This is a genomic window from Sphingobium sp. (genome assembly GCF_032153725.1).
Classification (GTDB): Bacteria; Pseudomonadota; Alphaproteobacteria; order Sphingomonadales; family Sphingomonadaceae; genus Sphingobium.
Genome location: NZ_JALDYQ010000028.1, coordinates 1 through 55,126, shown reverse-complemented (window position 1 = coordinate 55,126; position 55,126 = coordinate 1). Strand labels below are relative to the sequence as shown.

Genomic DNA, 55,126 nt, shown 5'->3' with positions numbered 1-55,126 from the left:
ATGACTAAAGTTGACGGTGTGCTTTATTACGCCAATGATGTGTCGCAACCAGACAACTAAGGCTCTCGCCTATCGATGTTCGCCTGCGCGCGGATAATCGAATAGAAACTCACGATCGAGTTCGGCAATTGCGGGGCAACCAACATAGCGAAGTGTTTGATCGATATGACGACGGAACAGCTCCAGCAGGTGGCGTACGCCGCCCGAGCCGGCGGCTGCATGGGCATAGAGATAGGCATGCCCGATCAGAACTGCCCGCGCGCCTAGCGCGATGGCCTTGACCACGTCCGAGCCTCGGCGGATTCCCCCGTCGAGCAGGACCTCGATCTCATTGCCGACAGCGTCGAGGACAGCAGGCAGCATGCGCATTGTACCGGGGGTGCCGTCGATCGACATGCCGCCGTGATTTGATACGACTATGGCGGAAGCGCCAACGTCCACGGCTTTTCGGGCATCCTGCGGGTTCTGGATGCCTTTGACGATCACTGGACCACCAAAGGCTTCCTTTATCCAGCCTATATCCGACCAGGCAGGGACTGGACTGCTCGGGTTAAGGACAGACATGATGGCCCCGAACATGTCCATCTTCGTGCCGTCGCGCGTCATGCCCATCGGGCAGTCCAACTGCATGCCGTCCATGACGTAATCCCAGGCCCAGGCGGGCCTGGTCATAACTTGCGGCAAGAACTTGATCATGTGAGAGAGGCCGGAGCCGCCAACCAGATCGCGACGCTCGCTAAACAGACGTTCGCGCGGAATAGCTCCGGGAGTATCTACTGTAAGGATAATGGCTGCGCATCCGGCCTTCTTTGCACGTTCGATCGTGAATTCGATCGTGTCGCGATCGCCTATGAAATAGAGCTGGAAAAAGAATGGATTGCCTTTCGCGGCTGCGCCGATTTGTTCAACGGAATGCCCGCAAGCCGAACTGTGGCAGCTTATGATTCCGGCATCCGCCGCTGCGGCCGCGATCCCCGCTTCGCCATCCCTGTGCAGCATGCGGTTATTGCCGGTAGGCGCTGTCAGCACGGGCATCGACAATTTGTGACCGAGCACCGTCGTTTCAAGGCCAATATCTTCGTTGTAGACCGCCACATGGGTGTTGAATGTGGTATCATCAAAGGCTTCGAGATTTAGGTCCTGGGTTTTTGCGTTGCCAGAACCGCCAACGAGATATTGGTAAAGGGATGCGGGCAGGCGTCGACGCGCGAGTTCCTGCGCGTCTTGGACTGATAGAATCTTCGACATCGTGCTGGCCATTCCGCATCCTCCACCCAGGCCAACTGCCATCGCCTGGCAGCTGGCTCTCTCTCCGCTCCATCGTCTGGACCCTGCCTAGTGGTCCGATCCTGACATTTGCATCCCTATCGGCCAGGTCGCGCGCAAATGTCAGAATCTTTTCGGACCACTAGCAACTTTATGATTCTAGTGGATTTTACGATTTTGACATTTGCTACCGTGTTATCCGGATGGCGGGACGCAAATGTCAAAATCAATCCACTAGGTCGACGCGCCGTTCAGTCTCCGTCGCCAAGTTCCCTGGCGAAAGCGTCTATGACCGGGATGGGATCTAGATATTCTCGAAACTCTCTGACGAGGCCGTCCTCAAACTTGACAATGAAAACATAATCGTTCTCGTAATAACGCCCATCCGCCAGCTCGACATGAGATTTTGACGTGCCATAGACGACATTCGGCTCGTCGGTGTCATGCAGGTCAAGGTCGATCCAGCGAAATTGCCTGATGACCGAGAAGTTTTTCCTCGCGGAATTCACCCATTCAAATCGTCCCGTGGTTCTTTTCGGAAAACCGGAGGGGTGAAAGGGCGTCAGAAATTCGGCATCCTCCTTGAGCATCGGACCCCAAACATCGTAATCCTTGCCGGTCGCCATAAGTTCGATGAACTTCCGCGCAAGTTCCGTTTTACTGCTGCTCATAACTTATCAGCTCCTATCAGTTCAGGGTTCGCCTGAGCGGTTCCGCGCGATCTCCTTCTCGATGAAACCGCGCCGGCACGGGAGGTTCAGTATTTAAAGTTCACAGTAATTCCGTAGGTCGCGCCCATTCCGGTCGTCCGGCCAATCGTATCGCCGCCTTGAAGAATCGAGGTCAGATAATATTTGTTGAACAGGTTTCGGCCCCAGACTTGCGCGGTCCATTTCCCATTGGAACTCTCGATTCCGGCAAAGGCGTCCACGATCGTATAACCCCGGATCAGGAACGATGACTCTTCGCCGAACGTCGCATTTGTCGAGCTTTGATAGCGGGCGCTGCCGCCCAGATGGAGGTCGATCGCCGATGACATCGGCGCGACATAATCCACACCGCCCTGAAGCTGCCACTTCGGGGTGTTGGGCAACTGCTCTCCACGAATATTCTTCGGAGCACCGAGAGGTGTAAAGGCGTTGAACGAGGACACCACCCTGGAATCGATATAGGTCGCTGCCGCGCTGATAGTGAGCTCCTGTGTGGGACGGATTGTCGTCTCGAGCTCAAAACCTTGAATGCGCGACTTCGGGATTGCCACCAGCGCGAGTGACGGACCAAGCGCTGGGTTGGGCACGTAGCTGATCAGCTGCTTTCCGATATAGTCGTAATAAAATCCTGCACCGTTGAGGTTGATCACCCGTTCCGCGAGAGAAAGCTTGAAGCCAGCTTCATAGGCAAGCACCGACTCCTGCCCGATAGGATCGAACTGGCTGTCCACGAGGGCCACCACCCCAGGGAAGCCGCCGGATTTGTAGCCACGGGTGACGTTGGCGTAGAGCATGTTGTTCGCTGAGATTTTCCAGCTCAGGCCCGCGCGCCACGAAATATTGTCTTCCTGGAGCGACCTAACCACTGGTTGCGGCGCCGAGAAGCTTGGCGGGGCGACACCCGGTGCGCTCTCCAGATGCAAACTCAGGCATCCACCTGGCGCGAAGGAAACTGGAGGACTGGCTCCCAAAATGTTGTTTGCGAAATTCTGCAGAGCGGCCGACCACTGGCTGCCTACCGCGTCTCGCAAGCAGCCGCGGAAATTATCCTTGTAATTGGTATAGCGTACCGAACCCTGCGCGGTCAGATCAGGCAGAATCTCGTATTGCACGTCACCAAAAGCCGAAACGGTCTTGACCCGGTGCAAAAAGTCGCTCTGCGCATTGGCAAAACGGAAGCCCGCTATACTGGAATTGCTGCCAGCAAGCTGATATAGTTGGTTTTCATCTACCGAGTCATGGGAGTAATTGCCTCCCACCATCCACTTGAGTTGCTTTATGTCGCCCGCCAGGCGCAGCTCCTGGAAGACATTTTCGATGTCACCGCTGATGCGGAAATTGCCCTGCCAGAATCTGGTCGCATCGAGGTCAAAAGGGGCAGACTGCTTGTAGTGCGAATATGCCGAGATCGACGTCAGGGTTACCGCGTCCGAAAGCTGAGCTTCGCCCTTCAGCGAAATCTGCACAAAACTGTTTTTCTTGTGCAGGTCTGAACCAGGAGCGCCCTGCTGATAAAAAGCAGGCAAACCGGGCGCAAGCTCGACACCCCAGTCCGCCAAGCGCGGATTTCTCGGTGCCGGCTGCGTGTAAATAGGCGAAATCGCATTTACATACTCGGTGGCGCCCCCTGCCGCAGCAGGAAGCTGTGGCGACAGCGATTGAAACTGGAATGCCTGCGTCTCGCTCCTGTCACGCCAGCCGTTGAGGTTAAGCTCGAAATTCAGGCGGTCGCTCGGCTTCCAATCCAGCAGCGCGCGGGCCTGGGTGAAATCCCGGACCCCGAGGCGCTCGCCCGGTCGGGTCTGGCTGACCTGCCAGCCGTCGCGTGACTCGTGCCGCATCGCTAGGCGTCCGTTCAGGGTGCTGCTGATCGGCCCGCTGATAAAGGCTTCGATATCGGCCTGATTGAAGCGCCCATAGGTGAAGCTGCCGCCGGCCTGGAAATCATTGGTCGGCTTTGCCGCAACGAAGTTGACAGCGCCGCCAGTGGAGTTCTGTCCAAAGAGCGTGCCCTGCGGGCCCTTCAGCACCTCGACGCGCTCCAGATCGAAAGCGGCCCCCGATGCTTCCACGAGATATGGCAGCGGCACTTGATCGACATAGGCGCTTACCGCCGGGGTGAGGCTCAGCGAACTGTCGGTTACGCCAACACCGCGTATGATGAATGACGGGGCGCCGAATAAAGTCCGCGCGTACGAAAAGCCCGGCACCACCTTGACGAGATCTTCCGGCGCGACCACGCCGGCCTTCGCCAGAGTCTCGCCAGTTGCCGCCGTGATGGAGAGTGGCACGTCATTGATGCGCTCGCTGCGTTTTTGCGCAGTAACGATGATATCGCCGATCTGCCGCTCGTCCAGATCTGCCGTATCCGGCGCCTGCTGAACCACCGGGGCCGGCGGAGCCGACTGAGCGAATGCTGGCGTCACGAAAACCCACGCCGCCGAACTCGCCCGGAAAACGGCCAATGCACGCTTCATAATCCCCTCCTCTATTGGACTCTATTTTTTCTAACAACTCAATTGGCGCCCCACCCTCAGGCTAGCGCCCGAAGCGCGCCCCGAAATTGATTCAGAACATCGCATTACGAGCTGATCTTATTTTCTATGGCTATTATCTAATAGCATCGAAAATAAACGTCAAGCGGTTTAGGACAGCAGTGGTTGGGGCTGTGCGATGCAGCAAGGGCCGGCCACAATTCAAGTGAGGACGTCCGCGCAGGTGCACGCGCACGCCGCGGGCGCATCTGGCCAGAGCGGCGTGCCTCGCGATACGCGGCGGTCGCGATGGAGTCTTGACGCTCCCACCGCCAACAAAAAGAGGCTCGCCTTGGAGCGCGGGACTACTTGCTAGAAACCCGCTTTTTCGCTGCCCGAGTGCGGGCCACGCCGCTCTCGATCGACATGGTGGCCGGACTGGCCGTTCGCATTGCCGCTATACCAGCGAGAAGCGCACGCAAATTAAACTCGAACCTTTCGTCTTCCGACGATTTATGGCTCTTCGCCGTGATAGACCGCATCAATGGCACGTCCTCTGGAGGAAATGCCTTCACGACACGGCGGAGCGACGTTTGATAGTCTTCTCCGGTGCGAACTGCGAGCGCTTCGCGGATTTCTACCCTATGATACCAGGAGAAGACGAATTCCTGAACTGCCCGCGTTGCCCACCAAGCCGTCTTTTCATCGAAACCGGATTTTAGGGCCAGCCGCACCGACTGCTCCAGCCGTGGAACGGCAGCATTGATCGTTCGCTGAACAGCCACTTGTGCGAGGCCAGGAAACCGCTCATAGATGGCCCGCTGCGTGTGGGCGAAAGTATGAGCCCAATGAAACCAATCCCCTGTGCCGTCGGGGGGCAGCGGATAGTCTACGATAATGGCGTTTGCGACGAACTCGGCGAGCTCGTCCCGATCCTTGAAATAATGATAAAGCGCCGCGACGGAGACGCCCAGCATCTTGGCAACCCCGCCAAGGGTGAGGTCTGGCAATCCGATGGCGCAGGCCGCATCCAGGATCTGCTGATTGGTAAGTTTCGCCGGACGGCCACGTCGCCCACTCTTGTCGCTCTCGGTCATGCTGATCGTCCGGTGATAGTTGCAGTGCAATTCTAATGCCCTTGATAAGTCGTTTGACGATCCTTGCGCAAGGCACGTTCGAAGGTGCCAAAGGAGGACGTCGACATTTAAATCGCCAAAATGCGGTTGTGTAGGAAAGCTGACGGTGGGAAAGGCTTCGCGCAATGCGTGAGATACGCTTGCCCCGGCCCTGACGGGTTCTCGGGCGTCGATCGCAGCGTCCGGCTGTCAATGATTGCAGCGGTGGGCTCGGCCGGTGGCCCCGCCGCCAGGCACAGCACCGCGCGCAAATCGTCCACCAGTGCCTTAAAGCAGCCCGCCAGCCAGCGTTGCGTCTGCTGGTACACCGCCCGCCCAAGGCGGCAGATCGTTCGGCATCCACCGCCATGACGCGCCGGCCTTCACGATATACAGCCGCTAGGCTCTCGTCCGGCGGATCATTGCCCCGATTCGCTGGGGGTTGAGGGATGAGGAGAAGCTTCCCGTGACGGCATTATCCCAGCCATTGATCCACCCGATGGACCCTCGTTGTGACGTCAAAGCCCGATGGCACAAGGGGGGAAGCTTAGCAGACTCACTACTGTGCGAGGTTCGTTACTTGATCAGTTCCCGGATGGCGAAAGTCTGGTGGACACTGATCTTCGAGATGAAGACGCGTTGTTCCACCTGAACAAACTGCAGATCGGCGTCGGCAATGATCATGGGGTGGCCACTGAGGTGAATCGCTTCATGGTCATCGGTCCTGGCAGCATAGCAGACCACATAACAGCGGCCCTTCAGCTTGCCCTCGTCCACCAGTTCGACGGTCAGGTTGGAAACGACGTGCCGGGTGAAAAGATCAGATGGTCGTGCATCGAAGGAGGCGCGCACTTCATCGTGCCCGTGTCGCCAGCCTTCCATCCGTTCCCAGGCGCAATCAGGTGTCAAATAAGTCAGGATGTCGTCATAACGGCGCTGATCAAGCAGGGTCCAGATCGCATTGGTGGCAAGCGCCGCTCCTATATATGCTTCAGCTGCGACCATCTACCCCTCCCCCTCATTTTCTTCATCGCTGACACGGTTTTGCAATGTTCCGATCCCGGAGAGCGAAACCTCGACCGTGTCACCAGGCTTCATCCACAAAGGTGGCGTGCGCGCCCAGCCGACGCCTGCCGGTGTTCCCATGCTGATGACGTCGCCACTGCGCAGCGGTGTCCATCGGGAAACATAGGCGATGGCTGTCGGAATATCGAAGATCATGTCCCGTGACGTTGCCGACTGGACGATCTCGCCGTTGAGGCGCGTCACCAACTCGATCGCCGAGGCGTCTGCGACCTCGTCCGCCGTCACGATCCACGGCCCCATCGCGCTCGACCGGTAAAAATTCTTGCCGGCAGTGGGAGAGTGCGACTGATATTCGCGAACGCTTCCATCCATCAGACAGCTGTAGCCGAGCACATGATCCATCGCGCTTTCGCGCAGGATGTGGCGGCCCGGCTTGCCGATCACGATGGCGATTTCGCCTTCGAAATCGAAGGTGTCCGAGACGCGCGGCCGGATGATTGCCTGTTCATGGCCGATCAACGTATCGGGATATTTCGCGAACAATGGCGGACAGTCCCCTGCCTCCTGGTTCACCTCCTGCGCATGATCACGGTAGTTCACCCCCAGGCAAATCACCTTGGCGGTCGACGCGACAGGCGCAAGCAAAGTCACTGCCTCCAGCGCAATCTCCTCGCGCGCTCCTCCCAGAGCGCTCTCCAGCGTCGCACGATCCCAGGTCGCCAGATCGAACCGGACCTCCTCGGGCGACAGGCCGGACCAGCCCCCCACAACCACGACATGCCTTCCGTCGACGAGCCCCTGCCCGACACGGCCCTCATATTTGAATCTTACCAGTCGCATAACTCTCCCGTCGAAGGCCGAGCCTCCAAACTAAGCTCCCACAATACATCAAATGCCTGCGCTCAGGCAGCAGCGGGCGTCGTTGCGCTCGCGGTGGCGAGTTGGGACCGAATCCAACTGTCGGTTGTCGCGGAGAAATAGTCAGGCCGGTCGAACATGACCTGATGAGGCGCGCCTTCGACGAGATCGAGGGTGGTGGGTCCGCCGAGCCGCGCGAACACATCCCTGACCTGATCGGCGGGGAACAGCGGATCAGCGCCGCCGACGATCATCAGGTAGGGCTTGCTGTTCTTCTCGGGCGGCACGGGCGGATCGTAGGTCAGATAGGAACGCCAGCTCGCAAGATCATAATGCCAGCAGACGTTCGGATCCTCGTAGATCTTCTTCACCCGCTCGGGGTCGCCATAGTTCTTATCAAGGTCGAGAAACCGGAAGATATTGAACTGGATCGCGTTGCCAAACACATCGAGCATCTGCGCCACGCCCTCGCTAGCGAGTGCCGCGCGCGCATCGGCCATCCAGCCGGCGGCGGGGATAGCGATGCCCATGCCGACGCCACCAACCAGATGCGGGCTCTGCTCGAGCGCGAGGAAGGCGGGGCCACTACCGAGGCTTGAGCCCAGCGTGAACACCGGCAGGCCGGTGGTACGCGTGATGTGCTCGGCCAAGGTGAGCACATCCTCGATGTAAGCTTCTTGGGTGAACTGGCCGCGCGGCAGCGCGGAGCGACCGTGGCCTGGAGGGTCCATCGCCCAGATTTCGAGGCCCTTTTCGACGTGCATCGCGCAAAAGCCGGGATAGTATCCGCCATATCCGCCGATGCCCGGCAACAGGATCAGGGCATAATCGGCCGTGACGGCACTGCTGGTGTAGCGGTAGACCGGGATATGGCCAACGTCGAACTCTTCGGTGTGCGCGGTCATTCCGATTCTCCCCAAGCCACAACCCTCTGCTTGTCACCATGCTCGGCGAGCCAATTGGCGAGAACCTCATGGGGGTTGTCATCCTCCAGCGCGTCAATGCAAATGTCCGCAGGCCTTGCGATCTCGAACCAGCCACCATCGGGTTCGGTAATGTAGGCCGATAGGCAGGTGGGATGTTCGACAAGAACGAAAGGAATATTCTCGGCCTTCACCCGATCAAGGGTTTCCCAGAAGGTCACTTCGTCCCGGACGGTGCAGGCGCAATGGTCCATATAGCTGTGTTTGCGCTCATAATAAGGATATTTGTCGTTGTGGACCTGGAAGAACGCCAGATGGCTGCCATCGGCGAGTTCGAAGAAGGTATGGATATAATGTGATTCCGAACCGTCGATAGGATCGACCTCCACAACTTCGCATCCGACAAGCGGGACGCCGATTATGTCCTCGTAAAAATGCCGGGTGCGTTCCATGTCGGCAACTCGGAAGGCGTTGTGGAAATATTGCACGACGTCGATCCTTGCCTGCCGCAGCCGCCGCTGCGCTGCCCTCTCACGCGACGGAAGCGTCGGGGATGCTGTCATATCTGCCAAAACGCCTCTCCTAATCGAAAATCAACATGGATCGTCCCGCCTCCGCAGCGAGTCGGCCCTTATCACTTGCAGTTACGAACCGGCCATTCGCACGACTTGCCATCTTACCGGATCGGCTGCTTTACCTTATATTTCGATGATATTAGAAAAACAATAGGGAATTGAGTCGAGGGCGGGAGTGACCCAAGTTCCCCGCCTGTGGATAAGGTCGATTATCCAGACGTGTGAAGCGATAATTTGCCGTTATGCCATTCCAGCCGTTGACTCGCATATTTCAATGCTATTAAAAAAATTCAGATAGAATTGGCCGGGGAATATATGATGCGAGGGTTGATGCAGGATCGGCCGCTGATGATCAGCGATATCCTGTCCCATGCGGTTGCGGCGCATGGCGATCAAGAGATTGTCTCGCGGCTCGTTGACGAGCCGATCTGGCGCTACGATTATGCCGCTTGCGCGGCGCGTGTCGCGCAAGCGGCCCATATGCTGGAAGCGCTGGGTATCGGTCCAGGCGATCGGGTCACTTCACTGGCCTGGAACACTCATCGCCATTTCGAGCTTCTCTACGCCGCGCCCGGCATCGGGGCGGTGCTCCATACCGCGAACCCGCGCCTGAGCGAGGATCAGATCCTCTATACGATCAATCACGCAGGCAGCAGCATCCTGTTCTTCGAACGCAACTTCCTGCCGCTGATCGAGAAATTCCGCACCCGACTGCCTGCCGTTCGCCGATTTGTCATGCTGTCCGATGCCGAGCGGCTCGATCCGGGCGAGGTCGACGCCGAAAGCTATGAGGTCCTGATAGCCGGATATTCAACCAAGTATAACTGGCCCGCATTTGACGAGAACAGCGGCGCCGTCCTCTGCTACACCTCGGGAACCACGGGCGATCCCAAGGGCGTGCTCTATTCGCATAGGTCGATCGTTCTGCATGGCATGGCGGGGGGATTGAGCGGCGCTCTGGCCCTATCCGCCTTTGATTGCGTCATGCCGTGCGCATCGTTGTATCATTGCACCGCCTGGGGTCTTCCCTACGCGGTCGCAATAAATGGCTGCAAGCTCGTGCTGCCCTGCGACAAGATGGACGGACCGAGCCTCCACGAACTGATCGTCAACGAAAGCGTGACTTTCAGCGGGGGCGTGCCGACGATATGGACGATGTACCTCGCCTTCCTCGAACAGACCGGACAATCCACGGCGATGCTCAATCGCGTCGTCATCGGCGGATCGGCCGTCCCGCACGCCATGGCCGAAACGTTCAAACGCAAGCATGGCGTCAGCGTTCGCCAGATCTGGGGCATGACCGAAACCAGCCCGATCGGCGTGCTTTCAACGCCGACCCCGCAGCTCGCTGCGATGGGGGAGGATCAGCTCGACGAGGTCCTATGGACTCGGCAGGGCCGGCTGCAGTTCGGCATCCAGCTCAAGATCGTCGACGATGAGGGTGTGGAATTGCCGCGCGACGGCGAAAGCGCGGGCCGGCTCTTGGTGCGCGGCCCGTGGGTGATCGATAGCTACTTCAAAAGCGACGCACCCGGTGCCGATGCCGATGGCTGGTTCGACACCGGGGATATTGCCACGCTTGATCGACTCGGTTTCATGCGGATCACCGATCGCGCCAAGGACGTCATCAAATCAGGCGGCGAATGGATCAGCTCGATCGACATCGAAAATGCTGCGGTGGCCTGTCCCGGCGTGCGCGTGGCCGGTGTGATCGGCGTTTACGACCCGAAGTGGGAGGAGCGCCCCCTTCTCGTCGTCGAACCGCATCCCGGCGCCACCGTCACGCCCGAGGGGGTGCGGACCTTCCTTTCGGAGCGGATCACCCGATGGTGGTTGCCTGAGACGATCCTTGTCGCAGAGGTGCCGCTCACCGCGACCGGTAAGGTCGACAAGAAGCGCCTGCGCGACACCTATGCCCGGTCACCCATGCAGGTTGGCGCATGACCAAATGAAGCTCGCTGCCGCAAGTTGCGACCTCAGTGAACTGATCGCGGTCGATGAAAGGGCGAGCCGGTGGCAGCGATTGCCTTTTGACTGTCCTACGCAATTGACCGTCACGCTCGCCGCCGCCGAGAAAATTGGCTTGCTCACGACATCGGCTTCCACAGCTTCTGCGGAAAACCTGGCCCTCGTTTTTGGGACGTGGCGCGCGCGCTGCGTCATTGGCGACTCAGTCGCTCAATCCGTTGAGTCGTGAGGCCAGATGCGCTTACTTGATCGGGAATAGAGTGCGGCACGGAAGTCCGCCATATATACTTATTATATTAGAAAATTTGATTGACCCCCTCGACCCGCAAGCTTAGTTGGTTCCAGTCCGGCGTTTAGGACGCATTTAACGGTTCGTACGTGGAAGGATTTTCAATGAGCGCTCAAGACAATGTCGACATTGTGAAGGAGTTCTGGGCAGCAGGTGGCCGCGGCGATCTGAACGGTCTGCTGGCGGTGGCGGCCGAAGATATAGAATGGATTTTTCCCGGTACCGACTGGCCTCTCGCTGGCACGTGGCGGGGGCATAAGGGCGTAATGGACTTGCTTACCGCGCATAACGACAAAATTGAAATTACGTCCACCGACATACGCGAATTTGTTGCGCAGGGTGACCGGGTGATGGTTATCGGGGTAGCCCATGGAAAAATGAAATCCACGAATAAGCCGTTCGAGGACCATTTTGTTTTCGCGATGACCGTTCGGGATGGCAAGGTTACAAAAATCCGGGAGTATATCGACACTCAGGCGCTGGCGCGGGCCTACGATCCCGCGTAAATCCAGGCTTGCGCGTTTCGAGGCCGGCTGCGCACCGCGACCTGATGCGGTTTAAGCGGCACCTGTGCCTCGAGGTTCAAGAACCGCGCACTCGAACAACGACAAAACCGCTGCTCCACCTCCGCTCCCGAAGTTGTGAAAGCGGGGAATAACCGATGCGGCCCGAATAGATGTAGAGACGCGTCTGTCGGCAAGCGTACGCGGCAAAATGCTGTGACAAACGCGGTTGGTTGATTTCGCGACCATTGGGAGAAGCGATATGCTGCAAGACAAGGTCATAATCGTCACCGGAGCAGCTTCGGGTATCGGTCGTGCCTCGGCGGTGCGTTTCGCCGAACTGGGTGCCTATGTAGTAGCCGTCGATCGGTTACCAGCAGTCGAAGCGACCGCCGCTGCGATCGCCCGCGGAGGCGGCAAAGTGAAGTATATGCAGGCGGACATCAGCGATGAAGCGCAGGTTAAGGCGTTTGTCGACTTAGCGCTTAATGTGCAAGGTAGGCTCGACGGCGCGTTCAACAATGCTGGCGTCATCCAAAAAAGTTCCCAGCTGCATGAAATCGACCTAGCCGAATGGCGCCGAGTGAATGCGATCAACACCGACGGGACGTTCCTGTGCGTGAAGCACGAAATCAACGCAATGCTACAGACGGGCGGCGGCGCGATTGTCAACACGTCATCAGTACTCGGCCAGATCGCGGTCGCGCTAAACGGCGCCTATACCGCGTCGAAGCATGCCGTAATCGGGATCACCCGCTCCGCCGCCATCGAATATAGCGGACGTGGCATCCGCGTGAACGCGATCCTGCCGGGAGCGATCGAAACCGATATGTTCCGCGCAGGGCGGAACGACCCCCAGACGGTTGCTCAGATCGAGGCGATCGAGGCCGCGCACCCAATCGGGCGCGTGGCCCAACCTGTCGAGGTGAGCGAGATCGCCGCCTGGCTGTTATCCGACGCGTCCAGCTACGTCACCGGCACGGCGATACCTGTGGACGGCGGCTACACTGCGGCATAAGCGCGTGAAAGACCTCACCAAACGGCTGCTACTTGTTTCCGCTTGTCGATCCGCACAAGCCCTCAGCGCCTTTTTCTCCCTCGCCGGGCCGAACTGCCCGGGATTTATCACCCTTCGCCGGGTTCCTCTCCATTATTAATTTAATATATTAAATAATACGTGACAGCGATGCGATAAATCCATAAGACTTGGCTCGATCGACGACAAGTCGCTGCAAATCCGGTCTTGCCGGGCGAGCCGCACTGCAGCGCGGAAAGCCGTTTCCTTCGCGGGCGTGATGGCTGTGCGTTGGCGGAGCGTACCTCAAGGTGTGACTAATGATCTGTAAAGGGGAGATTTTGCGATGATCTGGGGTCCAGATGGAAAGAAAGGGGCGGTTCTCTTTTCCTTCGACAACATGGGTGAGGCCGCCGATCTTGAAAACGGCGTATGGCCTCCGGAAGAGCCTGTCGGCCGCCACAAGTCAGTGTATGAGACGCTGCCCTTTCTTTTAGGCACGATGGCAGAATATGGCTTGCGGGCTACTTTCTTTCTCGAAGCCTGGAATGCCGATCACTACCCCGACGCGGTGCGTTCGATTGTCGATGCCGGCCACGAGATCGGTAGCCACGGTTATAGACACGAACGCTGGTTCACTTTGCCCGAGGACCGGCAGCTCGCCGCCCTAAGACACGCGCATGAGCGGTTTGCGGCGATAGGCGTGCGGCCGCGGGGATTTCGTCCCCCCGGCGGAGTCGCCTCTGCGGCGACAGAGGCGCTGATGGCCGAACTGGAATATCTCTATATTTCGCCGGTACGTGGCGGTTATGGCGTTCGAAACAGCTTAGTGGTCTTGCCAACCCGACCGGAATGCTCCGACGTGAGCTATTACGCAAAGGCGTTTCGTCAATTTCGCGATCCCGCGGCAAGGGGCGCTACTGACAGCGACACGTTCGTCGATGCCCACAGGAGGATGCTGGATAGTTTGGCTGAAAGCGGGGACATTCAGTCATCGACTTGCCATGTGACAACACCGCTGGATAGCCTTGAGCGCCGCGACGCGTTCCGGCGGATCGTCGAGATGACGGTGGCGGACGATCGTCTCTGGCATCCTACCTGCGTCGAAGCGGCCGACTGGATGTCGCAGCGAGAGATGCCTGCGGTCCCCGACAGCGGCTTCGAGCATTGGGACCCGAGAGTATTCTTCACGGGCGAGTTACTAGCGGAGTAGCGTTGGCTTAGCTGACGGCGACTTTACTACGGTGCTGCGTTGAGCGGCCACACTATAGGTGCGAGCCCGGCCGCTACGTCGCTTGGCTCACCCTCAGGAGCAGATCATGTCGGACCGAATTCACCAAACCACCGGCCTGCGCACCGAGGTGCGCCAGGACGGACATCTGCAGCTATCGCTCGAGACGTCTGAAATCGAGCGTCCCGCTCCGGACGAGATCATCGTCGAGATGGCGGCGGCTCCGCTGCATCCAGCCGACATCAGCTTACTCCTTGGGCCAGCCGATCTTTCGTCAACGGTCGCGATCGGACACGGCGTACAGCGCACGCTGAGCGCGACAATAGCGCCGGAGCGGATGGCAGGGCTTGCAACCCGCGTGGGCAAGTCTCTTTCCGTCGGAAACGAGGGCTCGGGCGTCGTCGTTGAGGCAGGTCAGGCGCAGAAACACCTCGTTGGAAAAAACGTGGCGGTCATGGGCGGAGGGATGCTGACGCAATACCGCAAAGTGCCGATTTCCGACGCTCTGCCCCTCCCTGATGGTGTGCCGGTCACATCTGGAGCAGCGGTTCTAATCAATCCGCTGACCGCATTGGCCATGCTCGAAACTATGCGCGACGAGGGACACACGGCGCTCGTTCATACGGCCGCAGCGTCATCCCTAGGTCAGATGCTGAACCGCATCTGCCTCGAGGACGGCGTCGGTCTCGTTAACGTGGTGCGACGACCGGAACAGGCCCAAATGCTGAGACAACAGGGTGCACGCCATGTCTGCGACAGCTCCTCTCCCGACTTCGTCGCAGAACTAAGCGCGCTGATCGCAGAAACCGGTGCGACGCTCGCATTTGACGCCGTAAGCGGCGGAAGCCTGGCAAGCCAGATACTCGCGGCTATGGAACGCAACGCGTTGGCTAGCCTGCACGGATACAGCCGCTACGGTTCGAAGGTCCGCAAGCAAATCTATTTCTATGGCGGAATGGATTCGCGTCCGACCGAGCTCAACCTTTGGGCTTACGGAATGACCTGGAGTGCCGGTTCGTGGCTGATCTTCGACCAACTTCCGCAAATGGCGCCGGAGCGGAGCGTTTCTTTGCGGGAACGGATATCCAGGGACATGCTCACCACGTTCGCTTGCGACTTCGCTGGCGAACTGTCGTTGAGCGAACTTCTCGATCCGGAAAACCTCAAGCGGATCGCTGCTCGAAGTACCGGTCAGAAATATCTTATCAACCCGTCAATCGGACTGGAGAGATGACCCGTAGGCTTTGTGCGACCGCCCCTCCCGGCACGGTCGCACAAAACTGCGCTTTGCGAGGTCGATCGCAAGAATGTGAACGTCGATCACCTGCTCCTCCCTCTCCAGCGCAATGTCGCGGTGGTCTGGCATCATAAGATGCCGCTGAAGGAGCCATCTATCCCATCGGTTCAAAACCCGCGATGGGGTCTTGCCAAGTCGGAAAAAGATGCGACTAGCACGCGGACCGCGCGATGCGTTCGGGTTCCTTGGCCCTTGGGGAAATCATGTTACTCAGTTGAACTGAACCAAGTCCTTAAAGATCAGCCGACCCCAGCTATTTCCGCGAGCCTGCACGAGTAGTCCCCCTTCGGACAGTCCGCCTAGTTTGACCGGCGAGAAGCCAAGCTTTTCCGCAAGAGCGCTGATCTCCGTTGCAGCGTCTTCATCGTCGCTCGCCAGGAACACCACTCTCTTGCCGCCCTTTACGGCCGGGTCTTGCCCAAGCGTGGCAGCGATCAAATGATTGAAGCCCTTAACAAGTCTTGCATGGGGGAAGGTCTGCTCTACGAACTTCGAAGAAGGCTGGCCTCCAAGATCCTCGGGCGGCACGCCGTAGGCGTTGCTGACATCGATGATCGTCTTCCCCTGCCAGGTGGGAAGCGCCTTCGCGACTTCCGGAATAGACTCGAAACGTACCGCCAGGAAGATGATGTCCGCCTTGACCGCTTCCGCCAGCGTTGTTGCAATTACCTTGGGTCCGATTGCGGCGGCAGCGGATGCAAAGCTCGCAGGAGCGCGCGTGGATGCAACGGAAACTTCGATGCCCTTGCGGGCGAACGCCTTGGCCAGGGCCTGGCCGATGTTCCCAAAACCGACGATTGCGTAGCTCATAAATATCTCCTTGAAGGAGGCCTTCGCGAGGCTCCCAGCTGAGTGACTATGGAATAATCAACCGAAGCGCCCGGCCGGGAAAAGCGGGTCGGACCGACCGGGCGCAACGCGTCAGAGCTGTGCCAGACCGCCGTCGACGGCGACCTCGCTGGCGGTCATGAAGCTGCTGTCCGATGATGCGAGAAAGGCAGCGGCGGCCCCTAGCTCCGAGGGCTCTGCCATGCGCTGGAGCGCAGTCATCGAGCCGTAAGCCTTCTGGCCTTCCTCGCCGAGCGCTGCCTTCGCGAGCTCGGTCGCCGTCGGCCCAGGCGACAGCACGTTCACTCGGATACCCGTGCCCTTCAGGTCCTCCGCCCAGGTCCGCGCGAGGTTGCGCACCGCCGCCTTGCTCGCGCTATAGGCGGTGAACCCCGGGGCACCCGTGGTGCCGGCGCTCGATCCGGTGAGGATGATCGAACCGCCCTCGCCCATCAGCGGCAACGCCTTCTGGATCGTGAAAATCGTACCCTTCACGTTGGTGTCGAAGGTTTCATCGATGTGTTCGGCAGTAATCTCGCCTAGCTTAAGCGGACCTCCCGCCCCGGCATTGGCAAAGACGATATCAAGAGCCCCGCGCTCGCCCTTCACCCCGGCGTATAGCCGATCAAGGTCAGCTTCATCGGAAACCGAGCCCTTCACTGCACGGGCATTGGGGCCCAGAACCGCCAAGGCGGCGTCGAGGGCCTCCTGTCGACGCCCGAATATGAAAACAAAGGCGCCCTCCTCGACGAACCGCTTCGCGGCGGCAAGGCCGATTCCGGTGGCGCCGCCGGTAATCACTGCGGTCTTTCCATTCAGTCTGGTCATGTCATGCTTCCTTCAATGGAGTTGAGCGACAGCCGGGAAAGGCTTATCTGCGAGCTTTCCCAAGACTCTCCCCAAGGCTCCGCCTTTGGTCGTTCGGGGACGTTCCCGAGAACCTCTACATAGGCACTCCAGGGTCAGGCACTGAGTGAGCAAACGCGCACAACCATGGTGCAAAAGCGATCCACTGCTGCACGACGCCGACTGCTTTCATGAGCCGATACCCATACAAACCGGGCCGTAGTTGCTCGACTAACGCTGTTATCGCCTCCATTGTTGCTATACGGTGCTAATAGGCGGGTTTAGAAGGCGCACCGTGCGGTGCCGGATTGCACCATGATTGACTGGGATGACGTTCGCTATTTTCTTGCGGTGGCACGGGGAGGTTCTGTGCGAGCTGCCGCCAAAAACCTCGGGGTGAATCATGCGACGGTGCTACGGCGCATTGCGCAACTCGAGAAACGCCTCAGGGTTCAGATGTTTGAGAAGCTGCCTTCAGGCTATCGCCTAACCTCTGCGGGCGAGGAGGTTCTCGAGCTGGCAAATCAGATGGAAGCGTCATCGCACCAACTGGAGACCCGCGTCTTCGGCCGCGACCAGAGTGTCCAGGGGCTTCTGCGGGTGACGTTGCCGCCGCCCTTGGCTGGGCATCTTCTCATGCCAGACTTCGCGGAATTCGTGCGGCTGCATCCGGGCATCGAAATGGAGATATTGTCGTCCGGCGAACTGGCGAACTTGACCAACCGAGAGGCAGACGTGGCGATCCGGGTCGTCTACGACCGCGAAACGCTGCCACTCAACCTTCACGGACTGAAGGGGCCGCCGTTGTTTGGCGGCTTCTACATGTCCTCCGATCGGCTCGCCAAGTGGGATGCCCGCCCACCGGATTCCAAGTGGATCGCCATAAGTGGGCACGGAGTGCCTGACTGGACCCGCGAAGGAGAGGCCCACACCACGGGCGCTCCGTTCCGAACCACGGATTTTGAAGCGCAGATTGCGGCGGTGCGGCACGGTATCGGCATCACGACTCTGCCATGCTTCGTCGGAGATCCCGATCCTCTGCTACGAAGGGTGCCTGGCACTGATCTACACTTGTATGGGCCGGTCTGGCTTCTCACACACGGAGAGACACGCAAGACGAAACGCGTACAGCTTTTCACTGAGTTCTTATCGCGCAGGCTTGCCGCCTACGCGCCGCTCCTCGCGGGGCTCTCCACATCGCGCGGCTGAAGCCGGGTCTACGGGCGCAGCCGATCCCATCGCGGGTCTGCCTCGACTGAACAAGCCGTTTGGATTGGCCCAACTGGTGCAAGCATTGCATGAACTGGGTGACCTTAAGCAGCCCTGATGGTTGTGTATACCGAATCTGCGTGCCAGCTCATGCGGTACCGCTTACCGGGCGCAAAATCCTGTTCGGCTCCGATTCCAAGCGCGAAAAATTCTTGCTGCCACGATGGTGACTTCCCGGGGAGGATGGATCAAGCAATATCACAAATTGCGGCTTCGGTTCCGACCCATCCCGGCCGTCGAGGCGGTCAATTCGAGTCCTCAGCTGCGGACGTTCCGTTTTCTGAAAGCTCCTCCTATTGAGGGTCAATCACAACATTCCTGTTTCGAAGCCAGCCAGATTGTATGGATCACGTCCTCGCCATCGACGAGGGCTGCCACGCTGACCTCTTCAACATCGAAATGCGCGTTTTCAAGGCGTGAAACGAAGGCATCATCCGCGTAAGCTGACCAGACGGCCAATATTCCCTTGGGCCTCAACGCGGCGTGGGCAGCGCGCAGCCCCCAATTGCAGTAAAGGCGTTCATTTGCCAGGTGGATCAACCCGTCGGGTCCGTTGTCGACATCCAGCAGGATGGCATCGAACTCCGACCTCTCCCTGGCGATCACATCATGTACGTCGGCCATCTCAACCATCACGCGGGAATCCGAGAGATAATCATGGAAGAGATGCGACAAAGGCCCGTTCGCCCACGTCACAATCTCCGGCACGAGTTCCGCGACCGTTATGGCGCCTGTGGATGACAAAGATCGCAAGGCCGCGCCCAGGGTGAAGCCCATACCCAATCCGCCGATAAGGATGCGGCTGTCCCGATGCTGCAGGCGGCCACAGGCAAGGGTGGCAAGAGCTTCTTCTGAATGACGGACCTGATTGCCCATCAGTTCATTATCCCCGAACCTGATGGAATAATCCTCGCCGCGCCGCCATAGTTGCAACCTTCCTCCATCAGGAAGTTCTGCCTCGCCGATCAATTCGACGGCGTCGTCGGGCATGGATAACATTGCGCTGTTTTCCTGTGGTGATATTGCTCGCATAGGCGCTAGGAGCGCCACTTATAGCCACGATGCCAAGGTGAAGATTTCCTGACGCCAGGCGCGGCCAATTCTATGAGGCGGCAACAGTTTACTTGGTTGCATATTGTCCGGGTTCGGCCTTGAACACATCTCGTGCAAAGTTCCGTACAGCGGTTGCCGTCTTAAATGTCTCCTCCTGCATGTGGGAGGTCACAAGCGGATAACCCTGCGAATTATAGCGTGTTTCACGGACAGTGAGCCGGAAATTACCATCCTCATCCTTTGTAATCAAAAAGGGGCGGATTGCTTCTCGGCTCATTGCTGTTCCTAATTCTGGAGAGAGGCCGACAGCGTGAGATGCCGCCGACGCATGATGGTCAGCCAATCATCGCTGCCACGATCCGCTTCAATTCATTGGTCGAGAGCGTCGTCGATCGAGTGGGAGAGAAGAGGTCTTTGCCCTCCTTGCCGAAAGGCATGTGGATGATCGCACGTGTGCTGATCTGTGTAACAATATTCATCTTAAGTCCTCGCGGCTGCTGCCGCATTCAATTTCAAGTTCGTTGGTTGACCCTGCGTCTGACTTCGAGCGGATTGGTGCTCGCTATCCGTCTGACCAGGGGGATGCTTCGCATATTGGCTTCGGTGGAAATCCGTATGTTCCCACGCATATCCTGTTCACGGGCGGCTTCGCCTCCCGTGAGGCCTCGCATGGCAAACTAATGCCCGCAGGAGCGGCCTCCCAGCCTGCCCGCCACAGTTTTACGCTGCCTGGAGGTTGACCGCCGAGGTTTTGCCCCGCTGATCCTTCTCCAGATCATAGGTGACGCGCTGATCCTTTTCGAGGGTGCGCATGCCTGCGCGTTCAACGGCGGAAATATGCACGAACGCGTCATTGCCTCCGTCCTCGGGAGCGATGAAGCCATAGCCCTTGTCGGCGTTGAAGAATTTGACTGTTCCGGTGATCATGCTCGGTCTCCTTGTCGCATGTCCTGCGAACGCGCGACCATTCGCGCATCCCGGCTTAAAAGAGGCAATATAGGGACAAAGGCGAACCGAAGCGGCCCGATATCCGTCAAAACGCGACGTTCAGCGAGGCGTTGATAGCACAGGTGGAAGGAAATGCAAATCCAGGTGATCGGAACGGTCGCGCCACCGGCTGCGATCTGCCGGGTGATGAGACTGAGACGTTCTGTTTACTCTGGGCGCGCAGCTTCATCCCGCCTGGCTTGCGCAAGCGCATCGTGCAAAGTCGAGTATCGCCAGTCACGATAATGGTAGCGATATGTCGGCACTTTGGTGATGCCATAGCGAGCCATGAGTTCGGTTTCGTTTGTAGAGGCAACGGTCATTTTCTCTCCGATCTCGATGAGCGTTGACTGGCTGGATTACTGGCGTCCGCCGGTAGCGGGGCAAGCGAGGAGCCTCACCGCATTTTCCACAATCGAGTATCCTGCCGGGTCGGCGATTGCCAAATCGAGCGGCCGAGCGCCCATCGACGAATTATGCGTGTTCAAGAAGCGGATTGCTTCCTCGTGCCCGAGAAGGACAAATGCAAGATGGGTGATCAAACCCTGCCGCCGCGCCTGGTCAGGAGAGATCCGCGTCTCCCGGTTGACGAACGCTCGCCTTCGCGGGCGGGAGGGTGTGGTTGCATCCGATGTCATGCCGAAACAAACAGAGCTGCTGTCTGGCCAAACTGTTCCGCCCAAGGCAGCCAACCGACCGAAGCAGTCGCATTTTTCGAGGAGAGCAAGTCGAAGATCTGAGCGCCGATAATGCCGGCTGCGAGCAAGTGCTTACGGCGCGCCCGCTCACTGACCGCGCCAGCAGCGCACATGAGCGAAATCTGATGCTCGGTATAAAGTTGATTGAGATCCATGATCCACTCCCTGGTAAGCGGGAGCACGATTGTCTCTCAGTCAAGAACGCCTACGTTGCCTTGCTCTTGATCTGTGCCATATAGGCTTAAATTAATATTCTACAACCATGGCAGCTCAAAGAGCGCAGGAAACAACATATGGTGAAATACAAGTTTGTTGAGCCGATAAACAAATAGGCGCCTTTCTCAACGGATTGATGAGAATCTGAGCGGCAGTCCACTTGACGATCGAGAGCGTCGAGGCCTGCGCGCTGCGGGATGCGCAGCCTGTCACGAAGCGCCTCAACTGCGTCCATAATTCCTGCGCGGGGATGAGCTTGTTATTGATCCCGGCAGGGCGCATATCATGGTCATGGACAGTCGGATTTGCGACTGCCAGTTCGCAAATTGGCAGTGCTGGCTTCCGCTTGTGAAAGCGACAATTTGGTCGCGGACCAGCGCAAGGAAAGGCGGACCCAAGCCATGACAGCCAAAGACGTGAAATTCGCGCACGCAGCCCGTGAAGGTATCGCGCGCGGTGTCGATATCCTCGCCAATGCCGTGCGCGTAACGCTCGGCCCCAAGGGGCGCAATGTCCTGATCGACAGGAGCTTCGGGGCGCCCCGGATCACCAAGGATGGGGTTACCGTCGCCAAGGAAATGGAATTCAAGGACAAGTTCGAGAATATGGGCGCGCAGATGATCCGCGCTGTAGCATCGAGAGCGCATGATCATGCCGGCGACGGCACCACGACCGCGACTGTCCTCGCCCAGGCGATCGTTCGAGAAGGGATGAAGTCGGTATCAGCCGGCATCGACCCGATGGACCTCAAGCGCGGCATCGACCTGGCCGTCACCGCCGTCGTTGCCGAACTTAAGGCACGGTCCAAACCCGTATCGAACAATCAGGAAATCGCCCAGGTCGGCATCGTTTCGGCCAATGGCGATGAGGTCGTCGGCAACCGGATTGCCGAGGCGATGGAGAAGGTCGGCAAGGAGGGCGTGATCACCATCGAGGAAGGGGCGAGCGTCGACTTCGAGCTGGATGTGGTCGAGGGCATGCAGTTCGATCGCGGCTATCTGTCGCCCTATTTCGTCACCAACAGCGAGAAGATGGCGGTCGAGTTGGAAGACCCTGTCATCCTGATCCACGAAAAGAAGATGGGCAATGTGCAGGCGATGCTTCCCGTTCTGGAAGCGATCGCGAAAGCGCACCGGTCGCTGCTCATCATTGCGGAGGATATCGAGGGGGACGCGCTGTCGACACTGGTCGTCAACAAGCTGCGCGGGGGTCTGAAGGTCGCCGCGGTCAAGGCGCCCGGTTTTGGCGATCGCCGCAAGGCGATGCTGGAGGATATCGCCATATTGACGGCAAGCACTGTCGTCACCGAGGATCTCGGTATCAGGCTGGAGGATGTCACGCTGGACAGGCTGGGCACCGCCAAGCGCGTGACGATCACCAAGGATGACTGCACAATCGTGAATGGGGCCGGAAATCCGGATGCTATCCAGGCGCGCGCCATGGCACTCCAGGCACAGATCGAAACCACCACGAGCGACTATGACCGGGAAAAGCTGCAGGAACGTCTTGCCAAGCTGGCCGGTGGCGTCGCCGTCATCAAGGTCGGCGGATCATCCGAGCTGGAGGTCAAGGAACGCAAGGATCGGGTGGAAGATGCTCTGCACGCGACCCGCGCGGCGGTGGAGGAAGGCATTTTGCCGGGCGGCGGCACCGCCCTCCTTTATGGGTCGAAGGCACTGGATGGCCTTGCCCCTGTCAATGACGACCAGCGGCGTGGCATCGACATCATCCGCTGGGCGCTCCAGGCGCCGCTCCGCCAGATTGCGGAGAATGCCGGATATGACGGTGGGGTGGTTGCCGGCCGACTGCTGGACGGAAGGGACGAAAATATGGGCTTCAACGCGCAGAGCGAGCAATATGAAAACCTCTTCCAGTCCGGTGTCATCGATCCCACCAAGGTTATCCGCACGGCCTTGCAGGACGCGGCCTCCATTGCCGGGCTGCTGATCACCACCGAAGCGGCGGTGGCCGAATGGGGCGGACCCGACGAATAGATGCAGGTCCCCCGGACATTTCATGTTACAACCCGTCATCACCCCGATCATGCCGCAGGCATGTTGTGACAGAGAGACTATCGTGCTCCCGCCTGCATACGGGAGATAGCGCGATGTCCGACAATCCGCCCCACGCTCGCTCTGCCCACGGGACGCCGTCATGACCATCCGCACAACACGCAAATCGATGACATTTTCGGCGCCCTTCCACCTACCGGGTTTCGAAGCGCTTCTGCCCGCTGGAACCTATGTGGTCGAAACGGATGAAGAGGCGATAGAAGGCCAGTTCCGTACGGCCCTTCGACGGACAGCGACCACCGTGCGTATCCAAATCGGCGCCACCATTGAACACCACCAGGTCGATCCCCAGGATCTGGAGGCCGCATTGCGCCGAGATCGAGATGCCGCGCGAGGCATATTGGCTCCAGCTGATCCGCCGGCGGAGCAGACCCGACCCTCTGATGGCCCTCCGCCCCGGGACTGGCGTTGGGTTCCTCTGTGGGTCCGAAACGCGCGCGCCGATAGGAGGCGGTAGATCAGTCATGCCCAACAGTTCAGCAATGTGCACGCAGCGCGCAGCGCATCATCGGCAGGTTGCTGCCGCCGCCTCGCTTGAGAATGTGCGGGCGATTGCGCTTGCGGCAGCCACCGCTTGGGACATTCAGGCCAAGGAGGCGGTCGCGCGCGAAGCAGGAAAGCCGGATATGCTCAGCGCGGATGACGCGGCGATAGCTCTGGAATTTCAGCTGGAGGACGAGGAAGAGGCGCGGATGTGCGCCAGCGATAAGTTGGACAAGGCCTATTAAGACCCCCGCTACAGTCGTGATGGGACCACATATGACAATTCAGATTGAGCAATTCGGCACCTGGTTGATAGGCCAGCATGGCCGGCCGGGCTGGATAGGAGACTTGGCGCGGTCGGCGGCAGGCGACCGGACGTTTCCGCGGTCGGGCGACCCCGAGAAGGTGCGCGGTCATCTGAACCGGATTCACGCGGAAGCAGATATGTTTGAAGCGCTGGAGGATGCTGAATCTCTCTGGTTCGGTTTTGGACGACACTGATTCCAACTGCCTGGGACACCGACCCCTTCGGCCGCTCCGGATCACACTTGTTCCTTGCCGTTCATGATGAAACCGCAAACCAAATTACTTCTTGAAGGAGCGCCAAAATGGCCAAAAGTCAGAAAAGATCGAACCGCGAAGTTCGTAAGCCCAAGGCTGCAAAGCCCAAGAAGCACAATGCATCCAACCCTTCACAAAAGCTCGGCGGACTGCATATTGTAACCTTGAAAAGCTGAGAGCCTTTTCGCAGGGCGGACCCGCGAATTAACGACCTTTTGCCACCGCTAAACGGCCAAATTTGCTTTTCCAATTGTGGAATAACGGCCGTTTCCTTCGGAGCACGCGCCATCCAGCGTGGCTTGGAGCGCGCTTGATCTGCTATATTCCGGTCGTGTCCCGAGTGGCTCGACGGTAGCGAAGCTGACCCGACGCGCGCTCATCGATCAAGCGCGGTAGCGGCCGATCCGTTTCGCGGTTACGCTTGGCCCGTATTTTCTCGGGATATGCCATCATGTTGCGCCGGCCTGAACAGGCTAATCTAAACCTTGAACAAGCACGCGATCTGCGCGCTGCGGGCATTTCCTATCGCGAGATTGCGCGCAGGCTGGCGCTCACATCCAGCCAACTTCGACTTATCCGCCGGACGTTGAGTCGGGCGAAGGCTGCGCAGACACGCCTGCGCTCAACGACGCCGATGGCCACCGATCGGGATCTATCGATTGCCCGCTCCGTTTTGCCCTCCGGGCTAAGGGAGCAGTTGAAGAAAGCTGGATATCGAACGCTCGGCGATCTCGCCGACAGCCTCGCTGATCCTCAATTCCAGGGTTTGGAGACGCTTCCGGGCATAGGTCCATACAGAGCCAGGCTGGTGCAGAGGTTGCTGGATCATTTTGATCTGCTCCCCGGTCCGGTTGATTTGCAGGCTGCCGTGGAGGCCTTCTTTCCCGAATTCCGGGATACCATATCCCAGAACCATCTTGGGGATCGCGCATCCTGCCCGATTACGATACGAGCACGCAAATGCCGAACGACGCCTTCCTGAACGATCTCGCGAACGGTGGTTCGGCGGAGACGCTTCTCGCCACGATACTCAAATATCATCCCGACCTGCGGGCGCCGATCGACGTCGTGGCCATAGCCCACCGCGCAGGCATCACCGAGGTCCGTGATCTTGAAACGGATGCTTTTGCGAGCGCGCTGATCACCAACATGGCGAAAGGAGAAGCGGCCATTCTTTGTGCGCCAGGCCTCTCGGCACAGCGTCGCCGCTTTGCCATCGCACATCAACTCGGGCATTTTCTCCTCGGTGGGCAGCCTGTGGACAGGCAGTGTCGCAATCGCGACCTTGCGGAGACAAGGCGTGACACTCCGACCCGCAAGGCAGAAATGCATGCTAACCGCTTTGCTGCAGGCGTTCTGATGCCCAAACCGCTGTTCGTTGCATCGGTAGCAGGTCTGGGAAAGCCGACGGTTACACATCTGCCAGACATTGCCGCCACTTACCATGTCACGCTTGAAGCCGCCGTCACCCGTTACGCCGATCTTACACAGACGATGTGCGCATTTCTTTTCGTCAAGGATGGTGTCCTGCGATACGCTCGCCCGTCGCGCTTCTTTCCGGCACTCTCCATCCAGGCAGGAGATCCAATACCAGCCTCCGTCAAGTCTGCTACGCCGAACGACCGAATTGCCTGGCTGCCAGCGGAGGCGCGGGACTGGATTCAGATTTCGCGGCACACCCGCCAGCCCAGGTTGACAATGCAGATTCTGAGCAAGGCCAATGGATTTCAACTCGTGATGCTGTTCGTGAATGCCGCCGCAGAGCGCCGCGCCGACGAAGAGGCAGAGAAGGAAGCAACGGAAAAGCCCAGCTTCGGTCAACGCCGATAGCACATCATTCGACTATGTCGCCAATTCCGGCATGATCCAATAAATCAGGAATGAAAGCGTGACCAGAAAGCGCAAATCGAAACTGCCCGCGCAGTGGCAGGTTTACAGCAATGCGAACCGCAAGCCGATAAAGCGATCCGGTGTCGCCATCTGGAAATATGCGGTCTGGGCTATCGTGCTGACCGTGCTTGCTGCGATTGCCTTCTTTCCCGAAAATATCCTGCGCCTTTTGTTGTGACGCCTGCTCGCGTGGTCCGCAAGAAGCTGGCGTTTCATGGGTGCGTCGCCCTGAGCCAGGTCGAGCAACAACTCCGCAAGGCGTTCGGCGCCCAAAGCCGCTAGGTTTTTCACGTTCACGGTCTTTTCGGAAGCCATGAGCATTCCATGCGGGATGCCGAACGCAACCGTCACGCTCGAGGGCCTGCGCCATTGCATGATACGGTATCGTCATGAATATCGAACAAGGTTGAGGTCGCGATTGCATTCATGCTCAGGAACCTTACCAATCAGGCCTGCATAGTTCATGGAAAGGTTGCCGATCCTCTTCGCACGCATCCTGATTTCGGCGCTGGTCCTGCTGCCTCTCACGGCATGCGGAATCTATCTTTATTCTCCGCCCAAATCCCTTGATCTGCTCAACAACCTCTTTCCCGGTGACCGGGACGTGGAACGGGTTGCGGCCGGCGCATCTTTCGCGCCGGGCCTGGGTCTGGACGTCTGGCGAAAGGGAACGGACAAGGCTGGACCCCGGCCCGTGCTGATATTCTTCTACGGCGGTTCGTGGGTGAAAGGCCAGCGCGGGGATTATGGGTTCGTGGCGAAGGCCTATGCCGCGCGCGGATTTGTCGTCGTGATCCCCGACTATCGCAAAGTTCCCTCGGTTCACTTTCCCGCCTATATCGAGGATGGGGCGGCGGCCATGCGCTGGGTGCAGGATCATATCGCGCAATATGGTGGCGATCCCCGGCAGATCATTCTCGCGGGCCATTCGGCAGGGGGCTATATCGCCATGATGCTGGCGCTCGATCGCCATTATCTGAACGAGGCAGGTGCGGACCCCCATGGCATTCGGGCTGTCATCGGGCTGGCGGGTCCCTATGATTTCTATCCGTTCGATTCCCAGCGCGCGATCGATGCGATGGGTACTGCCCCCGACCCGCGCGCGACACAGCCGATCAGCTTTGCGCGCCGTGACGCCCCGCCATTGCTGCTGGTGACCGGAACCGAGGACAAGGACGTCAAGCCGCGCAACGCGATTGCCCTGAATGCAAGGGAGCGGGCGCTCGGAAACCGGACTACCGTTTTGCAGAACTATGTCGGCATGAATCACGCCGATATCGTCATGGCGCTTTCCAAGCCGTTCCGCGGGAAAGCCCCGGTTCTCGATGACAGCGTCCGCTTCATCGAGCAGGCGTTGAAAGCGGATCCCGCTTCAAAAGCTGCCCGGGATTTTTGACCTGCATTATCCTTCAGGCGGGCGAAATCGTAGTCCTGCTTTCCAGTCGTCAGAACGGGATTTCCTCGCCTTCGAAATCGAACGGCTTGCCGCTGTCGGGGACCTTCAACCCCTCGATGACATCCAACAACTGGAGCGCGGCGCGCTCCGGGTCGAACAGTCGCCCAGACTGGACATTGCCCTGGAAAGGACGCGACAGCGCGGTGTCGACCGTGCCGGTCGTGTTGACGGCATAGACTTGGGCCAGCCAATCCGGGGCCAGATCGCGCAACGCCTTTTCGGGGCCTTGGCCGTCCGCACGAAGCAGTCCGGTCGCAATGATGACCAAGGTTAGCGGCGAACGCGATGCTGGCCTCGTCGAGCAGGTCGAGATGCTCGACCCCGCCACGCGATCGCGCGAAATCTCAAACATATCCCCCCTACGAAGAAATAGAAGATCCGTGGCCATGAAGCGTCAGCACGAGTCAGATCGACGGGAGCGCGTTCGTACCCCGCAATCTGGCGATCTTGAGATCAGGGAGATTTTTTGCTAACGGCTTCCGCTTCAACGCTAAACCGATCTTGCATTTGCAGGGTTAGGTGCACCATCGATATTGAACGTCCAAGGATAAACATTGCCTTCTTATAAAGCACCCTCGTTCCAAGACCGTATTGCCGCAGCAGGATCAGCCAAACAGAAGGCCCTGGATGCGCTGAGAGCCAAGCCGCCCGTGGACGAGGCACTTATGGCGGAGCGACGCCGAGCGCGCGAAGCTAAGGATCAAGCTATCGCCATCGAGCGGGCTGCCAAGGCCGAGGCTGCTGCTTTAGCCAAAGCTCAAAAGGCAGAACGCAAAGCGGCCGAGCTGGCGGCAGAAGCCGAAAAACAGGCCGCCGCAGAGGCCGCGGCAGCACTCAAGGCCGCCAGGCTGACGCCTGCCAGCGCCGCTGAAATGAAGGCTGCGCGCGATGCGCGCTACGCTGCGCGCAAAGCTCGAAATAAATAGCTGATGCTGGCGCTGGCGTGCCAGCATGCCTCATACAGGGTGACCGATAGCATGGGACGAGCCCGACGCACATCGTCTGGAACGAGTCGCTCGGGGCAGCGTATCGACACCGAGCATCCAACCGAATTTCGGAGCAGAATATGGCCGACTTGTATCAGAAAGCATTGGAGTCGGAACGCCGAAGCCTGTGGGCCGAATGCAGGCTGAAAGGTCTTGCAAAGGATACTCCGGAGCGCATCCGTATAGCGGAACTGGACGGATTGCTTGCAAAGCATAAAGCCAAGAAAGGCGGCGAATCTGCTCCATCCATGTGAATAAGCCTGCAATGTTGACCCCGGTTCTGGGGTGATAGGCGTCCAAAGTTGACCCCCTGAACGATTGCGGTTCACGCTCTTGCACTTTGCTGCGGGAGCGGGTGGGAGATGCTGATCGTGGAGACGGTAGCGCGCATCCGGCGCGAGTTTTTCGTCAAGGGCAAGTCGATCAAGGAGATCGTGCGGGACCTTCCCAGGCGGGACGCCCACGGCTGGCCAATAGGCGAATGTCGGGTTTGGAGCGGAGATGCAGGGATAACGGCCGTTCACATGGCTTCGGCTACCGGCCCTAGTCGCCGTTGGCATCGACTGTGAAAATCATCGTTTTGCCTCGTGACGCGGGAACCCATCCTGCCAATAATGCCGCCCGCACGCCCCTTGCGGCAATCGTGTCATTGATGTGGGAACGCCCTTTCGGCAATCCTTTCATCAGGCGCTTGGGCGTGGGAAATTCTAGTACCGCCTCGCGCGGCATGTCTTGTTGACGCAATGACACCGTCATGCCCTTCCAGCCATCGCCAGAGGATAGCTGAGGCTCGCTCAGGAGTTCCCAATCATATTTGGATCCGTCGATTTCGACTGTGCCGCCATGGCTGCGGATATTGGACATGGCACGGTCCTAGCATGCCGATGCCGGCATTTCACCCCTTTCACTGATGGTGAAGCGTTTTCTGGAACCCCTCATTCGCCTTGGTCATCTTCGCCAGCCTCCTGAGGTGGCTGCGAACATGCCGCTCGAACCGTATATCGTCATGGATGCTCCTCGCCGGATATTCGTCCTGGCCAATGAGTTCCTTGAGGCGCCTGGCGAACGCGGCCTGTTCCTGCGTGCAATCACCATGCTGGAGCGCGCGGCAAACCCACTCCTCGGCAGCAGCCTTGTCATAATCGTCCCGCGCCTCATAGCCGCGCCGGTCCGCCGCCGCCTGATCCAGCCTTGACGCCGCGAACCGGCGTTCAAGCCATATGCGGACCTGTTCTCCATCCCACGGTTTCAACGGATCCGTCATCGCTGTTTCCCATTCCAGTTTTCGGCCCAATTTTCAGCCCAGTTTTCCGCAAAGCGCAGATTTATGCACTTGCCCATGTGATGCCGCCGTTCGCATCGCTATAGCGCAAACATAATCAAGGCAGTTAGATCGATCCATGGCCCGCAAGCGTTCGAAACACGACCCCTATGACCATCTCCCGCAGGAAGACGAGGCTCCAGAAGCGCCCGTGCACTGCTGGCTATGCGGTCGACCTACCGGCAAGACCATCGTGTGGCATCACCCCATACCCAAGAGCCGCGGCGGGCGCGACGTCGTGCCGATGCACTCCATCTGCCAGCAGACATTGATTGCCAATTTCACTAATTCCGAACTTCAACGCCACGGGATGGAGGTGGCGGGCCTGCTGGAAAATCCAAATGTACGCAAATTCGTCGACTGGGTGGCGAAGAAGGATCCGGACTTCACGGCGACCATTACGAAGAAGCAACGCTGACCGGGCTGACCGTCGGTGCGACAGTCACTCATTCGACGACAGGCTTTCATGACCTCCTGGACCCAGGGCCAGTCAGAGTCATGGATCGACTGGTTGCCCAGGGCATGCCTGCTTCCAGGAGCCGCAACAACGCAATCGGACGGCGAGACGTGGCGCGTGGCGGACGGGAAACCGGTGCTGGCTCCCCGCAGACGCGACGAGCCAGCCGACATCAAATTTCTGTGCCTTCCGCCAGAGTCAGGGCGTCCTCCACATCTACGCCGAGGTATCTGACCGTGCTCTCGATCTTCGTATGTCCCAGCAGGGTCTGGACTGCGCGAAGGTTCCCTGCGATCAGAACTGCTTGCTTGCACTTAGACGTGCGGTCCCGAGCTTGCTGTTGGATGAGATCGCGGCACCGAAATCGAAGCCCAGCTTCCATCCGGCATCAAGATCCAGACCGCTGCCGATTTCCAGCTGGATCTGATCGCGCGACCAGCGATGGCTGTCGATCGAATAGGTCAGTCCCGCCAGATCGGCATAGTCGAGCAACTGTGTTCCGCCGCCGCTGAACTCATGCCGCCAATCGATCCGTCCGCGTGGTTTCGCAACGCCGATCGGTGTCGACACCGAGGTGTCGGCACGCCCGCCAAGCACGGCGGCGAATGATTGCACGGTTCGCTTACCGAAGCTCAGATTGTAAAGCCCGGCGCCCTGTTCGGCATAGGCATTGAGCCGCGATGAGAGATATTCCATGCGTCCGTAGGACGACCAGTTCCAGCGCTTGGACGTGCGATCGATGCCCGCCGCAAGGGAGCCGAAGATCATTGAGCCATCCCGGCTACCGACCGCGATATTGTTGTCGGCAGCCGCGACGACGCGTCGCGTCTTGAGATCGAGATCGCCGATGCCGAACACGCTGTCGAGGAAGGCGCCGTCGATCGGCTGGACACTTCCATAGATCGCGCCGATCCAGCTTTCGGCGTCGAGACGGCCCGCCCCGCCGCCGACTTTCGAGCGCTCATTGCCATAGCCGGCGCCGATGCCGAGCGTCGCATTCTCCGCAAGCTTGACGTCGACACCAGCGCTCAGGCCGGCGGAGCTGATGGTCATCCGGGCACGACGGCTCGTCGCATTTTGCGAGCCTACCAGGATGGCGCCACCGGTCCATATCTCGGCGGATCCGATCCGGCGTGGGCCGCCTTCGCCCCCCTCGGTTTCGCCGGGAACAGCATTGGCGACTTCCCGCGCCTCAGGGCTGGTGGCATGACCCACCTTCGCCGCAAGCTCTGGCGGGATATCGGGATCGACTGCATAACGACGGGAATAGCCCGGCAGACCAGATACGAGGCGGACATCCATCTGCCCTCTGGAGCCTGAGCCGTTGCCGTGCAGCCGCTCCGTGCGGCGGCTGAAATTGGCGATCTGCGCCGATGCGAACCTGCGTGAAGCCTCCGCCTGCGCGTCGCTCAGGGCGCGCACGACCCGATCGGCCGACGGATCGGGCCGCGCGGCGACCGTGATCGTGGCGGTCGCGGCTGCCGATGTGCCGTAGATGTTGCTGAGCGTGTAGGTGACGACGGCGGTGCCTGCGAAGCGGCCGAGCGGCGTGACGAGCAGCTTATAGGTTCGTGCGGACGACGTGCCGCCCTCGACGAGGCTGGCCGTAACCGATTGGGCCGGGCTGATCGACAGGATCGCTGCTCCGGTGAACGGGCCTTCCGTGGCGGCTCCGGTCAGGTCGATCGTCACCGGTTGCCCAACGAGTGTGGCGGCGGTCACCGCAGCCGCCGTAGGTACATTGCCGACGACAGTGACCTCGACCGTGGCCGGAGAGGAGGCTCCCCCCGGGCCGATCGCAACGAAGGTGAAGCTGTCCGTGCCTACGAAACCCGCATTGGGCGTATAGGTGGCCTCGAATTGCGGGCGAGCGGCTGCCGTGGCGTGATCCGAAACCGACGCGGCCCGCGCGAACGACACCTGCGAGATCACCACCTGCCCGTGCGAGGGGGGCGTAGCGATCCGGATGTCGGTGAAGTTGCCGGAAACCAGGCTCGACAGATTGACGTTCACCGTGTCGCTGCTTGTAGTGGTCGCGGCACTGACCGTGGCTCCCGGAGCGTCGCTTGCGACAGGCGCCGGTGGCGGGGCGATCGACAGGCTGTAGTCACGGCTTGCCATGAAGGGACCGGTGCCGGCAGAGCTGTCCGTAACCATCACCGTGAAGTCGAAACTGCCATGCTCGGTCGGCGTACCCGCCAGCACGCCACTGGCGGCGAGGCTGAGTCCGGTGGGCAGCGCGCCTGTCGTCACCGCATAGCTGTAAGGCGCGGCGCCGCCGGTGGCCGACAGGTTCTGATTGTAGGCGACGCCCTGCTGGCCTGCGGCCAGGCTTGCCGGGTCGAACGCCACGGTCGCGGGGGCGACAGTCAGGCTTACCGTCCCGGACCGGTCGCGGTGTAGGTGAAGCTGTCCGTGCCCGAATATCCTGACGCGGGGGTATAGCTGATTGACGTGCCCGATGCGGTCGCGGTGCCGTGCGGAGGCGCGGAGGCCACCGTGACGCTCGTCACGGGGCCGGACAAGGCAAGTGCAATGGGGTTCCCGCTGGAGCCATAAGCGATTGAAGCCGATACGGCGCCGGCCCCCGGAACCTGCGGATCGACCACGAGCGAATAATCTCGCGTCGCCACGAACGGCCCTGTGCCGGTGGACGCATCGGTTGCCTGCACCCTGAAGCTGAAGCTGCCGAACTCGGTCGCCGTTCCTGCCAGCAGCCCGGCAGTCGAAAGGGTGATACCCTGAGGCAAGGCGCCCGATGCCAGCGAAAAGCCATGGGGCGCCGTGCCGCCGGTCGCGCTGAGCTGCTGGCTGTAAGCGGTGCCCTGCGTTGCCGCCGGGAGCATGTTCGGGCCGATCGCCAGCGCAGGCGAGGAGACATTGATGCTGATGGTGGCCGGCGTCGATGCGCTGCCGCCGTTCTGAACTGTATAGGTGAAGCTGTCCGGCCCGGCATAGCCAGCTTGCGGTGTGTAGCTGATCGACGCACCTGATGCGCTGGCGAGGCCGTGCGCAGGTTGGGTGACGGTGATTCCGGTCGACGCACCCGTGATCGAGGGCGTTATCGCGGTGGCACCCGCGCCATAGGCTATCGTCGCCGAGATCGCATTGGCCGTCGGGACCGGAGCGGGCGCGATCGTGAGGCTATAAGCCTGTGATGCGGTGAAGGGTCCGCTGCCGGTCGAGCTGTCGGTCGCGGTCACGGTGAAGCTGAAGCTGCCGTTGGCACTGGGCGTACCTGACAGCGTTCCGTTGGCGGCAAGCGCGAGACCGGCAGGCAGACTGCCCGACGTCACAGAATAGCTGTAGGGGACCAGACCACCGCTGGCAGTCAGACTCTGGCTGTAGGTGGCGAGTTCCTCGCCCGAGGGCAGGCTGCCTGGTGTGAGGGCAAGCGTCGGCACGGCGACCGTGATGGTAACGGTGGCGGGCGGCGAGGTGCCGCCGTCATTCGTCGCGGTATAGGTGAAGCTGTCGGGACCCGCGTACCCGGCCGCTGGCGTATAGTTGATCGACGTGCCTGATGCCGTGGCGGTGCCGTGGGCGGCCGAGGTGCCGACCGCGACCGAAGACACCGATCCGGCGATTGACAGGGTAATGGCGTTGTTCGACGATCCATAGGCCACGGTGGCCGATACGCCGGACGCTGCCGGAACATTGGGCGCCGCCACCGTCAACACATAGGGGCGCGATACCGTGAAGGGTCCCGTGCCGGTCGAGCTGTCCGTTGCCGTCACCGTGAAGTTGAAGCTGCCGTTGACGCTGGGTGTCCCGGAAAGCGTGCCGTTGGAGGCGAGGGTGAAACCGGCTGGCAGCGCTCCCGCCGTCACCCCATAGCTATATGGCGCAGCGCCGTTGGATGCCGTCAGGCTCTGGCTGTAGGCGGCGTCCTGCTGCGCAGCGGGGAGCGATGCCGGTGCGAGCGACAGCGTGGGCGCGGAGACCGTGATGGTGACGGTGGCAGGCGTCGAGGTGCCGCCTGAACTCGTTGCCGTATAGGTGAAGCTATCCGACCCGGCATAACCCGCTTGGGGCGTGTAGCTGATCGAGGTGCCGGATGCCGTCGCCGTGCCGTGGCTCGCCTGGGTGGCGACCGCGACTGAACTGGCCGAACCGGTGATCGACAAGGTGATCGCGTCGTTCGACGACCCATAGGCGACCGTCTCTGAGACAGGCGCTACAGTCGGAACGGGCTGGGGCGCGACCGTCAGCGCGTAGGCGCGACTGCCGGTGAAGGGGCCGGTACCGGTCGAGCTGTCGGTCGCGGTGACGGTGAAGTTGAAACTACCGTAAACGCTCGGCGTGCCCGAGAGCGTACCGTCAGATGCGAGCGCAAGGCCGCTCGGCAATGCGCCTGCAGTCACCGCATAGCTGTAAGGTCCGGTCCCGCCGCTTGCCGATATGGACTGGCTGTAGCTCGCGCCGTCGGTTGCGGCGGGCAGCGTCGTCTGGCTGATGGAGATGGTAGGCGCATTAATGGTGAGCGAATAGGCTCGGCTGCCCGTATAGGGTCCGGTGCCGGTGGAACTGTCGATCGCGGTGACGGTGAAGTTGTACGTGCCGCCTGCGGTCGGTGTACCGGACAGCGTGCCGTCGGACGCGAGCGTCAGGCCTGCGGGGAGCGCGCCTGCGGTGATCGCATAGCTATAGGGCGCTGTGCCGCCGGTCGCCGATACCGATTGGCTGTAGCTCGCCCCGGTTGTCCCAGTGGAAAGCGTCGTTGGCGCAACCGTTACGGTCGGCGCGTTGACGGTGAGCGAATAAGCTCGGCTGCCCGTATAGGGACCTGTGCCGGTGGAACTGTCGGTCGCGGTGACGGTGAAGTTGTACGTGCCACCCGCGGTCGGCGTGCCTGAGAGCGTTCCGTCCGAGGCGAGCGAAAGACCCGACGGCAATGCTCCAGCTGTCACGGCGTAGGTATAGGCGGCGGTTCCGCCGCTCGCCGAGATCGCCTGACTATAACTGGATCCCGTCGTTGCGGCTGACAGGGTTGTCGGGCTGACCGCGATGGTGGGCGCGTTGACGGTAAGCGTATAAGCCTGGCTCGCATTATATGGACCCGCTCCACCGGAACTGTCCGTCGCCGTCACCGTCAAATTGAATGTGCCACCCGCTGTCGGCGTGCCGGAAAGCGTTCCGTCGGAGGCAAGCGTGAGGCCGGCCGGTAAGGCGCCAGCGGTTACCGCATAGCTGTAGGGCGCAGTGCCCCCAGAGGCGCTGATAGTCTGGTTGTAGCTTGAGCCCACGGTGGCGGCCGACAGCGAGGAAGGGCTGATCGTCACTGCGATGTAGGTGAAGTCATCCGAAGCCGTGTTGCCGCTGGTTCCCGCCGAGGTCGTGACAGCAATGTCCACCGCGCCGGCGGCGTGGGCGGGCGCGGTGGCGGTGATCTGCGTGGCGCCGTTGACGGTGAAGCTGGATGCGGCGGTGCCCCCGAACGTCACGCTGGTCGCACCTGTGAAGTTCGTGCCTGTAAGGGTGACGGAGGTTCCCCCCGCGGTCGGACCACTGGAGGGACTGACGTTGGTCAACGTGGGGACCGCAGAGGTGACGGTGATCGAAGTCGATGAGGAATCGTTGCTGGTGACGGCTTGGAAGCCGCCAGAGGCGGAAAAGGAGACGACCTTGGGTGAGGTTGCATTCGATGCGAAGCTTGCCGTCACCGTGATGGCCGGATAGCTGGACGAAGCGGCCAGGCTGTCCGAACGGGTACAGGCAAGCGTGCCGAGAACACAGCTCCAGCCCGTGCCGCTGATGGCCGTCGCAGTCACCCCGGACGGCGCTGAAAAACTCGCGGTGACAGTGCTGTTGGTCGGAGCCGCGCCGGAATTGGTCGCCGTGCCGGTGAATGTGTAACCGGTAGCGCCCTGGGTAGTGGCGCCCGAGTTCGTCATGGAAGTGGTAAGGTCGGGGCTGTTGAAGCTGATGTTGACGACGATGGTGTCGCCGAAATTGTCACCATCCATTATGAAGCTGTCGGTCGTGTAGCCGGCGGCTGCATCGGTATTGGTGTAGATGATCCGACGGTTTCGTCCCGACGTGCCTACGGGCTCGCGCGTAAGCGTACCGTGGGTCGCTGCAGTATTGGTGCTGACGGCGATAGTGATGTTGCACGCCGATCCGCTGTTCGATCCGGTGAAGTCGATCAGGATGGAGCTGCCGCGATTGATCGTCTTGTTGACGGTGCAGACCACGGCCGCCTCGGCTGGCGTTACCAGAAATGGGAGCGCGAACAGGCATAATGTCGCTGCCACGATCGAGGTAAAGCGTATCCCCGATCGACAAAGATACCGCCAGGTTCGGGCCGGGCTGAACCACAACGACCGCGGATCAATCCCACGAAGCAATCCAGCGCATGAAGCGATCGCCTGCCGCGCAAACGGCAAATGAGCTGCTATCAACAATCCGTCCCCCCCCTCACCGGCAAAAGTGCCGATGTCCCGCCGCGAGAAGTAGAAGAGGAAGATTAATGTTCAGTAACCATTATATTTTTAGAATCGTGCACAGAGACTTGCCAACGCGCCAAGAATGCCGAGGCCTCGTCCGTCAAACAGGCAACTCACAGCCCCAGTCTGAAGCGAATTGCGCTGCCGACATCGGCGTCAGCCATGGCGATATGCCCGGGCTGGCGACGCATGAACAAATTGCCGTCAATCCAACCGCCGAAGAATGCCCGGCCATAGGTGATTTCAGCATCAATCTCGCGCCCGCTTGGAACGAACGAAAGACGCGTCCTGCTGCTTGTCACCTTACCCGTTGCGTACTCATAAGCGGTAGGAAGCAGGAGGCTGAAACCTCCGCCGACCACCCGCAATGGCTGAGCCAGTCGAAAATTGAGCCGGTCACGGCGCTCCAGCACGCCGGTTTTGAAAAATCCCATACTATAGGCGGCGGTCGTGAAGGCTCCGCCGCCGAAGTGCGTCCAGCCACGGCGCAAGCTCAGGCCGGCGCTGAGGCCGTCATTGAAATCGCGGCGCGCCTCAGCGTCCACGAACCAGCTATCTGAGCCTTCGCCTCCCAGCGCTTGGCTCATTCGACCACCAAGCACCGTCTGTTTTTCCTCGAGCCTGCTGATGGCCAGTGACAGTGACATGTCGATGTGGCGCTTGTCGAATGCTACGCTCGATATGCGATAAGAAGGCGCGCGGATGCCGGTTCGGATCAGGTTCCATACGGTGCCCTGCTCGCTCGACAAGGTCATTCCCATGCGGCCAATCTCACGCCGCATCGCGACACTTCCGTCATGGCTGGCAATGAACCCGGGGTCGCTTACGATGTCGCGCGCGATCAGGAAACCGTCGCCAGATGATCCAGCCAACTGCCGCTCGAGTTCCTTCGAGCTTCGACCGAAGCCAATCGCAAAACCGGTCCGATCATCCACCCGCGCCATGGCAGAGGCGGCCACCAACCGCGACGTGCGGGCATCTTCCGGCCCGATGCCGATCCGATCGCGTTGAAATGCTGGAAAAAGCCCGCTTCGCTGATTCCAGTTCATGGACAGGGCGAAGGCGCCAGCCGCCAGCGTAGAACTGTGCAGGCCGACGCGAAGGGACGACGCCAGCTGCTGAACAGGTCGCGACCTTGCCAGCGTCGAGGACAGATTGATGATAAATGCCCGCGAATAACTGTCCAGGACCACAGCTCCCATCGATCCCTGACCGCCATCGCCGGCAGCGGCCGGAAGTTGTCCATTGCTCCCCAGCGAAACCGCGGCGACGCTTCCGGCCAAGGTAGTGGAACCGATCGGCTGAAAGGCGCGAGCAATGTTCAGTCGACCTTTGCCGAAGGTCGGGTCGGTACCTGATGCGCCCAGGTCGTCCGCGCTGCGGAACAGAATATCGATGATCTGCGCACTGGTGAGATTAGGAAATGCCTGAGCCATCAAGGCCACCGCTCCCGAGATCACCGGAGCCGAGAAGCTTGTTCCTGAATAATAATAAGCTGCTCCGGTCTGATTGATGGTCCGGTCACGATAGCCAAGAGCAGTCAGATAATGATCGGCGCCGTTCCCGGCGCGATTGGAAAAGGTTGAAAGCAGATCCAGATTGGTGCCGCCACTACCATCATCGACCCCCGCCGAACCTGCTATGATGACATTGCCAAGCTGTTGTGCGGGATAAAGAGCAAAACCGTCAGGATTGTCACCTTCGGGCGTCTCGCCGCCATTGCCGGCGGAGATCACCAATATGATCCCGGCCTGAGTCGCTCGACTCATCGCCTCCATGACCCTGCTGTTGGGTGTCTCGCCGCCGAGCGACAGATTGACAACCCGAGCGCCTGCCACTCGTGCAGCATCAATCCCCCTGGCGATCGCCTCGTCACCGAACACGCAACCGTCTGAACCAGAGCAACTGCCCGGTGTGTCCGCGCGTAAACTGACTATGGTTGCATTGAATGCGACGCCATGCATTCCCAGGCTGTTCTTAGCCGCCGCGGCCACCGCCGCCACGGCGGTGCCGTGACCATCCTCGTCCGAGACTCCGCGGTTTCCCGCGACGTCGTCGCTGGCAGCATCAATACGCCCGGAAAACTCCGACAGTGCCGAATTGATGCCGCTATCAACAAACGCCAGCTTGATGCCTTGGCCGGAGGCGCCAGCCTCATAAGCGGTGATCGCGCCAGCAGCTGAGGCGGCGTTCGAAAGGCGATATTCCGGCGTATCGAAATTGGCCCTGCCCGGCGGCGACACCGGAACGGAAACTGGCGCAGTCGGAACCGTAGTGGTCGATGGCGGCGGCGGAGTCGAGTTGGTCCCCCCGCCGCCACCGCAGGCCGACAGTGCGAGCAGGAGCGGCAAGGCCAACCCGCCAAAATACTTATTCCGCACCGATTAAGCTCCGCTGGGACAAATGAAAATTTTCCTGCCTGCCGCTTAGCTGAGATGGTTAAAAATTCACTTAAGCAAGTGAGGTGATGCCGGAATCGGACAAGGTATAATGCTCATTCAACCTGATGGAATGAAGGGGAGTGAAACGCGACCCTTCCCGGCCGTTCAGCCACCAATTTTTCGGCCCCAGCTGCGGACAGTCAGGTTTTTCGTCCCCCCGGTTTCCATGGGACGCTCTTCAAGCAAGTGCCGGACCAGCTCCTGCATCCTTGTATCATATTGCGCCAGAACCTGGCGTTTACCACCAACGTCAAAATGCGTGATCAGCCGTTCGCCGTCCCAGCGATGAAACGCCAGTCCCGGCGCCTCGGCGACGATCATCGCCCGCCCATCGGTCGCATCGGGATCAATCGGGCGGAAATCCAGCGCGACTTCGGGAGAGGATGAGGCGCAGACGGTCAGCTGCCGCCCCTGCCAGAGCGTCATGATCGGCCGGTGGACATGACCGCAGACAATCGCCTTCACCTGATCGGCGCCCCAGATAGCCCGAGCGAAGCGGGCGACCCAGGGTTCCTGGGAGACGGTGTCCATCCAATCAATCCCCATCTCGGTGGGCGGGTGGTGCATGGCAATGACGGTGGGCACATCCGGCTTTTCCGCCAGCCTGGCGCGCAGCCAGGTCGCGCGGGTTGCGCAGAACGCCCCACCATGACGGCCTTCCTCCAGCGTATCGAGGACCAGGATACGCAGGCCGTCGAGATCGATCGCATATTGAATGAAGCCGAAGGCGTCGGGAACATGCGGGAACTGCGCCCGAAACGCATCGCGAAGGTCGTGATTGCCGACGCACAGATGCACCGGAAACGGACAGGGCGCCAGCGCCTCTGCCAGGCGGGCATAGCTTTCCGGGTCGCCCTTGTCGGTGAGATCGCCCGTAACCAGCAGAAGGTCCGGCCGGTTTGGCCCGGTCGTCAAACGGTCAAGTACCATGTCAAGGCGCTGCCGGTTCAATTCGTCCGGATTGCCCGGATCGAAGCCAAGATGAATGTCGGTGATTTGCGCTATCAGCACCAGTTGCCCCTCCCCAAGTGCGTTGCGCCGGCCGGGCCCCTACCCGGCCGGCACGCATCAGTTTGCGGCCAGCGCCGGCGTCGTTTCCTGCTTCGAACCTTCGACCAGGACGTCGATCTGGTTGCTACAGCCCTTGGCCAGCAATGCCGATGCGACGCCATCCAGTTCGGTATTGGCCGGGCTCACCATGGTAACCTTGACCGTGACTGGCTCTGCCACGCCGGTCAACGCGATCTTGAAACGCGTACCTTCGGCAACGGGCAGTTCATCGACCGGCCAGGCGCGAACCGATTGGCCCGCGCGGAAATCCACGACCGCGCTCTTGCCGTCGCCCTCGCGGGTCAAGGTAACCGAACCCTCCATGGCATTGTCCGGACGCCAGATTGCGGTCAGGTTGGCATCGGCAAGACATTGCATCCCGCCGCGCGAGGTATCCACATACCAGACATTCGGGCTGCGGGCAGGACCGCCCCCAATGGCGCTGCGGGTGGCCCCGGTACGCGACTGGCGCGCGCCGGCATTGGCGAGTAAGGCGGTAAAGCCCGAACCCGTCGCCGCGCCCGAACCGGCAACCGCGATCTGGCCCGGCCCCTTCAGGACGTGCGTGCCGCTGGCGTCAAGCACAGTAATCAGATCACCGGGCTTGAGCGTCAGCTTCGCGTCCGCCGCGAGGGTCTTGCCCACGGGATAGGAGGCGGCCGAAGGGCCGGTTGAACGGACCACCATGGTTCCCGCAAGAGCCGCATCGGCGGCGGCAAGGGCGATCACTGCGCCCGCAAGTGCCGTCAACTTCCTAGTCGAGAACAAAATACCCTCCTCTTTCCTGGTTCCTCAGTCGGTAAATCAACTGCGTTAAGGCCTTGTCATCCGCTATGGTTTCCGATTTCTTTTCAAGCGCGATCAGCGCATCGGCACAGCCGCCAATGGCCTTGCCCGCGACATCGCAAAACTGCTTGCGCTCCGCCTCGGGCATGTCGGGTACCGGCTCGAAAATGCCGATCGACGAAGCCCGGCCGCGCAGCACGACATTGCCCATCGGCCGGAAGATATCGAGACCGGAGCGGTCCTTCGCGCTCTCGCTGACAAGGACGGCGGACTTGGTCTGCTTGTTCGCGGATTCAAGGCGCGCCGCGGTGTTCATGCTGTCACCCAGCGCCGTGTACTGGATGCGTCCTTCGCCGCCGAAATTGCCGACGATCGCTTCGCCATGGTGAAGACCGACCCGTGTCATGCCGATCGGCGGCACGCCTTGGGGTACGGTCCTGCGGAACTCCTCTCCGGCGGCATGCATGGCAAGCGCCGCCTTGACCGCGCGTTCGCCATCGTCCGGGCGGCTGATCGGTGCGCCCCAGAAGGCCACGACGGCGTCGCCGACGAACTTGTCGATGGTCCCGCCATGGGCGAGAACAACATCGCTCAGCATGTCGAGATAGCGGTTGAGCAGCTTCGCCACCATTTCCGGTTCGATGGCGTGGCTCAATTTGGTGAAGCCCTCAAGGTCGGAGAAGATCACGAATATCTCGCGTTTCTGTCCGCCAAGCTGAAGGGAATCGGGGTCCTTCATGATTTCTGCGGCAATGTCGGCAGGCAGATATTTGCCCAGCGCGCCTTGCGCGAACCGGCGCTGCTCGGCGCTGAGCGCCCGCGCCGCCGATCCGGCGATGATGAACGCGGCCAGCCAGCCGACGATCCAGCCGAATGCGGGAAGGCCATAGGTTTCGATGTCATTGGCAGCGAGCAGGAACGGGATGCCGCCCAGCGCCGCGATCTGGACCGCCAGCAGCGAACCAGACACAAGCGGTTTGCGGTTGAAGGAGGCGGTAAAGGCGCCAGCGAGCACGGATGCAAAGGCAGCCAGCCACAGCACGGCGTTCGGCACCGGCTTCAGCAACCGGCCGTCCATCATCTGGGCCAGCATATGAGCGAACAGCTCCATCCCCCAGATATTCTTCGCTTCATCCTTGCCCGCGCCGCGGGTCAGTGGCGTCTGGAAGATATCGATATCCTGGATATTGCCGCCGATGAGGACATATTTCCCCTTGATCTGCTGCGCGAACATTGCCGCCGCCTCCGGCGACTGGAACAGGTCGTCATTGGCGAAGGTATCGATGGGGATGGCGGCGAAGATCGGCTGATCCTTCAGCGCCGGCCGGCGATAGGCCAGGCTGCCGGTATAATGGGTGAAGGCCTTGTCGCCGGGATTGAGCGCATTGGGCATGCGGAGCGGAGCGCCGGGGATGATGTCGGCCCATTTGCGCATGACATTGTCGGAATCGGTCTGGATGACGATGCTGGTCGGATGGACATTGCCACCACGGGCGATTTCCTTCTGGAACGTCTCCAGGAATTGTTGTTGTTCGTAGAGAATCTTGTCGCTGGCCGTGTCGATCGAAGCATGAGCAAGGAAGGTCGGCGTCTTCATCGACTGGAAGGTCTTGATGAGCAAGGCGTCGTCGCTCTGGGGCTGGTCGATCAGGATATCGATGCCGATCCCCTTGGCACCCATGGTGTCGAGCCGCGCAAGCGCCTTGGCCAAGGTCGTGCGGTCCAACGGCGAACGCTTGCCGGTCCTGATCAGAGTCTCATCCGTGTAGGGGACCATGACGACACGATTGTCCTGCTCCACGGTCGGCGCGGTGGCGATGACGCGCGCATCGAACAGGGCATGTTCCGCATCGACGGCGAACGGCAGGTTCCAGCTGAACCGGGCGACCAGTACTGCCAGGACCAGCCCCACCAGCGAGAGGGCGATCCGGCCCCGGCCGATCTGCGTCGCCAGCTTGCCCAGCCGTCTGGCAAAGCCCGGAGCCGCTTTTTCCTGGGTATCGCTCATTACCGTGCGTCCTTCTGCTGTGCGTCCGTTGCCGCATCGGCGAGTTGATCGGTCATGCCGCTCGACAGCGGCTTGGCAGCGTCACCGACAATGGCGAAGGCCGCCCAGTAATAGGGGTGGGATGTCAGCGGATCGTCCATCAGCCGGTTCTGCGAAAGCCGCATGGATTCCCCGACCGGGCGCGTGGCGCTGTCCTCGTAGATCAGCGACATCAGTTTTTTGGTCGCATCATAGTCGTCGGGCACCGGCCAGTGGCTGGCGATGACTGATCGCGCCCCGGCGCCGACAAAGGCCCGCACCAGCCCGTCCAGCGCGAAATTGCCGCCAGTGCCGATACCGGCTTCGCGCGTCGCCGCCGCCGTCGCGGCGCCGGCCGTGTCGCAGGCCGAGAGGATCACCGTATCGGCGTCAAGATGGAGGTCGAAGATTTCCTTGAAGCTCAAGAGCCCGTCGGATTCATGCTTGCCATAGGAGGTCACCAGCGCGGGGCGGGCTGGACAACCGGGATGCGGGGCGGTGACCAGACCGTGGGTCGCGAACTGAATGATGCGGAAATCCTTCAGATCGTCCCGTTCGCGCAGGGCCGTGTCGGAGAAGCCCTCTTCGGTCACCACCTCATTGCCGGCCCCACCCAGAAGTCGCGAGGCGAGCTTGAGTTCAGCCGAGGAGATCGGCTTGTTCCAGAGCGACAGCGCCCAGTCGCAGGGATCGCGACCCTCGTCGCTGTGCGGCGCCCACTCCAGCCTGGCCGTCGGCATGTTCTGGCCCATGCCCAGATAATGCCGCGTGGCGCGCGAGGCCGGCAGTCGACGAACGTCGATAAAGGATTGAGCCGATACGGCGGTGGAGACAATGCGGTCGCGACCAAGCCAGGCGGTTCCAGTGAAATCGAATTCGTCCGGGTTCTTCTCCTTCTGGCGCTTGGCATAAGCGTCGACACTTGCCTGATCCATCACCAGCACATTGGCGGGAAGCTTGAGAAGCGGACCATCGGGCTCGAACACCAGATGCCTGATTGACGGAATCTCTGCCGCCACCGCGCCGAACAGAAGCTCGTACATTCTGTGTGACGCGGAGAGGTCGAACGGATTGGTGGTCAACTGGTTCGATTCCTCGATTACGATGGAATCGCGGATGGCGTTGGTCAGCTTCTCCAGTTCTTCGCGGCTGGCCCGGACCGGGAAAATCCGGGCGCTGTCGGGGCGCACCAATATGCCATAGGCCGCCTCGTCAACAATCAGCAGCTTGTAATAGGCTTCGCCGGCCTTGAGCGCGGCCTGCATCCCGTCCAGTTCGAGGGCCGAATTGGCCATGACCCGAAATTTGGGGAATGCGGCCAGCCGGGCCAGCAGAGCTGTCTGATCCGTGCCGGCCTGCTGACGATGCGCCTGCGCCGCAGCAAGCGCCTGATCCTCCTGCGGCGTGCGCGTTTCAATGGCGCTGAGACGGCCGATTTCCACATCCGTGACGACGATGTCGCGGGTCAGGCTGATCGACTGGCGAAAAAGGCTCGATGCCTCGTCGCTGCCGCCAGACAGTTCCCGCGCGAACACCGCCTGAGTCTGGGCGACGCCGGGGCGCACCATCGCCTGACTGGCCACGAAGAAATCCCTCGCCGACTGAGCATCGCCCTTCGCGGTGAGCGCATCGAAATAGGGTTTGATGAGCGCGCGCAAGGCTTCGCTGCCACCTGGAACCCGTGCCGCGTCGCGCACCAGCTGGCGATAGGCGGGAATGGCATCATCCATCGCGCCATGTCTTGCCTGCAGCCCAGCCAGCCTGGCCCTGGCGCCCAACAGGGTCGCCGTTTCCGGATAGTCCGCCTCATAGATGCGCAACGCATCGCGCAGATGGCTTTCGGCAACACTGCCTTTACCCTCCGCCTCCGCCAGTTGCGCCAGTTCGGTGGAGACGCTGGCGATCATCCAGTGCATCGATCGCACCGCGCCGCCGCGCACCGATGCATAGGCGGCCATCACCCGCGTGAATGCGGTCCTGGCCGCATTGGACTCATGCTTCAAACGCAGAGCGACGCCGCGCAGATAATCCGACTGGGCATCGAGCAACGTGGCCCGTTCGCCTTCGGTCAGATGCGTCGCCCCTCCGCCCAGCCTGGTCATGGCGCCGTCATCGACCTGAAGCCGCTGCGACAATTTCCTGTCGATGAAGCCTTGGTTCAGCCGTTCGCTTGATCCCGCCGCCTCGGCCATGACCGGAACCGCGGTGTCGAGCGTGGCGAGGGCGCCGTCGGCATCGCGCTGATTGAGCCGGTGCATGGCCTTCAGGTTGCGAAACAGGCGGCTGAACAACGGGTCCGATCCGTCCGCAACCTTGGCCGCATCAGCGAACAGGCGATCGGCCTCGGCCAGATTGCCGAGGTTCGACTGTTGCATGGCGGCATTGGCATAATATTCGGCGCCCTTGCCGGTGTCGCTGTTATGGATGCGGACCCGGCCGACCAGCGCCTCGAAAAATTCCGATGCTTCGGCGTAGCTGCCCTCGATATTGCGCTCATAGCCAGCGGCCAGCGCCTGACTCGGATCGAGGCTGGCCGCCTGCACCCGCGCAAAGGCGGCAGGATCGCCCGCGTTGGTGGTCGCCACCGCGATTTCACCGCCGACGGGGCGATCCGCCGCGAGCGCGCGCAGCCCGACCTGTAGGGCGCTATCATAAGCCGACAGACCCTGGGCGATGAGCTGCTGGTTGCCACGATTCAGGCGGTAGATGGTGTAATTGAGGCCCGCGCCGTTGCGGCACTCGGCTTTGCTGACCCCGCCAAGTTCAGCTATCTCCATGACCGCTGGACTGGCGCAGGACAGATCCTTGTCGGGGCCACTAGCCGGATCTCCAGCGCGGACCTTGAGCGTATAGAGACGCGCAACCGGCGTTGCCGCATCGCGGCAGACCACATCATAGGCCCGGTCAAACATCGAGGTGAACCGGCCGTCCTCGCTGCGCCGCTGCGCGGTGCACAAGACGCCGCGATCGCCGACGCGAAAGCTGTCGGAGGCCGAAACGGCGGCGGGTGATCCAAGGGCGGGAGCATGGGCAAGGGCGAATACCGCCGTAGCCAGCCATGGGGCGATACGCTTCATCATTGATCTCCCGGAATCCAGAGGGAGGAATTGCCGGTCCCTGAAACCGGCTCGTCCACGGGCGGCGGCTGGCTGACGTCCCTCGTGTCGATCACGCTGTTGACCACCACCTTGGGATTGCCCGTGCCTTCGGCCGCGGCCTGTTCCTTCTGTTCCTCTTCGGTTGGCGACGTCGCGCTCTGCTCCTGCTGCTGCACCGAACCGTTCAGCTGGTTTGCGATTGTGGGCACGGTCGATCCCGCACAGCCATTGGCTGCGTTGCAGGGAAGGACGGTCAGGTCATTGCCGTTGAAGGTCACCGCGTAGTTGGCGGAAGCCGACAGCGTCCCCTGCGTGATGGGATAGACGCCCGCGGGCGAGGCGATCGTCGCGCTGGTGGCCAGCGCGCCGGACAGACCGTCGCCATTCACCAGGCCATTGCCGCCGACGCTATAGGTCAGAGTCGGATTGGGATCCGATTGCAGGCGGCTTGTGGGATCAGCATTGATGATGAGCGGCCGGGGCGTGACGCCCAGCGATCCATTGACATAGGTCAACACATAATTGGGCGAAGCGGCAAGCGTGCCCTGCGTCACGGCATAGGAACCGACCCCGGATAGTCCGTTGGCGGTGGTGGCGAGCGAGCCGGTCAGCGCGTCGCCATTGACCAGCCCCGCGCCGCCGACCGTATAGGTGAGCGCCGGATTGGCATCGCCATAGAGCCGGCTGAGAAAATCGCCGGTGATGGTGATCGCACGGGCAATGACCGAATAAGCGGTGGCGTTCGCCGGGGCCTGTGCAAAGGAGAAGCTATAATTTGCCGAATTGCCTGTCAGCCCCGATCCGGTGACGGCATAGCTGCCGACCCCGCTCAGCCCATTGACAGAGGTGGAATAGACTGCGGTGCCGGTCGTTACCGTCGCCAGACTGTCCGAACCGAACAGTCCGCTGGCGCTTTCCGTACCGGTCAGGACGCCCGGGGCATCACCATAAGCGCTGCTTGTCGGGTTGGCGGTGTAGGTGATCGTCGCGGCGGCAGGCGTGATGCTGCCGCTGGCATTGGTGAGGGTCACGGCATAGTTCGCGCCGCCATTGCCGTCGCTGATCGCATAACCCGCGTTGACCGTCAGGGTGCGCGAGCCAGCGTTGGCGCTGTCGAAGGACTGGGCAAGACCGGTAATGCTGTCGGCGCCCTGAAGACCGGTAATGCCGACGGCTGCGGTGGAACCGGTCGACGCATCATAGGACCGCGCATCAGGCAAGGCGCTCAAAAGAAGCGCAGCCGGAGAGATGGAGAGCGATCCGTCGACATAGCTTATGGTGTAGTTGCCGGAGGTCAGGCCGCCCGGCGTGATGGCATAGCTTCCGACATTGATCGCGCCCTGCGAACTTCCCGCATAGCTGAGCGCACCGCTCAGGACCGCTTGGGTTTCGCCATTGACGAACCCGCTATAGGTCACGCCGTTGCCGCCGGAATAGGCGGCGGCATTATAGGTCAAAGCATCGTTGTTGGCGGCAATGGTCAGTGCCACCGGTGCGATGGTGCCCGAGGCCGTGTTGAACGAAACGGTGTAGTTGTTGCCGCCATTGCCGTCGTTGATCGTGTAGCCGGTGTCGACGGCAAGCGTGCGTGCGCCTGCATTCGCGCTGTCGAAGGATTGGCTTAGGCTGCTTACGCTGTCGCCCGCTTGTAGTCCGGCGATGCCCACCGATCCGACCGATATGGTCGAGCCGTCATAGCTGCGCGCATCGGCCGAGGCACTGAGGACAAGCGAAGCCGGCGTGATCGTCAGGGTCGCCGGGGAGGCGGCGATGATATTATAGCCAAGCTGGTCGGACGAAAGGCCGCCCGCATAGCTGACGGTATGACTGCCTGCGTTGCGGCTGATCCCACTGATGCCCGCAGTGCCGAATATATGGCTGAGGTCCGTGCCGACAGGAATGACGTCGAGGACCGGCACGGTGCCGTCATAAGCGAATGTCGCATCCGTCGGTCCGACGGTAAGTGGCCGCAGGAAGGATTTCAGCAACGGGGTCGACAGCCCGTCATAGCTGCGCCAGATCGCGGCGTTGCTGCCCGTCGTGTCGAGCGACCAGCCGGCGAAGCTGGAGGCAAGTCTCGACTGGGCGGTGGTCAGCATGACGGCGTTCGCGCAGCTCGATCCGCCGTCTATGGAGCAGCCCACCGACACGCCTGACGCTTCACCGTCCCAATAGCTGTTGAGGATCAAACCAGATGGCGAGTTGGCGCCGACAAGGCCACCTGCGCCGGGGCCGGTAACGGCGCCATTGGCGAAGGTGAAGGCAATCGTGCCATCATTGGAACCGGCAATGCCGCCGGCATAGTTGGCGCCGCTGACGGTTACGCCGGACCAGCTATTGTCGATGATCCCTGTGCCCTGGTTCACGCCGACCAGGCCGCCCGTGTCCGACCCGCCGGAGTTGATGAAGCCGGTCGCGAAGGAGCCTGTGATCGTCCCCGCATTGCTGGCGGCCAGAGCGCCGACCCAGCCTTGACCGCCCAATATGTTGACATTGGCGAGGCCAAGATTGCGGATCGTGCCATCATTGTAACGGAACAGGCCGATCTCGCTTGTCGAGGGCTGGTTAAAGCTGAGGCCGGAAATGACATGGCCCGCGCCATCGAAAATGCCGGTAAATGAAGGTTCGGTGCCCAGCGGGATGAAACCGTCCATGCCCCAGACGCCGCTCAGGCGCGCCGTCTCGGTCGCGTCGATATCATGGGACAGCCGGTAATTGCCGTCGAGCGCGAGGCTGACGAGCTGCATCTGATGGATGCTGCCGATCGACGCGCCGCCGGACTGGAAGCGGGGCTGTTCCCATATGCCGATCGGCCGGGTCGCGTCATCGACCCAGATCCAGTCATTGGGGTTCAGATTGCCATAAGCCATGAAGCCGAAGGCATAGTTGCTCGCCCCCGACTGGCTGGGGTCGCCCGTGACGGACAGCAGGTTGGTGATCGTGCCGGTGTCGGCGCCAAAACCGGCCGCCAGGCCGCTGGTGAAGTCATCCCAATAGCTGTTGGCGATACCCCCGCCGGCATTGTTGCCGACGAAGCCGCCGACATTGGTGCTGCCCGGCGCGATGACGGCGCCGGTCGAATAGCTGGCGCTGATGGAGCCATAGCCTGGACCGATATTCTGCCCTACCAGACCGCCCACGCTGTCGCTGCCGGACCCGGCGATCACGTCGCCCAGCGCGTAGGAGCGGTTGACCGAAACCCAGTTGGTGCCGGTCAACCCGCCGACAAATTGCGCGCCCGTTCCCGCCAGGACGTCGCCGCTGGCATAGGACTGGTCGATGCTGCCATAATCATGCCAGCCGATCAGGCCGCCGACTTCGGTGCTGTTGTTCGCCGCGATGACATTGCCCGTCGCGAAGGAGCGGGTCACGACGGCATGATAGGCGCCACCGATCAGGCCGCCGATGCGATTACCGCTGCCAGTCACGGCTGCGGTCGAATGGGAACCGTCGACATAGCTGTTCATGCCGGTGCCGCCGATCAGGCCGCCGACATTGCTCTGACCGGTCACGGCCCCGGTCACGAAGCTGTTGGCCACTTTGACTGCGCCGCAGAAACCGCAGTTCGCGGTCCCGCCGATGAGGCCGCCGACACTGTCGCCGCCGATGATATTGGCGTTGATCAGGCCGACATTGCGGATCGCAATGGCCGGTTGGTAGGCCGGACCGCCAACCATGGCGAAAAGACCAGTCGGCGTTCCGCCGAGATTGTTGACGGTCAGGTTGGTGATGACATGTCCCAGGCCATCGAAATTGCCGGAATAGACCGATCCCGTGCCCAGCGGCACAAAGCCTGCGCCACCGTTCCATCCGGCGGTTGCCGTCGCATCGATGTCGCGTCCGAGCGCAAAGCTCTGGCCGAGGAAATTGTTGATGGCCTGAAGATCGGCAAGGCTGTTGACCAGTTGGTAAGCGGTCAAGTTGCCCGCGACGACGCTGGTGGAGAAATCGGTGGGCGTGCCGAAACTGGCCGGATTATAGTAGATGTCGATCTGGCTGCCCGCGCCGGTGAGATTGAACAGGCCGGATTGCGCCGTGACCGTTCCCACGGCATTGCCGTCCGAATCCGCCTGTAGGGTCAGCAGGACATTTGCGCCGCTGCCGGAGATCGCGCCTGCCGCGTCGATCGAGCCTGTGGCCTGGATCCTGATCTGGTTGTTCCCGCCGATCGCGATCGGCGCGCTGATGGCGATGTCGCCGGGCGAGTTGCCTGTCGACGAGCCAAGGCCGGTCGTGGCGCCCGCTGCGGAGCGGATCAGTGTGGAGCCGTTCAGGGCAACGCCGCTCAAGGAACCGGTTCCCGCCTGAACGCCGCTGTCGAATGCCAGCGATCCGCCCGCGCTGGCCAGTTTGAGCGTCCCGGCATCGGCAGCGACCAGAATTGTTCCGCTCGTCGCGTCACCGCCGGGGCCGCTCGCGCTGTTGCCGCCGATGGCCGAAGCGTTGAACCCGACGCTCGATTGCAGGTCGATGGTCGTCGCGCTGTTGCCGACGCCGGTAGAAATATTGCCCGCAAGTCCATAGCCGCCGGACGCCACGGCCCCGTTCCCGCCGCGGGCCGATGCGTCGAAAAGGGATGCGCCCGATGCCGTGAGAACGCTGCCGGGAGCCGGGACCAGACTGAGGGAACTGGCCGTCGCACTGCCGCCGATGCTGCCGCTGCCTCCGCGTGCGCTGGCGTCCAGCAAAAGTCCGCCGGTCGCGACCGCGCCCTGGACCAGCAGCTCCACCGAATCAGCCGAGGCTGCGCCGCCCACGCCGGTCGTGGTTCCGGCATCGCCTGCGATGGCGCTACCGTTGATGGCTAGCGTACCAGCCACGGTGATCATCGCGCCAGTGGTTTCGACCTTCGCGGCCCCGCCATAGGCATCGCCGCCATAGGAGCCGGAGTAATCCCCGCCAAGCCCGCCCTTGGCGGACGCGTCGACTGTCAGCGAACCGCCCGAGACGAGCAGCCCGCCGCCCGCGCCGATCCTCACCGTCGCACCGCCGCCAAAGGCTGTGCCGCCGCTGCCGAAGCTCGTGTCATACCCCACGGCGTTGGCGGCAACGATCGCCGATCCCCCGACCGTGACAAAGCCGCCGTCACTCAACAGTTGGGCGATACCACCGGAGGCATATGGGCTTGTCGTGCCGATCTCGCTGGCGGAGACGCGAAGATTGCCGCCAATATTGACGGCAGTCCCGGCCAACCCCGCCTCAAGCGAGGCCATGCCTGCGGACGTGCTGCCCGCATCCGCCTCCAGCATCAGGTCGCCACCCACCGAAACCATACCTTGTTCGGCACGCAGCCTGGCGGCGTTGTCGGCGTGGATAGAGAGATTGGATGCAAAAGCGATATCGGGCGTACCGCCAGGGCTTGTGTCGGTGACGGTGACATTGCCGACCGCGCTGACATAGCTGTTCGATGTGTAGCTGCCCCGGGCAATGCTGATGTCCGCCGTGCCCGCGCCTGCGGCTCCAACGGCGATCGGATTGCCCGTGCCGCTGTCGGCGATATTGCGCCCGGCCGACAGCACGATGGCGTTGCCGTCCAGGCTGGCCGCACCCGCAACGTCGAAGCCGATCGAACCACTGGATTCAATCGCCATCGTGATCGCGTTATTCTTGGGAACCGCTACCATATAGACGCGGCGTGTCTCGCCCGCCCCGGCGGCATCGGGACCGCCGGTCGAACCTGTATGGGTGAAGGTGCCGGTCGAAACCTCGCTTCCGGCGGTGACGCTGATGTTGAACAGGCCGCTACTGTCTATCGCGAAGTCGGCGCTTTCCGCCGCGACAAGCGCCACCGATCCGCGTGCGCTGAGCAGCCCGTCCTGCTGGATGCGCGGCGCGATGGCGACGATATAATTATTCTGCCCAATGGTTTCGGCGCGGACCTCGGCCCCGGCCTCGACTACCACCGCCGATGTGCTGCCCGGCTGCCCACCGATACTGAACTGGCCGGCAGTGGGCATGAAATCGCCCGTGCCGTCGACCACCGGATCGCCGGTGGTCAGCAGCAAGCTGCCGACATTGATCCGCGCCGTGCTGCCGACCAGCAGCCCGCCGGGGCTGTAGAACCAGACGCTGCCTGCCGCATCGCTGTTGATATTGCCGTCTAGCCGCACTGCGCGTGTCTGGTCGGTGGGTATGATGCGGTTCAGCACGACATAATTGCTGCCCAGGCTGCCATTGGCCGCAAAGTTGACCGTGTCGCCGCCGGCAAGGAAATTGATCGCGCCGCCGCCGCTCGCGGTGTCGGTGGGCGTCCAGCTGATCGTCGCGCGTGCGGTGTCGACGGTGATGTTATCCACGCCGGGGATCGTGGAATCGATCGTCGCACTGCCAAAATCGACCGTTCCGATGCCCTGGAAGGCCTGCGCCCGCACCACCTGCGGCATGGCTGCGAGCAGCGCGACAAGCGAAGCGTTACGCAGCAGGGAGAGAGTCGAACGGGGGCGCATCAACGGGTGCTCCAGGGCAGAAGATTCATCGAATATGTGGCAAGGAAGCGCGGATCGCGGCGCCCTGTCTCGCCGGGCAGGGTCGTGAGCGGGAAAGCGATGCCAAGGTCGAGCCGCGCCCGGCCGCCGATGCGGCTTCTAATGCCACCGCCCAGCGAATGCAGCTTTTGCGCTCCACCCGTCGCCGACGACCGGTCCCATGTCCAGCCATTGTCGAGGAACAGATAGGGCTGGAATTCAAGCTTGCTGCGGGGATTGAGCCGGAAGCCCTCATAGCGCAGCTCGGTCTGGACGCCGACACCGTCGTCACCCGTCACCGTGCCGGGATCGAAGCCGCGCCCGACCGTATAATTGCCCATCGAGAAGCGCTCGAAGGAGAAGAGGCCGGCGGAACTGACCTGCGCGCGCGGCGAGACTATCACGGCAAAGCGGCGCAGCGGATGCAGTTCGACATTAGCGTTGAAGCGGAAGACCGACGCATTGGGATCGCCTCCGGGCAGGCTGGGCGCAACGAACCCCGTTGCAAGGCAGGTCGCCTGCTGACGGATGCAATCGGGGCTGGCGCTGAAGATCGAGAGGCCTTTGCGCGCCTCCAGCGATCCGTCGATCTTCCAGAGGATGGAACCACCCGGCCCCATGCCCTTGAGGTCGATCGCATCCAGATCGAGCCGCACATACCCCACCCGCAGCCGATCTTCGCTAAGGGGGAGCCCGCCGAAATCGACTGTCTGGTTGACGAAGTCCAATCCCGCGGCGGCGCGGATGGTGACCGCCTGTTTGCGAACGAATGGGTAGATCGCCTCGACATTGGCGAACAGCGTGCGCGCCGAGACATCGGGGACCGCAGGCCCCAGATCAGGCCGCGTCCAGGCATAGGTCAGGCGTCCGCCGATCCGCAGACCATTGCCGCCCAGCGCCATTTCATGACCTGCCTGCAGGATATTCTGCTCATGGACCTGCGCCGTCGAATAGAAGGAGAGCGTGGTGCGGTCGCCCATGCCCGTAAGGCCGTTGAACACTGCCCGCAGCTGGCCGCCATAGCGGCCGGTGCTGGGACCGGCATAATTTTGCGCGTTGAAATCGACCGTGACCGGCGTGTAGTCGATCCGCACTTCGCCGATCATCTCGCCTGCCCCGGTGCCTGCGGGCTTGAGCGAAAGGCGCACCTGATAGCCCGGAATGTCGCGGGCCAGCAGCAGGTAGCGTTCGGCCTGGAATCGGTTGAACAACTGCCCGTCGGCCAATTTCGACAGGTAGCTCTCGATCAGCCTCTCATTGCGGCCAACTTGGCCTACGACGCGGATCGATGTGACCCTGGCATAGAGTATCTCGAAATTCACCGCGCCATTTTCGATGCGCTGTGCGGGGACCTGAACTGCCGCGATATAGCCCAGTTTACGCAATCTGGTCGCGGCGGCGTCGCGGATGCGACACACGACGCTGATCGGCTGTTCGGTGCCGACGAAATCGGCGTAGCTGTCCTTCAACTCGCTGGCGTCCACCGGACCCAGATTATGGAAGCTGGCCGTGCTGATCCTGATCTTGATCGAGGAATAGGCCGGATCTTCCAACGCGCAGGGCGCATGTTCAATATTGTCATCAACCGTCAATCGCGGACGCGAGACAGCCTTGGCCTCGGGTACTGGCTCCAGATCGCTGCGCGTCGGCGGTGTTATGGGGGCTGTTTGGGCCGTGCCTACGGAGGGCACCGCCAAGCCAATCGCAACAGCTATTTCGACAGAATATAGATACCCGCTCCCCCAGCTAAACCGAGGGTTCTGCCGTTTAGCAGTCGCCATTACTCACCCCTGTTGACCAGCCCCAATCTGTGAATCCGGCCTAAGAAGAGATGGTGAATTTTGAGTAAATTAATTTGCAAAATGCAAGATTGATCGCTTAGGACACCGGCCGAACTTACCTTCAATGACGTGGTGGTCCCCAAGGAGAACATCCTCGGCGATATACCTTGCTGCCTGCAAAGGACCTCCAAGCCTGCTGAAGAGGTCCGTGACAGGTGCGCGTTCAGACTGGAGCCCTTCTCTCATCCGCTCAGCGGGCGCGGGCAATGTGTTTTTTGCTCACGCCTCAAGGAGATCAATGAGCAATCGGGATACGCTAGCGTCGCTTGGGTGGCGAGTTTGGCCACCAGCTCCTGATAGTCTTGCAGAGCTTGCCCGGCGAAATCAGCGTCGATTGCCGAGAATCCGCGCACGGGTCCCCCATCGAAGACCAACGCAACGCTTGCGGCATTGCGGACTTCGCCCTCAATCTGCTGAAGTTGCTCCTCGAGTTGCTGTAGGCCCTTTCTAGCTTGGTGATTTGCAAGGAACGCATCCCAGGCGGCCTCGTCGAGAAATCGCGATAAAAGGCTGCCGCCCTTTGTGCCGTTCCCAACTCGCCCGGACAAGCTGGACGGCTCGAAGAACCGAGTGATTTCGGCGTGATGGCGTAGCAAGGAGC

At 61.0% G+C, this 55,126-nt stretch carries 46 protein-coding genes and 3 pseudogenes; 17 read left to right on the top strand and 32 right to left on the bottom strand.

From position 1 onward, the window contains the following. Window positions 1-69: 69 nt before the first annotated feature. The 9 genes and pseudogenes from RUH75_RS11240 to RUH75_RS11200 all read right to left on the bottom strand — a co-directional run bounded on the left by RUH75_RS11240 (window position 70) and on the right by RUH75_RS11200 (window position 8,935). Window positions 70-1,260, bottom strand: a complete 1,191-nt coding sequence (locus RUH75_RS11240) for an alpha-hydroxy acid oxidase (protein WP_313805842.1) — start codon at window positions 1,258-1,260, stop codon at window positions 70-72. A 257-nt stretch (window positions 1,261-1,517) separates the two neighbouring features. Next, the gene (locus RUH75_RS11235; protein WP_313805840.1) at window positions 1,518-1,937 is read right to left on the bottom strand and encodes a PhzA/PhzB family protein; all 420 of its coding nucleotides are present in this window, start codon (window positions 1,935-1,937) and stop codon (window positions 1,518-1,520) included. Window positions 1,938-2,023: 86 nt separating this feature from the next. Beyond that, complete coding sequence (locus tag RUH75_RS11230) at window positions 2,024-4,453, bottom strand: TonB-dependent receptor (RefSeq protein ID WP_313805838.1); 2,430 nt, start codon at window positions 4,451-4,453, stop codon at window positions 2,024-2,026. 362 nt (window positions 4,454-4,815) lie between these two features. After that, a complete protein-coding gene (locus RUH75_RS11225; protein ID WP_313805836.1) occupies window positions 4,816-5,547 on the bottom strand; it encodes a TetR/AcrR family transcriptional regulator in 732 nt (243 codons plus the stop codon). 182 nt (window positions 5,548-5,729) lie between these two features. Beyond that, a pseudogene (locus RUH75_RS11220) lies at window positions 5,730-5,958 on the bottom strand (transposase); the annotation flags it as partial. 183 nt (window positions 5,959-6,141) lie between these two features. Next, the gene (locus RUH75_RS11215; RefSeq protein ID WP_313805834.1) at window positions 6,142-6,570 is read right to left on the bottom strand and encodes a nuclear transport factor 2 family protein; all 429 of its coding nucleotides are present in this window, start codon (window positions 6,568-6,570) and stop codon (window positions 6,142-6,144) included. Continuing rightward, the gene (locus RUH75_RS11210) at window positions 6,571-7,431 is read right to left on the bottom strand and encodes a fumarylacetoacetate hydrolase family protein (RefSeq protein WP_313805832.1); all 861 of its coding nucleotides are present in this window, start codon (window positions 7,429-7,431) and stop codon (window positions 6,571-6,573) included. Window positions 7,432-7,493: 62 nt separating this feature from the next. Beyond that, window positions 7,494-8,354, bottom strand: coding sequence for an alpha/beta hydrolase (locus tag RUH75_RS11205; RefSeq protein ID WP_313805830.1), 861 nt, complete (start codon window positions 8,352-8,354; stop codon window positions 7,494-7,496). Further along, a complete protein-coding gene (locus RUH75_RS11200; protein ID WP_313805844.1) occupies window positions 8,351-8,935 on the bottom strand; it encodes a VOC family protein in 585 nt (194 codons plus the stop codon). The genes RUH75_RS11205 and RUH75_RS11200 overlap by 4 nt, the downstream gene beginning before the upstream one ends. Before the next feature lie 327 nt (window positions 8,936-9,262). On the opposite strand from RUH75_RS11200, the gene RUH75_RS11195 reads away from it, so the two are divergent. From RUH75_RS11195 to RUH75_RS11170, 6 genes are all read left to right on the top strand, one after another. Then, window positions 9,263-10,891, top strand: coding sequence for a long-chain fatty acid--CoA ligase (locus RUH75_RS11195; RefSeq protein ID WP_313805828.1), 1,629 nt, complete (start codon window positions 9,263-9,265; stop codon window positions 10,889-10,891). A gap of 4 nt (window positions 10,892-10,895) precedes the next feature. Further along, window positions 10,896-11,144, top strand: a complete 249-nt coding sequence (locus RUH75_RS11190; RefSeq protein ID WP_313805826.1) for a hypothetical protein — start codon at window positions 10,896-10,898, stop codon at window positions 11,142-11,144. Window positions 11,145-11,308: 164 nt separating this feature from the next. After that, complete coding sequence (locus tag RUH75_RS11185; protein WP_313805824.1) at window positions 11,309-11,710, top strand: nuclear transport factor 2 family protein; 402 nt, start codon at window positions 11,309-11,311, stop codon at window positions 11,708-11,710. Between the two features lie 259 nt (window positions 11,711-11,969). After that, window positions 11,970-12,725 (top strand): SDR family oxidoreductase, encoded by a 756-nt coding sequence (locus RUH75_RS11180; RefSeq protein ID WP_313805822.1) that lies wholly within the window; start codon window positions 11,970-11,972, stop codon window positions 12,723-12,725. 343 nt (window positions 12,726-13,068) lie between these two features. Then, a complete protein-coding gene (locus RUH75_RS11175; RefSeq protein WP_313805820.1) occupies window positions 13,069-13,935 on the top strand; it encodes a polysaccharide deacetylase family protein in 867 nt (288 codons plus the stop codon). A 106-nt stretch (window positions 13,936-14,041) separates the two neighbouring features. Beyond that, entirely contained in the window at window positions 14,042-15,187 is a 1,146-nt protein-coding gene (locus tag RUH75_RS11170; protein WP_313805818.1) for an NADH oxidase, read from the top strand. Window positions 15,188-15,460: 273 nt separating this feature from the next. Here RUH75_RS11170 and RUH75_RS11165 read toward each other — a convergent pair whose 3' ends face one another. Then, complete coding sequence (locus RUH75_RS11165; RefSeq protein ID WP_409592347.1) at window positions 15,461-16,066, bottom strand: NADPH-dependent F420 reductase; 606 nt, start codon at window positions 16,064-16,066, stop codon at window positions 15,461-15,463. A 105-nt stretch (window positions 16,067-16,171) separates the two neighbouring features. After that, window positions 16,172-16,906 (bottom strand): SDR family oxidoreductase, encoded by a 735-nt coding sequence (locus tag RUH75_RS11160; protein ID WP_313805814.1) that lies wholly within the window; start codon window positions 16,904-16,906, stop codon window positions 16,172-16,174. Window positions 16,907-17,239: 333 nt separating this feature from the next. Between RUH75_RS11160 and RUH75_RS11155 the strand changes: the two genes are divergently transcribed. Further along, window positions 17,240-18,133: a LysR family transcriptional regulator gene (locus RUH75_RS11155; protein WP_313805812.1), complete on the top strand. Its 894-nt coding sequence runs from the start codon at window positions 17,240-17,242 to the stop codon at window positions 18,131-18,133. A 363-nt stretch (window positions 18,134-18,496) separates the two neighbouring features. Here the strand turns inward: RUH75_RS11155 and RUH75_RS11150 are convergent, their stop codons facing one another. From RUH75_RS11150 to RUH75_RS11130, 5 genes are all read right to left on the bottom strand, one after another. Next, window positions 18,497-19,183 carry a spermidine synthase gene (locus RUH75_RS11150; protein WP_313805810.1) on the bottom strand — a complete coding sequence of 229 codons (687 nt, stop codon included), beginning with the start codon at window positions 19,181-19,183 and terminating at the stop codon, window positions 18,497-18,499. Window positions 19,184-19,313: 130 nt separating this feature from the next. Continuing rightward, window positions 19,314-19,589, bottom strand: a complete 276-nt coding sequence (locus RUH75_RS11145; protein ID WP_313805808.1) for a hypothetical protein — start codon at window positions 19,587-19,589, stop codon at window positions 19,314-19,316. Then, window positions 19,582-19,725, bottom strand: a complete 144-nt coding sequence (locus RUH75_RS11140; protein WP_313805806.1) for a hypothetical protein — start codon at window positions 19,723-19,725, stop codon at window positions 19,582-19,584. Before RUH75_RS11140 ends, RUH75_RS11145 begins: the two co-directional genes overlap by 8 nt. 241 nt (window positions 19,726-19,966) lie before the next feature. Then, entirely contained in the window at window positions 19,967-20,173 is a 207-nt protein-coding gene (locus RUH75_RS11135) for a cold-shock protein (protein WP_313805804.1), read from the bottom strand. 694 nt (window positions 20,174-20,867) lie between these two features. After that, window positions 20,868-21,086, bottom strand: coding sequence for a hypothetical protein (locus RUH75_RS11130; protein ID WP_313805802.1), 219 nt, complete (start codon window positions 21,084-21,086; stop codon window positions 20,868-20,870). 462 nt (window positions 21,087-21,548) lie between these two features. On the opposite strand from RUH75_RS11130, the gene groL reads away from it, so the two are divergent. Next, window positions 21,549-23,141 carry a chaperonin GroEL gene (gene groL / locus RUH75_RS11125; RefSeq protein WP_313805800.1) on the top strand — a complete coding sequence of 531 codons (1,593 nt, stop codon included), beginning with the start codon at window positions 21,549-21,551 and terminating at the stop codon, window positions 23,139-23,141. A 211-nt stretch (window positions 23,142-23,352) separates the two neighbouring features. Here the strand turns inward: groL and RUH75_RS11120 are convergent, their stop codons facing one another. Next, complete coding sequence (locus tag RUH75_RS11120; protein WP_313805799.1) at window positions 23,353-23,685, bottom strand: hypothetical protein; 333 nt, start codon at window positions 23,683-23,685, stop codon at window positions 23,353-23,355. A 16-nt stretch (window positions 23,686-23,701) separates the two neighbouring features. On the opposite strand from RUH75_RS11120, the gene RUH75_RS11115 reads away from it, so the two are divergent. From RUH75_RS11115 to RUH75_RS11095, 5 genes are all read left to right on the top strand, one after another. Further along, window positions 23,702-23,947: a hypothetical protein gene (locus tag RUH75_RS11115; RefSeq protein ID WP_313805797.1), complete on the top strand. Its 246-nt coding sequence runs from the start codon at window positions 23,702-23,704 to the stop codon at window positions 23,945-23,947. A 31-nt stretch (window positions 23,948-23,978) separates the two neighbouring features. Next, on the top strand, window positions 23,979-24,203 hold the full coding sequence (locus tag RUH75_RS11110; RefSeq protein ID WP_313805795.1) for a hypothetical protein: 225 nt from the start codon (window positions 23,979-23,981) through the stop codon (window positions 24,201-24,203). 107 nt (window positions 24,204-24,310) lie between these two features. After that, window positions 24,311-24,439, top strand: a complete 129-nt coding sequence (locus tag RUH75_RS11105) for a hypothetical protein (protein ID WP_313805793.1) — start codon at window positions 24,311-24,313, stop codon at window positions 24,437-24,439. A 245-nt stretch (window positions 24,440-24,684) separates the two neighbouring features. Continuing rightward, a complete protein-coding gene (locus RUH75_RS11100; protein ID WP_313805791.1) occupies window positions 24,685-25,245 on the top strand; it encodes a hypothetical protein in 561 nt (186 codons plus the stop codon). Continuing rightward, complete coding sequence (locus RUH75_RS11095) at window positions 25,224-26,093, top strand: ImmA/IrrE family metallo-endopeptidase (RefSeq protein WP_313805789.1); 870 nt, start codon at window positions 25,224-25,226, stop codon at window positions 26,091-26,093. The genes RUH75_RS11100 and RUH75_RS11095 overlap by 22 nt, the downstream gene beginning before the upstream one ends. Before the next feature lie 102 nt (window positions 26,094-26,195). Here the strand turns inward: RUH75_RS11095 and RUH75_RS11090 are convergent, their stop codons facing one another. Then, window positions 26,196-26,468: a DUF6880 family protein gene (locus RUH75_RS11090; RefSeq protein ID WP_313805787.1), complete on the bottom strand. Its 273-nt coding sequence runs from the start codon at window positions 26,466-26,468 to the stop codon at window positions 26,196-26,198. Window positions 26,469-26,616: 148 nt separating this feature from the next. Here RUH75_RS11090 and RUH75_RS11085 point away from each other — a divergent pair, with 148 nt between their 5' ends. After that, a complete protein-coding gene (locus RUH75_RS11085) occupies window positions 26,617-27,549 on the top strand; it encodes an alpha/beta hydrolase (RefSeq protein WP_313805785.1) in 933 nt (310 codons plus the stop codon). 49 nt (window positions 27,550-27,598) lie between these two features. On the opposite strand, the pseudogene RUH75_RS11080 reads toward RUH75_RS11085, so the two are convergent. Then, window positions 27,599-27,950: pseudogene (locus RUH75_RS11080) on the bottom strand (short-chain dehydrogenase); the annotation flags it as partial. A gap of 213 nt (window positions 27,951-28,163) precedes the next feature. On the opposite strand from RUH75_RS11080, the gene RUH75_RS11075 reads away from it, so the two are divergent. Further along, entirely contained in the window at window positions 28,164-28,535 is a 372-nt protein-coding gene (locus tag RUH75_RS11075; RefSeq protein WP_313805783.1) for a DUF6481 family protein, read from the top strand. A 140-nt stretch (window positions 28,536-28,675) separates the two neighbouring features. Further along, on the top strand, window positions 28,676-28,849 hold the full coding sequence (locus RUH75_RS11070) for a hypothetical protein (protein WP_313805781.1): 174 nt from the start codon (window positions 28,676-28,678) through the stop codon (window positions 28,847-28,849). Window positions 28,850-29,138: 289 nt separating this feature from the next. On the opposite strand, the gene RUH75_RS11065 is transcribed toward RUH75_RS11070, so the two are convergent. Then, entirely contained in the window at window positions 29,139-29,459 is a 321-nt protein-coding gene (locus RUH75_RS11065) for a hypothetical protein (protein ID WP_313805779.1), read from the bottom strand. 40 nt (window positions 29,460-29,499) lie between these two features. Continuing rightward, on the bottom strand, window positions 29,500-29,859 hold the full coding sequence (locus RUH75_RS11060) for a hypothetical protein (protein ID WP_313805777.1): 360 nt from the start codon (window positions 29,857-29,859) through the stop codon (window positions 29,500-29,502). Between the two features lie 136 nt (window positions 29,860-29,995). On the opposite strand from RUH75_RS11060, the gene RUH75_RS11055 reads away from it, so the two are divergent. Further along, window positions 29,996-30,334 (top strand): hypothetical protein, encoded by a 339-nt coding sequence (locus RUH75_RS11055; RefSeq protein ID WP_313805776.1) that lies wholly within the window; start codon window positions 29,996-29,998, stop codon window positions 30,332-30,334. A gap of 211 nt (window positions 30,335-30,545) precedes the next feature. Here RUH75_RS11055 and RUH75_RS11050 read toward each other — a convergent pair. The 11 genes and pseudogenes from RUH75_RS11050 to RUH75_RS11000 form a co-directional block, all read right to left on the bottom strand. Further along, window positions 30,546-30,665 (bottom strand): annotated as a pseudogene (locus RUH75_RS11050) (integrase); the annotation flags it as partial. 2 nt (window positions 30,666-30,667) lie between these two features. Further along, a complete protein-coding gene (locus RUH75_RS11045; RefSeq protein ID WP_313805774.1) occupies window positions 30,668-32,725 on the bottom strand; it encodes an autotransporter domain-containing protein in 2,058 nt (685 codons plus the stop codon). Window positions 32,726-32,748: 23 nt separating this feature from the next. After that, window positions 32,749-36,627 carry a beta strand repeat-containing protein gene (locus RUH75_RS11040; protein WP_313805772.1) on the bottom strand — a complete coding sequence of 1,293 codons (3,879 nt, stop codon included), beginning with the start codon at window positions 36,625-36,627 and terminating at the stop codon, window positions 32,749-32,751. Between the two features lie 305 nt (window positions 36,628-36,932). Continuing rightward, window positions 36,933-39,200 (bottom strand): S8 family peptidase, encoded by a 2,268-nt coding sequence (locus RUH75_RS11035; RefSeq protein WP_313805770.1) that lies wholly within the window; start codon window positions 39,198-39,200, stop codon window positions 36,933-36,935. Window positions 39,201-39,365: 165 nt separating this feature from the next. Continuing rightward, window positions 39,366-40,271 carry a phosphodiesterase gene (locus tag RUH75_RS11030; protein WP_313805769.1) on the bottom strand — a complete coding sequence of 302 codons (906 nt, stop codon included), beginning with the start codon at window positions 40,269-40,271 and terminating at the stop codon, window positions 39,366-39,368. A 57-nt stretch (window positions 40,272-40,328) separates the two neighbouring features. After that, window positions 40,329-41,060, bottom strand: a complete 732-nt coding sequence (locus RUH75_RS11025) for a hypothetical protein (protein ID WP_313805768.1) — start codon at window positions 41,058-41,060, stop codon at window positions 40,329-40,331. Between the two features lie 4 nt (window positions 41,061-41,064). Further along, window positions 41,065-43,104 (bottom strand): adenylate/guanylate cyclase domain-containing protein, encoded by a 2,040-nt coding sequence (locus tag RUH75_RS11020; protein ID WP_313805766.1) that lies wholly within the window; start codon window positions 43,102-43,104, stop codon window positions 41,065-41,067. Then, window positions 43,104-46,199, bottom strand: coding sequence for a CHAT domain-containing protein (locus RUH75_RS11015; RefSeq protein WP_313805764.1), 3,096 nt, complete (start codon window positions 46,197-46,199; stop codon window positions 43,104-43,106). Before RUH75_RS11015 ends, RUH75_RS11020 begins: the two co-directional genes overlap by 1 nt. Next, window positions 46,199-52,666 (bottom strand): MBG domain-containing protein, encoded by a 6,468-nt coding sequence (locus RUH75_RS11010; protein ID WP_313805762.1) that lies wholly within the window; start codon window positions 52,664-52,666, stop codon window positions 46,199-46,201. The genes RUH75_RS11015 and RUH75_RS11010 overlap by 1 nt, the downstream gene beginning before the upstream one ends. Continuing rightward, window positions 52,666-54,276 (bottom strand): ShlB/FhaC/HecB family hemolysin secretion/activation protein, encoded by a 1,611-nt coding sequence (locus RUH75_RS11005; protein WP_313805760.1) that lies wholly within the window; start codon window positions 54,274-54,276, stop codon window positions 52,666-52,668. Before RUH75_RS11005 ends, RUH75_RS11010 begins: the two co-directional genes overlap by 1 nt. Before the next feature lie 431 nt (window positions 54,277-54,707). Continuing rightward, the coding region (locus tag RUH75_RS11000; protein ID WP_313805758.1) for a hypothetical protein at window positions 54,708-55,126 on the bottom strand (419 nt) is incomplete at its 5' end.

Coding starts and splice junctions, on each gene's coding strand:
- RUH75_RS11105 (WP_313805793.1), top strand. CDS start 24,311: ATGGCCAAAAGTCAGAAAAGATCGAACCGCGAAGTTCGTAAGCCCAAG.
- RUH75_RS11130 (WP_313805802.1), bottom strand. CDS start 21,086: ATGGATCTCAATCAACTTTATACCGAGCATCAGATTTCGCTCATGTGC.
- RUH75_RS11085 (WP_313805785.1), top strand. CDS start 26,617: ATGGAAAGGTTGCCGATCCTCTTCGCACGCATCCTGATTTCGGCGCTG.
- RUH75_RS11225 (WP_313805836.1), bottom strand. CDS start 5,547: ATGACCGAGAGCGACAAGAGTGGGCGACGTGGCCGTCCGGCGAAACTT.
- RUH75_RS11210 (WP_313805832.1), bottom strand. CDS start 7,431: ATGCGACTGGTAAGATTCAAATATGAGGGCCGTGTCGGGCAGGGGCTC.
- RUH75_RS11205 (WP_313805830.1), bottom strand. CDS start 8,354: ATGACCGCGCACACCGAAGAGTTCGACGTTGGCCATATCCCGGTCTAC.
- RUH75_RS11195 (WP_313805828.1), top strand. CDS start 9,263: ATGATGCGAGGGTTGATGCAGGATCGGCCGCTGATGATCAGCGATATC.
- RUH75_RS11150 (WP_313805810.1), bottom strand. CDS start 19,183: ATGCCCGACGACGCCGTCGAATTGATCGGCGAGGCAGAACTTCCTGAT.
- RUH75_RS11200 (WP_313805844.1), bottom strand. CDS start 8,935: ATGACAGCATCCCCGACGCTTCCGTCGCGTGAGAGGGCAGCGCAGCGG.
- RUH75_RS11185 (WP_313805824.1), top strand. CDS start 11,309: ATGAGCGCTCAAGACAATGTCGACATTGTGAAGGAGTTCTGGGCAGCA.
- RUH75_RS11110 (WP_313805795.1), top strand. CDS start 23,979: ATGACAATTCAGATTGAGCAATTCGGCACCTGGTTGATAGGCCAGCAT.
- RUH75_RS11015 (WP_313805764.1), bottom strand. CDS start 46,199: ATGAAGCGTATCGCCCCATGGCTGGCTACGGCGGTATTCGCCCTTGCC.
- RUH75_RS11065 (WP_313805779.1), bottom strand. CDS start 29,459: ATGTCCAATATCCGCAGCCATGGCGGCACAGTCGAAATCGACGGATCC.
- RUH75_RS11095 (WP_313805789.1), top strand. CDS start 25,224: ATGCCGAACGACGCCTTCCTGAACGATCTCGCGAACGGTGGTTCGGCG.
- RUH75_RS11120 (WP_313805799.1), bottom strand. CDS start 23,685: ATGACTGATCTACCGCCTCCTATCGGCGCGCGCGTTTCGGACCCACAG.
- groL (WP_313805800.1), top strand. CDS start 21,549: ATGACAGCCAAAGACGTGAAATTCGCGCACGCAGCCCGTGAAGGTATC.
- RUH75_RS11215 (WP_313805834.1), bottom strand. CDS start 6,570: ATGGTCGCAGCTGAAGCATATATAGGAGCGGCGCTTGCCACCAATGCG.
- RUH75_RS11190 (WP_313805826.1), top strand. CDS start 10,896: ATGAAGCTCGCTGCCGCAAGTTGCGACCTCAGTGAACTGATCGCGGTC.
- RUH75_RS11010 (WP_313805762.1), bottom strand. CDS start 52,666: ATGCGCCCCCGTTCGACTCTCTCCCTGCTGCGTAACGCTTCGCTTGTC.
- RUH75_RS11070 (WP_313805781.1), top strand. CDS start 28,676: ATGGCCGACTTGTATCAGAAAGCATTGGAGTCGGAACGCCGAAGCCTG.
- RUH75_RS11020 (WP_313805766.1), bottom strand. CDS start 43,104: ATGAGCGATACCCAGGAAAAAGCGGCTCCGGGCTTTGCCAGACGGCTG.
- RUH75_RS11140 (WP_313805806.1), bottom strand. CDS start 19,725: ATGAATATTGTTACACAGATCAGCACACGTGCGATCATCCACATGCCT.
- RUH75_RS11175 (WP_313805820.1), top strand. CDS start 13,069: ATGATCTGGGGTCCAGATGGAAAGAAAGGGGCGGTTCTCTTTTCCTTC.
- RUH75_RS11155 (WP_313805812.1), top strand. CDS start 17,240: ATGATTGACTGGGATGACGTTCGCTATTTTCTTGCGGTGGCACGGGGA.
- RUH75_RS11060 (WP_313805777.1), bottom strand. CDS start 29,859: ATGACGGATCCGTTGAAACCGTGGGATGGAGAACAGGTCCGCATATGG.
- RUH75_RS11160 (WP_313805814.1), bottom strand. CDS start 16,906: ATGACCAGACTGAATGGAAAGACCGCAGTGATTACCGGCGGCGCCACC.
- RUH75_RS11115 (WP_313805797.1), top strand. CDS start 23,702: ATGTGCACGCAGCGCGCAGCGCATCATCGGCAGGTTGCTGCCGCCGCC.
- RUH75_RS11135 (WP_313805804.1), bottom strand. CDS start 20,173: ATGATCACCGGAACAGTCAAATTCTTCAACGCCGACAAGGGCTATGGC.
- RUH75_RS11170 (WP_313805818.1), top strand. CDS start 14,042: ATGTCGGACCGAATTCACCAAACCACCGGCCTGCGCACCGAGGTGCGC.
- RUH75_RS11235 (WP_313805840.1), bottom strand. CDS start 1,937: ATGAGCAGCAGTAAAACGGAACTTGCGCGGAAGTTCATCGAACTTATG.
- RUH75_RS11180 (WP_313805822.1), top strand. CDS start 11,970: ATGCTGCAAGACAAGGTCATAATCGTCACCGGAGCAGCTTCGGGTATC.
- RUH75_RS11090 (WP_313805787.1), bottom strand. CDS start 26,468: ATGGCTTCCGAAAAGACCGTGAACGTGAAAAACCTAGCGGCTTTGGGC.
- RUH75_RS11230 (WP_313805838.1), bottom strand. CDS start 4,453: ATGAAGCGTGCATTGGCCGTTTTCCGGGCGAGTTCGGCGGCGTGGGTT.
- RUH75_RS11055 (WP_313805776.1), top strand. CDS start 29,996: ATGGCCCGCAAGCGTTCGAAACACGACCCCTATGACCATCTCCCGCAG.
- RUH75_RS11240 (WP_313805842.1), bottom strand. CDS start 1,260: ATGGCCAGCACGATGTCGAAGATTCTATCAGTCCAAGACGCGCAGGAA.